The 57,671-nt window shown below is 58.0% G+C and carries 54 protein-coding genes and 1 pseudogene (2 of these 55 only partly in view); 40 read left to right on the top strand and 15 right to left on the bottom strand.

Going from position 1 to position 57,671, the window contains the following annotated elements:
* The 4 genes from fmt to ACYZT6_RS27395 all read left to right on the top strand — a co-directional run.
* Positions 1–150 carry the 3' end of a methionyl-tRNA formyltransferase gene (gene fmt, locus ACYZT6_RS27410; protein ID WP_462029374.1) on the top strand. The gene continues 810 nt to the left of window position 1, outside the view, so 150 of the gene's 960 nt are visible here — the last part of the coding sequence; the start codon falls outside the window, past its left edge; it ends in the stop codon at positions 148–150.
* Positions 147–1,457, top strand: coding sequence for a 16S rRNA (cytosine(967)-C(5))-methyltransferase RsmB (gene rsmB, locus ACYZT6_RS27405; RefSeq protein WP_462029373.1), 1,311 nt, complete (start codon positions 147–149; stop codon positions 1,455–1,457). Before fmt ends, rsmB begins: the two co-directional genes overlap by 4 nt.
* A 21-nt stretch (positions 1,458–1,478) precedes the next feature.
* Positions 1,479–2,852, top strand: a complete 1,374-nt coding sequence (gene trkA, locus ACYZT6_RS27400; RefSeq protein ID WP_462029372.1) for a Trk system potassium transporter TrkA — start codon at positions 1,479–1,481, stop codon at positions 2,850–2,852.
* Between the two features lie 117 nt (positions 2,853–2,969).
* On the top strand, positions 2,970–3,284 hold the full coding sequence (locus ACYZT6_RS27395) for a tetratricopeptide repeat protein (RefSeq protein WP_462029371.1): 315 nt from the start codon (positions 2,970–2,972) through the stop codon (positions 3,282–3,284).
* On the opposite strand, the gene ACYZT6_RS27390 is transcribed toward ACYZT6_RS27395, so the two are convergent.
* The 3 genes from ACYZT6_RS27390 to tag form a co-directional block, all read right to left on the bottom strand.
* Complete coding sequence (locus ACYZT6_RS27390) at positions 3,285–3,524, bottom strand: PilZ domain-containing protein (protein ID WP_094469847.1); 240 nt, start codon at positions 3,522–3,524, stop codon at positions 3,285–3,287.
* Between the two features lie 163 nt (positions 3,525–3,687).
* On the bottom strand, positions 3,688–4,575 hold the full coding sequence (locus tag ACYZT6_RS27385; protein WP_462029370.1) for a lysophospholipid acyltransferase: 888 nt from the start codon (positions 4,573–4,575) through the stop codon (positions 3,688–3,690).
* Positions 4,576–4,615: 40 nt separating this feature from the next.
* Positions 4,616–5,173 carry a DNA-3-methyladenine glycosylase I gene (tag, locus tag ACYZT6_RS27380; RefSeq protein WP_462029369.1) on the bottom strand — a complete coding sequence of 186 codons (558 nt, stop codon included), beginning with the start codon at positions 5,171–5,173 and terminating at the stop codon, positions 4,616–4,618.
* An 81-nt stretch (positions 5,174–5,254) separates the two neighbouring features.
* Here tag and glyQ point away from each other — a divergent pair, with 81 nt between their 5' ends.
* The 4 genes from glyQ (at position 5,255) to ACYZT6_RS27360 (ending at position 9,665) form a co-directional block, all read left to right on the top strand.
* Positions 5,255–6,208 (top strand): glycine--tRNA ligase subunit alpha, encoded by a 954-nt coding sequence (gene glyQ, locus ACYZT6_RS27375; RefSeq protein ID WP_008155694.1) that lies wholly within the window; start codon positions 5,255–5,257, stop codon positions 6,206–6,208.
* Complete coding sequence (gene glyS, locus ACYZT6_RS27370; protein ID WP_462029368.1) at positions 6,205–8,259, top strand: glycine--tRNA ligase subunit beta; 2,055 nt, start codon at positions 6,205–6,207, stop codon at positions 8,257–8,259. Before glyQ ends, glyS begins: the two co-directional genes overlap by 4 nt.
* 4 nt (positions 8,260–8,263) lie before the next feature.
* Complete coding sequence (gmhB, locus tag ACYZT6_RS27365) at positions 8,264–8,803, top strand: D-glycero-beta-D-manno-heptose 1,7-bisphosphate 7-phosphatase (protein WP_165557421.1); 540 nt, start codon at positions 8,264–8,266, stop codon at positions 8,801–8,803.
* Between the two features lie 82 nt (positions 8,804–8,885).
* The gene (locus ACYZT6_RS27360; RefSeq protein ID WP_462029367.1) at positions 8,886–9,665 is read left to right on the top strand and encodes a lysophospholipid acyltransferase family protein; all 780 of its coding nucleotides are present in this window, start codon (positions 8,886–8,888) and stop codon (positions 9,663–9,665) included.
* A 286-nt stretch (positions 9,666–9,951) separates the two neighbouring features.
* Here the strand turns inward: ACYZT6_RS27360 and gyrB are convergent, their stop codons facing one another.
* The 4 genes from gyrB to dnaA are packed head-to-tail and all read right to left on the bottom strand — an operon-like array spanning position 9,952 to position 16,168.
* Positions 9,952–12,375 carry a DNA topoisomerase (ATP-hydrolyzing) subunit B gene (gyrB, locus tag ACYZT6_RS27355; protein WP_462029366.1) on the bottom strand — a complete coding sequence of 808 codons (2,424 nt, stop codon included), beginning with the start codon at positions 12,373–12,375 and terminating at the stop codon, positions 9,952–9,954.
* Between the two features lie 5 nt (positions 12,376–12,380).
* Positions 12,381–13,484, bottom strand: coding sequence for a DNA replication/repair protein RecF (gene recF / locus ACYZT6_RS27350; protein WP_131059041.1), 1,104 nt, complete (start codon positions 13,482–13,484; stop codon positions 12,381–12,383).
* A gap of 20 nt (positions 13,485–13,504) precedes the next feature.
* Positions 13,505–14,608 carry a DNA polymerase III subunit beta gene (gene dnaN / locus ACYZT6_RS27345; protein WP_008155702.1) on the bottom strand — a complete coding sequence of 368 codons (1,104 nt, stop codon included), beginning with the start codon at positions 14,606–14,608 and terminating at the stop codon, positions 13,505–13,507.
* 39 nt (positions 14,609–14,647) lie between these two features.
* A complete protein-coding gene (gene dnaA / locus ACYZT6_RS27340; protein WP_462029365.1) occupies positions 14,648–16,168 on the bottom strand; it encodes a chromosomal replication initiator protein DnaA in 1,521 nt (506 codons plus the stop codon).
* A gap of 567 nt (positions 16,169–16,735) precedes the next feature.
* Here dnaA and rpmH point away from each other — a divergent pair.
* From rpmH to ACYZT6_RS27185, 31 genes and pseudogenes are all read left to right on the top strand, one after another.
* Entirely contained in the window at positions 16,736–16,870 is a 135-nt protein-coding gene (gene rpmH, locus ACYZT6_RS27335; RefSeq protein WP_003213577.1) for a 50S ribosomal protein L34, read from the top strand.
* A gap of 16 nt (positions 16,871–16,886) precedes the next feature.
* A complete protein-coding gene (rnpA, locus tag ACYZT6_RS27330) occupies positions 16,887–17,288 on the top strand; it encodes a ribonuclease P protein component (RefSeq protein WP_462030024.1) in 402 nt (133 codons plus the stop codon).
* Positions 17,281–17,526 carry a membrane protein insertion efficiency factor YidD gene (gene yidD / locus ACYZT6_RS27325; RefSeq protein ID WP_010465488.1) on the top strand — a complete coding sequence of 82 codons (246 nt, stop codon included), beginning with the start codon at positions 17,281–17,283 and terminating at the stop codon, positions 17,524–17,526. Before rnpA ends, yidD begins: the two co-directional genes overlap by 8 nt.
* 2 nt (positions 17,527–17,528) lie before the next feature.
* Positions 17,529–19,214, top strand: a complete 1,686-nt coding sequence (gene yidC, locus ACYZT6_RS27320; RefSeq protein WP_462029364.1) for a membrane protein insertase YidC — start codon at positions 17,529–17,531, stop codon at positions 19,212–19,214.
* Between the two features lie 79 nt (positions 19,215–19,293).
* Positions 19,294–20,664, top strand: coding sequence for a tRNA uridine-5-carboxymethylaminomethyl(34) synthesis GTPase MnmE (gene mnmE / locus ACYZT6_RS27315; RefSeq protein WP_462029363.1), 1,371 nt, complete (start codon positions 19,294–19,296; stop codon positions 20,662–20,664).
* Between the two features lie 551 nt (positions 20,665–21,215).
* Complete coding sequence (gene mnmG / locus ACYZT6_RS27310; RefSeq protein WP_462029362.1) at positions 21,216–23,114, top strand: tRNA uridine-5-carboxymethylaminomethyl(34) synthesis enzyme MnmG; 1,899 nt, start codon at positions 21,216–21,218, stop codon at positions 23,112–23,114.
* Positions 23,111–23,755: a 16S rRNA (guanine(527)-N(7))-methyltransferase RsmG gene (rsmG, locus tag ACYZT6_RS27305; protein ID WP_102594524.1), complete on the top strand. Its 645-nt coding sequence runs from the start codon at positions 23,111–23,113 to the stop codon at positions 23,753–23,755. Before mnmG ends, rsmG begins: the two co-directional genes overlap by 4 nt.
* Positions 23,756–23,773: 18 nt before the next feature.
* Positions 23,774–24,571, top strand: coding sequence for a ParA family protein (locus tag ACYZT6_RS27300; protein ID WP_027926208.1), 798 nt, complete (start codon positions 23,774–23,776; stop codon positions 24,569–24,571).
* Between the two features lie 9 nt (positions 24,572–24,580).
* Positions 24,581–25,453, top strand: a complete 873-nt coding sequence (locus ACYZT6_RS27295) for a ParB/RepB/Spo0J family partition protein (RefSeq protein ID WP_008027541.1) — start codon at positions 24,581–24,583, stop codon at positions 25,451–25,453.
* Positions 25,454–25,601: 148 nt separating this feature from the next.
* The gene (locus ACYZT6_RS27290; RefSeq protein WP_007948092.1) at positions 25,602–26,009 is read left to right on the top strand and encodes a F0F1 ATP synthase subunit I; all 408 of its coding nucleotides are present in this window, start codon (positions 25,602–25,604) and stop codon (positions 26,007–26,009) included.
* Between the two features lie 16 nt (positions 26,010–26,025).
* Entirely contained in the window at positions 26,026–26,895 is an 870-nt protein-coding gene (gene atpB, locus ACYZT6_RS27285; protein ID WP_162437614.1) for a F0F1 ATP synthase subunit A, read from the top strand.
* A 133-nt stretch (positions 26,896–27,028) separates the two neighbouring features.
* Positions 27,029–27,286, top strand: a complete 258-nt coding sequence (gene atpE / locus ACYZT6_RS27280) for a F0F1 ATP synthase subunit C (RefSeq protein ID WP_002555987.1) — start codon at positions 27,029–27,031, stop codon at positions 27,284–27,286.
* A gap of 56 nt (positions 27,287–27,342) precedes the next feature.
* Positions 27,343–27,813 (top strand): F0F1 ATP synthase subunit B, encoded by a 471-nt coding sequence (locus tag ACYZT6_RS27275; protein WP_131059033.1) that lies wholly within the window; start codon positions 27,343–27,345, stop codon positions 27,811–27,813.
* Between the two features lie 12 nt (positions 27,814–27,825).
* Positions 27,826–28,362 (top strand): F0F1 ATP synthase subunit delta, encoded by a 537-nt coding sequence (locus tag ACYZT6_RS27270; RefSeq protein ID WP_307334487.1) that lies wholly within the window; start codon positions 27,826–27,828, stop codon positions 28,360–28,362.
* A 21-nt stretch (positions 28,363–28,383) separates the two neighbouring features.
* Entirely contained in the window at positions 28,384–29,928 is a 1,545-nt protein-coding gene (gene atpA / locus ACYZT6_RS27265) for a F0F1 ATP synthase subunit alpha (protein WP_282379785.1), read from the top strand.
* Positions 29,929–29,978: 50 nt separating this feature from the next.
* On the top strand, positions 29,979–30,839 hold the full coding sequence (gene atpG / locus ACYZT6_RS27260) for a F0F1 ATP synthase subunit gamma (RefSeq protein ID WP_462029361.1): 861 nt from the start codon (positions 29,979–29,981) through the stop codon (positions 30,837–30,839).
* 27 nt (positions 30,840–30,866) lie between these two features.
* Positions 30,867–32,246: a F0F1 ATP synthase subunit beta gene (gene atpD / locus ACYZT6_RS27255; RefSeq protein ID WP_008155715.1), complete on the top strand. Its 1,380-nt coding sequence runs from the start codon at positions 30,867–30,869 to the stop codon at positions 32,244–32,246.
* A 45-nt stretch (positions 32,247–32,291) separates the two neighbouring features.
* Positions 32,292–32,717: a F0F1 ATP synthase subunit epsilon gene (locus ACYZT6_RS27250; RefSeq protein WP_462029360.1), complete on the top strand. Its 426-nt coding sequence runs from the start codon at positions 32,292–32,294 to the stop codon at positions 32,715–32,717.
* Between the two features lie 116 nt (positions 32,718–32,833).
* On the top strand, positions 32,834–34,201 hold the full coding sequence (glmU, locus tag ACYZT6_RS27245) for a bifunctional UDP-N-acetylglucosamine diphosphorylase/glucosamine-1-phosphate N-acetyltransferase GlmU (RefSeq protein ID WP_462029359.1): 1,368 nt from the start codon (positions 32,834–32,836) through the stop codon (positions 34,199–34,201).
* A gap of 225 nt (positions 34,202–34,426) precedes the next feature.
* A complete protein-coding gene (locus ACYZT6_RS27240) occupies positions 34,427–35,206 on the top strand; it encodes a DeoR/GlpR family DNA-binding transcription regulator (RefSeq protein WP_462030023.1) in 780 nt (259 codons plus the stop codon).
* Between the two features lies 1 nt (position 35,207).
* On the top strand, positions 35,208–37,040 hold the full coding sequence (gene glmS, locus ACYZT6_RS27235; protein WP_462029358.1) for a glutamine--fructose-6-phosphate transaminase (isomerizing): 1,833 nt from the start codon (positions 35,208–35,210) through the stop codon (positions 37,038–37,040).
* A gap of 765 nt (positions 37,041–37,805) precedes the next feature.
* A complete protein-coding gene (locus ACYZT6_RS27230) occupies positions 37,806–38,552 on the top strand; it encodes a response regulator (RefSeq protein ID WP_462029357.1) in 747 nt (248 codons plus the stop codon).
* Complete coding sequence (locus ACYZT6_RS27225) at positions 38,549–39,613, top strand: ATP-binding protein (protein WP_462029356.1); 1,065 nt, start codon at positions 38,549–38,551, stop codon at positions 39,611–39,613. Before ACYZT6_RS27230 ends, ACYZT6_RS27225 begins: the two co-directional genes overlap by 4 nt.
* A gap of 490 nt (positions 39,614–40,103) precedes the next feature.
* Entirely contained in the window at positions 40,104–40,808 is a 705-nt protein-coding gene (locus ACYZT6_RS27220) for a glycosyltransferase family 25 protein (RefSeq protein WP_462029355.1), read from the top strand.
* Positions 40,809–40,891: 83 nt separating this feature from the next.
* Positions 40,892–41,230: a YceK/YidQ family lipoprotein gene (locus ACYZT6_RS27215; protein ID WP_462029354.1), complete on the top strand. Its 339-nt coding sequence runs from the start codon at positions 40,892–40,894 to the stop codon at positions 41,228–41,230.
* 83 nt (positions 41,231–41,313) lie between these two features.
* Positions 41,314–42,216 carry a LysR family transcriptional regulator gene (locus ACYZT6_RS27210; RefSeq protein ID WP_462029353.1) on the top strand — a complete coding sequence of 301 codons (903 nt, stop codon included), beginning with the start codon at positions 41,314–41,316 and terminating at the stop codon, positions 42,214–42,216.
* Between the two features lie 130 nt (positions 42,217–42,346).
* Positions 42,347–42,973 carry a glutathione S-transferase family protein gene (locus ACYZT6_RS27205; protein WP_462029352.1) on the top strand — a complete coding sequence of 209 codons (627 nt, stop codon included), beginning with the start codon at positions 42,347–42,349 and terminating at the stop codon, positions 42,971–42,973.
* Positions 42,974–43,036: 63 nt separating this feature from the next.
* A complete protein-coding gene (locus ACYZT6_RS27200) occupies positions 43,037–45,067 on the top strand; it encodes a 2Fe-2S iron-sulfur cluster-binding protein (protein ID WP_462029351.1) in 2,031 nt (676 codons plus the stop codon).
* A gap of 477 nt (positions 45,068–45,544) precedes the next feature.
* Complete coding sequence (locus ACYZT6_RS27195; protein ID WP_462029350.1) at positions 45,545–45,922, top strand: DUF6124 family protein; 378 nt, start codon at positions 45,545–45,547, stop codon at positions 45,920–45,922.
* Positions 45,923–46,029: 107 nt separating this feature from the next.
* Positions 46,030–46,263 (top strand): annotated as a pseudogene (locus ACYZT6_RS27190) (2Fe-2S iron-sulfur cluster-binding protein); the annotation flags it as partial.
* A gap of 479 nt (positions 46,264–46,742) precedes the next feature.
* Positions 46,743–47,120 carry a DUF6124 family protein gene (locus tag ACYZT6_RS27185; protein ID WP_462029349.1) on the top strand — a complete coding sequence of 126 codons (378 nt, stop codon included), beginning with the start codon at positions 46,743–46,745 and terminating at the stop codon, positions 47,118–47,120.
* 104 nt (positions 47,121–47,224) lie between these two features.
* Here ACYZT6_RS27185 and ACYZT6_RS27180 read toward each other — a convergent pair whose 3' ends face one another.
* From ACYZT6_RS27180 to ACYZT6_RS27145, 8 genes are read right to left on the bottom strand one after another with little or no spacing between them, the layout of a single operon-like run.
* Positions 47,225–48,355, bottom strand: coding sequence for a glycosyltransferase family 4 protein (locus ACYZT6_RS27180; protein WP_462029348.1), 1,131 nt, complete (start codon positions 48,353–48,355; stop codon positions 47,225–47,227).
* Position 48,356: 1 nt separating this feature from the next.
* On the bottom strand, positions 48,357–49,487 hold the full coding sequence (locus tag ACYZT6_RS27175) for a glycosyltransferase family 4 protein (RefSeq protein WP_462029347.1): 1,131 nt from the start codon (positions 49,485–49,487) through the stop codon (positions 48,357–48,359).
* Positions 49,471–50,838 (bottom strand): glycosyltransferase family 4 protein, encoded by a 1,368-nt coding sequence (locus tag ACYZT6_RS27170; RefSeq protein ID WP_462029346.1) that lies wholly within the window; start codon positions 50,836–50,838, stop codon positions 49,471–49,473. Before ACYZT6_RS27170 ends, ACYZT6_RS27175 begins: the two co-directional genes overlap by 17 nt.
* Positions 50,835–52,085 (bottom strand): ABC transporter ATP-binding protein, encoded by a 1,251-nt coding sequence (locus ACYZT6_RS27165; RefSeq protein WP_462029345.1) that lies wholly within the window; start codon positions 52,083–52,085, stop codon positions 50,835–50,837. Before ACYZT6_RS27165 ends, ACYZT6_RS27170 begins: the two co-directional genes overlap by 4 nt.
* Positions 52,085–52,882, bottom strand: coding sequence for an ABC transporter permease (locus ACYZT6_RS27160; RefSeq protein WP_462029344.1), 798 nt, complete (start codon positions 52,880–52,882; stop codon positions 52,085–52,087). Before ACYZT6_RS27160 ends, ACYZT6_RS27165 begins: the two co-directional genes overlap by 1 nt.
* Positions 52,883–54,325, bottom strand: a complete 1,443-nt coding sequence (locus tag ACYZT6_RS27155; protein WP_462029343.1) for a mannose-1-phosphate guanylyltransferase/mannose-6-phosphate isomerase — start codon at positions 54,323–54,325, stop codon at positions 52,883–52,885.
* Between the two features lie 3 nt (positions 54,326–54,328).
* On the bottom strand, positions 54,329–55,300 hold the full coding sequence (gene gmd, locus ACYZT6_RS27150; RefSeq protein ID WP_462029342.1) for a GDP-mannose 4,6-dehydratase: 972 nt from the start codon (positions 55,298–55,300) through the stop codon (positions 54,329–54,331).
* The gene (locus ACYZT6_RS27145; RefSeq protein ID WP_462029341.1) at positions 55,297–56,211 is read right to left on the bottom strand and encodes a GDP-mannose 4,6-dehydratase; all 915 of its coding nucleotides are present in this window, start codon (positions 56,209–56,211) and stop codon (positions 55,297–55,299) included. Before ACYZT6_RS27145 ends, gmd begins: the two co-directional genes overlap by 4 nt.
* Before the next feature lie 426 nt (positions 56,212–56,637).
* Between ACYZT6_RS27145 and ACYZT6_RS27140 the strand changes: the two genes are divergently transcribed.
* Positions 56,638–57,671 carry the 5' portion of a glycosyltransferase gene (locus tag ACYZT6_RS27140; RefSeq protein ID WP_462029340.1) on the top strand. It continues 544 nt past the right edge of the window, so 1,034 of the gene's 1,578 nt are visible here — the first part of the coding sequence; it begins with the start codon at positions 56,638–56,640; its stop codon lies beyond the right edge, outside the window.

The raw sequence follows: 57,671 nt of genomic DNA, 5'->3' as shown, positions 1-57,671 counted from the left end.
TTGATTGTCGCCTGCGGTGCGCAAGCCCTGTGCCTGACCCGTCTGCAATTGCCCGGCGGCAAGGCGTTGAACTTCAGCGACTTGTTCAACAGCCGTCGTGAAAAATTCGCCGTCGGCACCGTGCTCGGTCAAGCGGCGGACGCTCAATGAATCCACGTCTGGCCGCCGCCAAGGCACTTGCTGCTGTTCTTAACGGAAAAGCCTCACTCAACAGTTCTCTGCCGACACAAATGGACAAGGTTGAAGACCGTGATCGCGGCTTTACCCAGGACCTGGCGTTTGGCACCGCGCGCTGGCAGCCACGTTTGTCGGCGTTGGCGGCCAAGTTGCTGCAGAAGCCTTTCAAGGCAGCCGACGCCGATGTCGAGGCGCTGCTGCTGGTGGGCCTTTATCAATTGCTCTACACCCGCGTCCCGGCCCACGCCGCCATCGGTGAAACCGTCGGTTGCGCCGACAAGCTGAAAAAACCCTGGGCCAAGGCATTGCTGAATGCCGTTTTGCGCCGCGCCCAGCGTGAAAGCGAAGCGCTGCTGGCCGAGCTGGAACACGACCCGGTGGTGCGCACCGCGCATCCGCGCTGGCTGCAAAAATCCCTGAAGGCGTTCTGGCCTGAGCAGTGGGAAGCCATTTGCGCGGCGAACAACGCGCACCCGCCGATGATTCTGCGAGTCAACCGTCGTCATCACACCCGCGATGCTTATCTCGGGTTGCTGACTGAGGCCGGCATCGCCGCCACGCCATGCGTTTACAGTCAGGACGGCATCATCCTCGAAGCGCCGGCCGACGTGCGCAGCCTGCCGGGCTTCGCCGAAGGCTGGATCAGCGTGCAGGACGAAGCGGCGCAACTGGCCGCCGACCTGCTCGACCTGGCGCCGGGCCAACGGGTGCTCGACGCCTGCTGCGCACCGGGTGGCAAGACCTGCCACATCCTCGAAGCCGAGCCAAAACTGGCGGGCGTCGTGGCGGTGGATCTGGAAGCCAAGCGTCTGGTGCGAGTGCGTGAGAACCTCGCACGCCTGGGCCTGAGCGCCGAACTGATCGCCGCCGACGGCCGCGACACCGCCACCTGGTGGGACGGCAAACCGTTTCAGCGCATCCTGCTCGACGCGCCGTGCTCGGCCACTGGCGTGATCCGTCGTCACCCGGACATCAAACTGACTCGCCAACCGGATGACATCGCTGCACTGGCGGTGCTTCAGGGCGAATTGCTCGATGCGATGTGGATAACTCTGGAGGTTGGCGGCATCTTGCTTTACGCCACCTGCTCCACGCTGCCGACCGAGAACACCGAAGTCATCGAAGCCTTCCTCGCTCGCACACCGGGCGCCCGTGAACTGGACCTCGCCACGGCGGCCGGTATCAAGCAGCCTCACGGTCGCCAGTTGCTGGCCCAGGAAGGCGGCCACGACGGGTTCTACTACGCCAAGCTGATCAAGATCGCCGCCGCGCGCGGTTAATGGGTTTTAAGGAGTGACTGGATGAAAATCATCATCCTCGGCGCAGGGCAGGTCGGCGGTTCGCTGGCGGAACATCTGGCCAGCGAGGCCAACGACATTACCGTGGTCGACACCGACAGCGAACGCCTGCGCGACCTCGGCGATCGGCTGGACATCCGCACCGTGCAGGGCCGCGGCTCACTGCCGACGGTGCTGCGCCAGGCCGGCGCGGACGATGCCGACATGCTGGTGGCCGTAACCAACAGCGACGAAACCAACATGGTGGCCTGTCAGGTTGCCCACACCCTGTTCCACACCCCGACCAAGATCGCCCGGGTCCGCGAAGCCGCGTACCTGACGCGCTCCGAGCTGTTCGATAACGAAGCGATTCCGGTGGACGTGCTGATCAGCCCGGAACAAGTGGTCACCAACTACATCAAGCGCCTGATCCAGCATCCGGGCGCGTTGCAGGTGATCGACTTCGCCGAAGGCAAAGCGCAACTGGTGGCCGTGAAGGCGTACTACGGCGGGCCATTGGTGGGTCAGCAACTGCGCCAGTTGCGTGAACACATGCCCAACGTTGAAACCCGCGTCGCCGCGATTTTCCGCCGTGACCGGCCGATCCTGCCCCAGGGCGATACGGTGATCGAGGCCGACGACGAAGTGTTTTTCATCGCCGCCAAGGCGAATATTCGCGCAGTGATGAGCGAAATGCGCCGTCTGGACGAAACCTACAAGCGCATCGTCATCGCCGGTGGCGGGCAGATCGGTGAGCGTCTGGCCGAGGCGATCGAAAGCCGTTATCAAGTGAAGATCATCGAGATGAACCCGGCCCGCTGCCGCCATCTCTCGGACACCCTCGACAGCACCGTGGTGTTGCAGGGCAGTGCCTCCGACCGCGACTTGCTGATGGAAGAGAACATTGCCGACGCGGATATCTTCCTGGCGCTGACCAACGATGACGAAGCCAACATCATGTCTTCGCTGCTGGCCAAGCGCCTGGGCGCGAAGAAGGTGATGACGATCATCAACAACCCGGCTTACGTGGATTTGATCCAGGGCGGCGATATCGACATCGCCATCAGCCCACAACTGGCGACCATCGGCACGCTGCTGGCCCACGTGCGACGTGGCGATATCGTCAGCGTGCACTCATTGCGGCGCGGCGCGGCGGAGGCCATCGAGGCGATTGCCCATGGCGATGAGAAGTCGAGCAAGGTGATTGGCAAATCCATCGAGAACATCGGTTTGCCGCCGGGCACGACGATTGGCGCGATCATTCGGGATGAGGAAGTGATCATCGCGCATGACGACACGGTGATCGCGGCGGGCGACCATGTGATTTTGTTCCTTGTGGATAAGAAGCATATTCGGGATGTGGAGAAGTTGTTTCATGTCGGCCTTAGCTTCTTCTAAACCGTTCGACCGCTATCGCCAGCAAGCCGGCTCCTACAAAGGATCGCGATTACCCTGTAGGAGCCGGCTTGCTGGCGATGCGATTTCGATTACGCCACCCATTCGGAAATTTTCCCCATGATCGAATCCCTGGAAAAAATGCTCGCCAAGGGTGTGGATAACTCATTGCTGCGCTTCGGCCTCGGCAAGGGTTATCTGGACCTTGGGGAAAACGCCAAGGCTGCCGAGCATTTCCAGCGCTGCGTCGAATTCGATCCAAAGTATTCGGCGGCCTGGAAGCTGTTAGGCAAGGCCCATCTGGCGCTGACAGACTTTGCGGCTGCCCGCCAGGCGTGGGAGCAGGGCCTGAAAGCCGCCCGCGCCCATGGCGACAAGCAGGCAGAGAAGGAAATGACGGTGTTTTTGAAAAAGCTCGAGCGTCAGGCGCACTGATCAGAGGTAGCGCAGGCCAATGCCATCGGCATCGACAAGCACCACTTCCATGCGCACTCGCGGCGCACCTGTGGGTAAGTCTTGCACCTGCCCATAAACCACCGCGCCCTTAGGCAACGACGACAGGCCCGGATGCTTGACGTAAACGCCCGTGGTCGAGAGGTTGCGGGTCTGGCCTAGGCATTCGCCGAAGCTTTCGTGAGTGATCTTGATGCGAAACGATTTGCGGTGTTCGGACATCTTTTGCGCCCTTGTATAAACCGTTGTGGATAACTTGTGTAGGAGCGAGGCTTGCCCGCGAAGACGTCGTTACTTCCGACATTGATGTTGGATGTGACGACGTCTTCGCGGGCAAGCCTCGCTCCTACAAGAAAACGTTAATCCACAGATCGTGCCATTAACGTTAATACCAACGTTCTTCGCCCGGCGGCCGCTTCTTGAAGCGCTTCATGCTCCACATGTACTGGCTCGGATAAGCACGCACATAACGCTCGACCACCTGGCTCATGGCCGCGCAGGACGTTTCGGTGTCGGTGCTGTACATGGCTTCTGGCGCGGCTTCCAGGATCACTTTGTACCCCGAACCGTCCGGCAGCCGCAGCGCATGCAGGAACACGCCGACCGCTTTACCGCCGGCGAGCATATTCGGTACGAACTTGCTGGTCAGCGCCTGAGTGGCGAAGAACGGCACGAAGATCCCGGCGGATTCGGCCGGTTCCGGGTCAGCGGGAATGCCCACTGCACCACCTTTGCGCACTTCCTTGATGACGCTGAGGATGCCTTCCTTTGTGGAAGCGGCCACACGGTTGCCCAGTTGCACCCGTTGCTTGCGCAGCAAATCGTCCACCGCTTTCAACTTGGGCGGGCGATAGAAAATGATCGGTTTGCACTGGTTGCAATAGAAGTGGTTCAACACTTCCCAGTTACCCAGGTGGCTGGTGATGCCGACGACACCTTTGCCGGAGGCGAGGGCGTCCTTCAACACGTCGAGCCCTTCGACTTCACGCACCAGGTCGATGGAACGCTGGGCGGGCCAGATCCAGGCGCAGGCGCTTTCGGTCAGGGACTTGCCGATGTCGCTCAGACTCTGGCCGACCAGACGCTCGCGTTCAGCCGGGTCCATTTGCGGAAAGCACTTGGCGAGGTTGATCCGCACCACATCGCGGGAACGGTTGGGGGTTTTCCACATCACCCAGCCAATGGCCGAGCCCACTGCCTGCACTGCCCGCCACGGGAGCAGGGCAAACAGCCGCAGAGCGCCTACCAGCAAGGCGCCTTTAAACTTATCCACAGGTCACTCCTGATCTTGTGCTGTGCGCGAGGCGGCCATTCTAACCGCCGTTCGCCAGTGTCGCGTAGCGATCGCAATCCCGGGTGTGGTCCATGACCATGCCCGAGGCCTGCATCAGCGCGTAGCAAATGGTCGGACCGACGAACGTGAAGCCAGCCTTTTTCAGACCTTTGCTCATCTCCACCGCGACCGGCGTGACCGCCGGCACCTCGGTGCGATCCTTGAAATGATTGATCACAGGCGTGCCGCCGACGAAGGACCAGAGAAACGCTACCGGGTCCTCCAGCGCCAGCCACGCCTGGGCGTTGCGACGGGCCGCATTAAGTTTGAGGCGATTGCGAATGATCCCCGGATCGAGCATCAATTCATCGATTTCCGCGTCGCTCATCTGCGCCACCCGTTGTACGTCGAAGCCGAACAACACCTCGCGATATCGCTCACGTTTACGCAGCACGGTGATCCAGGAAAGGCCGGCCTGGAACCCTTCGAGCAAAAGCAACTCGAACAATCCCTGCGCATCGCGTAGCGGCGTACCCCACTCTTGATCGTGATAAGCCATGTACAGCGGATCTTCGGAACACCAAAAGCAGCGTGGCATAAGGCTCCAGGGGGCGTGCGCAGGACCGAATCGGGTATACTCCCGCTCTTTAAATCGCAGCCCAAGAAACAGGTGAATTTCGTGAGCCAGCCTACGCCAGCCGTGCGTACCTTCCAAGACTTGATCCTCGCCCTCCAGCAATACTGGGCCGAGCAAGGTTGTGTGGTACTTCAGCCCTACGATATGGAAGTAGGCGCCGGCACTTTCCACACCGCTACATTCCTGCGCGCCATTGGCCCGGAAACCTGGAACGCCGCTTATGTGCAGCCCAGTCGTCGCCCGACTGACGGCCGCTACGGCGAAAACCCGAACCGTCTGCAGCATTACTACCAATTTCAGGTAGTCCTGAAGCCGAACCCGGACAACTTCCAGGAACTGTACCTGGGCTCCCTCAAGCACGTCGGCCTGGACCCGCTGGTCCACGACATTCGCTTCGTCGAAGACAACTGGGAATCGCCGACGCTGGGCGCCTGGGGTCTGGGCTGGGAGGTCTGGCTCAACGGCATGGAAGTGACGCAGTTCACTTACTTCCAGCAAGCGGGCGGCATCGAGTGCTACCCGGTGACCGGCGAAATCACCTACGGTCTCGAGCGTCTGGCCATGTACCTGCAAGGCGTGGACTCGGTCTACGACCTGGTCTGGGCTGATGGCCCGATGGGCAAGGTCACCTACGGCGACGTGTTCCACCAGAACGAAGTGGAGCAGTCGACCTACAACTTCGAACACGCCAACGTCGAGAAGCTGTTCGAACTGTTCGACTTCTACGAAAGCGAAGCCAAGCGCCTGATCGAACTCGACCAGCCGCTGCCTTTGCCGAGCTACGAAATGGTGTTGAAGGCCTCCCATACCTTCAACCTGCTGGATGCGCGCCGGGCGATTTCGGTGACTGCGCGTCAGCAATACATCCTGCGTGTGCGCACCCTGGCGCGTTCCGTTGCGCAAGCCTACCTGCTGGCGCGCGCCAAGCTGGGCTTCCCGATGGCGACCCCGGACCTGCGTGATGAAGTACTGGCCAAGCTGGAGGCTGCACAATGAGTGCTCAAGATTTTCTGGTCGAACTGGGCACCGAAGAACTGCCACCCAAAGCCCTGAACACCCTGGCCGATGCGTTCCTGGCCGGTATCGACAAGGGCCTGCAAGCCGCTGGCCTGAACTACGAGACCAAAACCGTCTACGCCGCGCCACGTCGCCTGGCGGTGCTGATCACCTCGCTGGCGACCCATCAGCCGGATCGCAGCATCAACCTCGACGGCCCGCCACGTCAGGCCGCGTTCGACGCTGAAGGCAACCCGACTCAAGCGGCATTGGGCTTCGCCAAGAAGTGCGGCGTCGATCTGAGCGAAATCGATCAGAGCGGTCCGAAACTGCGCTACAGCCAAAGCATCGCCGGCAAACCGACCGCGAGCCTGCTGCCGACCATCGTTGAAGATTCGCTGAACGACCTGCCAATCCCCAAGCGCATGCGCTGGGGTGCTCGCAAGGAAGAATTCGTTCGCCCAACCCAGTGGCTGGTAATGCTGCTCGGTGACCAGGTTATCGATTGCACGATCCTCGCCCAAAAGTCTGGCCGTGACTCCCGTGGTCATCGCTTCCATCATCCGGAAAGCGTGCGCATCACCTCGCCGGCCAACTACCTGAGCGACCTGCGTGCCGCTTACGTTCTGGCCGACGCCAACGAGCGTCGCGAGCTGATCAGCAAGCGCACCGAAGAGCTGGCGACGATGCAGGAAGGTACTGCGATCGTTCCTCCTGCCTTGCTCGACGAAGTGACCGCGCTGGTTGAATGGCCGGTGCCACTGGTGTGCTCGTTCGAGGAACGTTTCCTCGATGTGCCGCAAGAAGCCCTGATCACCACCATGCAGGACAACCAGAAGTACTTCTGCCTGCTGGATGCCGACGGCAAGTTGCTGCCACGTTTCATTACTGTGGCCAACATCGAAAGCAAAGACCCGCAGCAAATCATCGCCGGTAACGAGAAAGTGGTTCGCCCACGCCTGACCGACGCCGAGTTCTTCTTCAAGCAAGACAAGAAGCAGAAACTCGAAGACTTCAACCTGCGTCTGCAAAACGTGGTGTTCCAGGAAAAACTCGGCAGCGTCTACGACAAGGCCGAGCGCGTTTCAAAACTCGCTGCGTTCATTGCTCAACGCATTGGCGGTAACGCCGCATGGGCTTCCCGTGCCGGCCTGCTGTCCAAGTGTGACCTGGCGACCGAGATGGTCGGTGAGTTCCCGGAAATGCAAGGTGTCGCCGGTTACTACTACGCCCTCAACGACGGCGAGCCGGAAGAAGTCGCACTGGCACTGAACGAGCAGTACATGCCGCGCGGTGCCGGTGCTGAACTGCCGACCACCCTGACCGGTGCAGCTGTGGCGATTGCCGACAAGCTCGACACGCTGGTGGGCATTTTCGGTATCGGCATGTTGCCTACCGGTAGCAAGGACCCGTATGCCTTGCGCCGTGCTGCACTCGGCGTGTTGCGCATCCTGATCGACAAGAAGCTCGACCTCGACCTGAACGACGCCGTGGCGTTCGCCGTGAATGCGTTCGGTGCCAAGGTCAAGGCTGCCGGCCTGAACGATTTGGTGCTGGAGTTTATCTTCGACCGTCTGCGTGCCCGTTACGAAGACGAAGGCGTGGATGTCGGGACTTACCTGTCGGTCCGTGCCCTGAAGCCGGGTTCGGCGCTGGACTTCGACCAGCGCGTACAAGCGGTGGAAGCGTTCCGCAAATTGCCGGAAGCCGCTGCCCTGGCCGCGGTGAACAAGCGTGTTTCGAACTTGCTGAGCAAAGTCGAAGGCTCTGTTCCATCGGTCGTGGAAGCCAAATACTTCGATAACGCCAACGAGTTCTCCCTGTACTCGGCGATCCAGCAGGCTGACCAGGCTGTGCAACCGATGGCAGCTGCGCGTCAGTACAGCGAATCCCTGGCACGTCTGGCTGCCTTGCGCGAGCCGGTGGATGCGTTCTTCGAAGCGGTAATGGTCAACGCTGAAGACGCCAAGGTCCGCGCCAACCGTTATGCGTTGCTGGCTCGACTGCGTGGACTGTTCCTCGGCGTTGCCGACATTTCGATGCTGGGCTGAGGGGCTGCTGTTGAAACTGCTGATTCTCGATCGGGACGGGGTGATCAATTACGACTCCGACGCTTACATCAAGTCGGTGGAGGAGTGGATTCCGCTCCCCGGTTCGATCGAAGCCATCGCGCAGTTGAGCAAGGCCGGCTGGACGGTGGCGGTCGCCACCAACCAGTCGGGCATCGCTCGCGGCTATTACGACATCGCCACCCTGGACGCCATGCACGAGCGTTTACGCGCATTGGTGGCGGAGCAGGGCGGCGAGGTCGGGCTGATCGTCTACTGCCCGCACGGGCCGGACGACGGCTGCGACTGCCGCAAGCCAAAACCCGGGATGTTGAAAACCATCGCCGCACATTACAACGTATCGCTGAACCATCTATGGTTCGTCGGCGATACCCTTGGTGACCTGGAAGCCGCCAAAGCCGTCGATTCTCAGCCAGTTTTGGTTAAGACCGGGAAAGGTGAAAAGACTCTGGGCAAGACCCTACCGGTGGGGACCTTGATTTTTGACGATCTTGCGGCGATTGCCGCAGAACTTATCCACAATTAGAGTGCTTCTGATATTCCTGGCCAAGGATTGATCGGGGGTGCGCTTTATACAGACGGGCAGAGCCCGCACGGTAAACGTCACCATGTCGATACTGCAGGCCATCAGAACGTTCCTCTTTTATCTGTTGCTGGGCACCAGCTCTTTGCTTTGGTGCAGCCTGAGCTTTTTTATCGCGCCATTCCTGCCCTTCAAGGCGCGCTATCGCTTCATCAACGTGTACTGGTGTCGCTGCGCCTTGTGGCTTAGCAAAGTGTTCCTGGGCATCAGCTACGAAGTGAAGGGCGCCGAGAATGTGCCTGACCAGCCTTGCGTGATTCAGTCGAACCACCAGAGCACGTGGGAGACTTTCTTTCTCTCTGCCTACTTCGAGCCGTTGAGCCAGGTGCTCAAGCGCTCATTACTGTTTGTGCCGTTCTTCGGCTGGGCCATGGCCATGTTGCGACCGATTGCCATCGACCGCGACAATCCGAAAGCCGCGCTCAAGCACGTGGCGAAGAAGGGCGATGAACTGCTGAAGGATGGCGTCTGGGTGCTGATCTTCCCCGAAGGGACACGAGTTCCTTATGGCACCATCGGCAAGTTCTCACGCGGTGGCACCGCGTTGGCGGTCAACGCCGCACTTCCAGTGCTACCGATTGCGCACAATGCCGGCAAGTTCTGGCCGAAATCAGGTTGGGCGAAGAAGCAGGGCGTCATCACCGTGATCATCGGAGAGCCGATGTACGCCGTAGGCACCGGGCCGCGTGCCATTGCCGATCTGAATGACCGGGTGCAGAGCTGGAACGAGCAGATGCAACGGGAAATGGGCTCGATTCCACCCGCTCCGCAAGCGCCGACTGCGAGTGATCAGATAGCTGTCTGAGATTCTGTGGATAACCTGTGTACCGTTTTACTGAAAACCAACGTTTTTTGATTTTATCTTTATGATTTATATACATATTTCTTAAACTCATAAAACTCGGGAAATGGTGCATAAGTTTTTTTTGGGCGCAAAAAAACCGGCTGATATAGCCGGTTTTTTTATGCCTGAAATTGCTGTGTTTCATGCGTTGAACAACTGAGGGCTTAACTGCTTCAGAGCTATTACACGGACAATAAAAAAGGCCAACGCTGAGCGTTGGCCTTTTTCGTTTGGCAGGTCCGCTGGATCAGAAGTCCAGGTTGGATACCGCCAGGGCATTACTTTCGATGAAGTCACGGCGAGGTTCGACCGCATCACCCATCAGGGTGTTGAAGATCTGGTCTGCGCCAATGGCGTCTTCGATGGTCACTTTGAGCATCCGGCGCTGGCTTGGGTCCATGGTGGTTTCCCATAGCTGATCCGGGTTCATTTCACCCAGACCTTTGTATCGCTGGATGGTGTGACGCTTGGTGCTTTCTGCCATCAGCCATTCAAGGGCTTCCTTGAACTCGGTGACCGGCTTCTTGCGCTCGCCACGCTGGATGTACGCGCCGTCGTCCAGCAAGGTGCTCAGTTGAGCGCCCAGGGATACAACGGTTTTGTAATCGTTACTGCCGAAGAAGTCGCGGTTGAAGGTGACGTAGTTCGACAGGCCGTGGGAGATCAGTTCGACCTCTGGCAGCCAGACGTTACGTTCACGGTCTTCACGCAGGCTGGCTTTGTAGACCAGGCCGGATTTCTCGACAGTGCGCAGGCGGACTTCGTACTGGGCCATCCAATTCTGCATCGCTGCGTGATCGGACAATTGCTCCAGGCTGACGGCTGGCAGGTAGATGAAGTGCTCGGTCAGTTCCTGTGGGTACAGACGCGACAGACGCTTGAGCGTCTTCATTACCAGACGGAAGTCATTCACCAGACGCTCGAGGGCTGGTCCGGAAATACCCGGGGCTTCCTCGTTCAGGTGCAGGCTTGCATCTTCCAGGGCCGACTGCGTCATGTACTCTTCCATGGCGTCGTCGTCTTTGATGTATTGCTCTTGCTTGCCTTTCTTGACCTTGTACAGCGGTGGCTGGGCGATGTAGATGTAGCCACGCTCGATCAGCTCCGGCAACTGACGGAAGAAGAAGGTCAGCAGCAGGGTACGGATGTGCGAACCGTCGACGTCAGCATCGGTCATGATGATGATGTTGTGATAACGGAGCTTCGCGATGTTGTACTCATCGCGGCCAATGCCACAGCCCAGCGCAGTGATCAAGGTGCCCACTTCCTGGGAAGAAATCATCTTGTCGAAGCGCGCCTTCTCGACGTTCAGGATCTTGCCCTTGAGCGGCAGGATGGCTTGAGTGCGGCGGTTACGTCCCTGCTTGGCGGAGCCGCCAGCAGAGTCACCTTCCACGAGGTACAGTTCGGAGAGGGCAGGGTCTTTTTCCTGGCAGTCAGCCAGTTTGCCCGGCAGGCCGGCGATATCCAGCGCGCCTTTGCGACGGGTCATCTCACGGGCTTTACGTGCCGCTTCACGAGCGCGGGCCGCGTCAATCATCTTGCCGACGACCAGCTTGGCTTCGTTCGGGTTTTCCAGCAGGAAGTCGGAGAAGTACTTGCCCATTTCCTGTTCGACCGCAGTCTTCACTTCGGAAGAGACCAGCTTGTCTTTGGTCTGGGAGCTGAACTTCGGATCCGGGACTTTTACCGAAATGATCGCGGTCAGGCCTTCACGGGCATCGTCACCGGTGGTCGCGACTTTGTGCTTCTTCGCCAGACCTTCAGCTTCGATGTAAGTGTTCAGGTTACGCGTCAGTGCGGAACGGAAACCCACCAGGTGAGTACCGCCGTCGCGCTGCGGAATGTTGTTGGTGAAGCACAACAGGTTCTCGTTGAAGCTGTCGTTCCACTGCAGGGCGATCTCCACGCCGATGCCGTCTTCGCGCTGAATGTTGAAGTGGAACACCTGGTTGACCGGAGTCTTGTTGGTGTTCAGGTACTCAACGAACGCACGCAGGCCACCTTCGTACTTGAACAGCTCTTCCTTGCCGCTGCGTTCATCCTTGAGGACGATACCGACACCAGAGTTGAGGAAGGACAGTTCACGAATCCGCTTGGCCAGGATGTCCCAGCTGAAGTGGATGTTCTTGAAAGTCAGGTCGGACGGTTTGAAGTGGATCTGAGTGCCGGTGGTTTCGCTCTCGCCGACGATTTTCATCGGCTCTTTCGGAACACCGTGAATGTAGGTCTGTTCCCAGATCTTGCCGCTGCGGCGAACGGTGAGGACCAGCTCTTCGGACAGGGCGTTAACAACCGAAACACCCACACCGTGCAGACCGCCGGATACTTTGTAGGAGTTGTCGTCGAACTTACCGCCGGCGTGCAGCACGGTCATGATGACCTCGGCTGCCGAAACGCCTTCTTCTTTGTGCACGTCTACCGGGATGCCACGACCATTGTCGCGAACGGTGATGGACTCATCCGGGTGGATAATGATGCTGATATCGTCGCAGTGGCCAGCGAGCGCTTCATCGATGGAGTTGTCGACTACCTCGAAGACCATGTGGTGCAGACCGCTGCCATCGTCGGTGTCACCAATGTACATACCGGGACGTTTGCGTACGGCATCCAGGCCTTTCAGCACTTTAATGCTCGTTGAGTCGTAGGTATTCGTATTTTCTTCGCTCAATGCCTTCACTCCCGATGGTCGTGGGTCTGGGTGATACGGCCCTGTTCCACGTGGAACAGAGCGACTGGCGTTTCCGTCTGCCAGCCTTCCCTCAATAATTCGTGATCTACACAGGTGATAAACACCTGGCAGCGTAAGTCTTCCAGCAAGCGGCAAAGCGCGCGACGGTGGTGCTCGTCCAGTTCGGACGGCAGGTCATCCACCAGATAAATACACTGGCCGCGTCGGGCCTGGCTCACCAGGTGCCCTTGGGCAATCCGCAATGCACAGACCACCAACTTCTGCTGTCCACGGGACAAGATGTCCGCGGCGTTATGTGCGCCCAATCTAAGACGCAAATCAGCACGTTGTGGTCCGGCCTGGGTATGACCCATTTGCTGATCCCGCTGAAGGGACCCGGCGAGCACTGCACTTAGCTCGCGGTCCTTGTCCCAACCGCGGTAATAGCTAAGCGTTAAGCCCTCGAGCTCAACCAGTTCGCTCAAGGTCTGTTCAAAGACTGGTTTCAAGGCTTTGATGTAAGCGCGGCGGTATTCATCTATTTCAGCGCTGGCTTGGCACAGTTCCCTGTCCCAAACCGCTTGCGAAACGGCGTCAAGTGTACCATGCCGCAGCCAAGAGTTTCTCTGGCGCAGGGCCTTCTGCAAGCGCTGCCACGTGGACATGAATCGCGGTTCCACGTGGAACACGCCCCAGTCGAGAAACTGCCGACGAATCTTCGGCGCGCCTTCCAGCAAGCGGAAGCTGTCCGGGTTGATAAGCTGCAACGGCAAGATCTCTGCCAGCTGCGCCGCGCTGCGGGCATTCTGGCCATCGATGCGGATCTGGAACTCACCTTGCCGGTCGCGAGATATCCCCAAAGCGCTGTGGCCGCCCTCGGCCAATTCAACCTGCCCAAACACCGTGCATGCCAATTGCTCGTACTGAATGACGGGCAACAGGCGGGTGCTACGAAACGAACGGGCAAGCCCCAGCAGGTGAATGGCTTCCAGAACACTGGTTTTGCCGCTGCCGTTGGCGCCGTAAAGAATATTGATTCGGGGGGAGGGGGAGATGGTCACCGGGTGCAGATTGCGCACCGCGGTGACCGAAACGCGACTTAAGGACATCTAGCTTCTGCTGAGCATGATTACAGACGCATCGGCATAACAACGTAGGCCGAGTCATCGTTGTCGGACTCTTGCACCAGTGCGCTGCTGTTGGAGTCGGACAGGATCAGGCGAACCTGCTCGGTGGTCATCACGCCCAGCACGTCGAGCAAATAGCTTACGTTGAAGCCGATTTCCAGATTGCCGCCGTTGTACTCAACGCCCACTTCTTCTTCAGCTTCTTCCTGCTCCGGGTTGTTCGCCTGGATTTTCAACTGACCGTTGGCCAATTGCAGACGGATACCGCGGTATTTCTCGTTGGACAGAATCGCGGTACGGCTGAACGCTTCACGCAGGGCCTGACGATCGCCGAGTACCAGTTTGTCGCCGCCTTTTGGCAGGACACGCTCGTAATCAGGGAATTTGCCGTCAACCAGCTTCGAAGTGAAGGTGAACTCGCCGGTAGTGGCACGGATGTGGTGTTGACCCAGCACGATGCTGACAATGCCGTCCGGCTCGGTCAGCAGGCGCGCGAGCTCAAGGATACCCTTGCGCGGCACGATGACCTGGTGGCGATCCGGCTGACCGATATCAGCCTTCATCGAGCACATGGCCAGACGGTGACCGTCAGTGGCCACTGCGCGGATGATGCCTTCAGAAACTTCCAGCAGCATGCCGTTCAGGTAGTAACGCACGTCCTGCTGGGCCATGGCGAAGCTGGTGCGTTCGATCAGACGACGCAGTTTGCTCTGCTCCAGGCTGCAAGTCAGCGAGCCTGGGCCTTCTTCAACTGTCGGGAAATCGTTGGCCGGCAGGGTCGACAGGGTGAAGCGGCTACGGCCGGCCTTCACCACGAGCTTCTGCTCGTCGACCTTGATGTCGATCAGCGCGTCGTTCGGCAAGCTCTTGCAGATGTCCATCAGCTTGCGCGCAGGCACGGTGATGGAACCCGGATCCGCAGGCTCTTCAAGTTGCACACGACCGACCAGCTCGACTTCCAGGTCGGTACCGGTCAGCGACAACTGCTGGCCTTCGACAACCAGCAGCACGTTGGAGAGCACCGGCAAGGTCTGTCGGCGCTCGACGACGCCTGCGACCAGTTGCAGGGGTTTCAACAGGGCTTCGCGTTGAATGGTGAAATGCATGGTCTAGTCCCTTGCCTTAATAAGCTGCGCTGGTGTTCATCAAGTGGTCAGTGTACGCAGCAGGTTCTTGTAGTCCTCGCGGATGTCCGCGTCGGATTCCTTAAGTTCGTTGATCTTGCGGCACGCGTGCAAAACGGTGGTGTGGTCGCGGCCGCCAAACACATCGCCGATTTCCGGCAGGCTGTGGTTAGTCAACTCTTTGGACAACGCCATTGCAACCTGACGCGGACGTGCGACCGAGCGTGAACGACGCTTGGACAGCAGATCGGAGATCTTGATCTTGTAGTACTCGGCGACCGTGCGCTGAATGTTATCCACAGAGACCAGTTTGTCTTGCAGCGCCAACAAGTCTTTCAGGGATTCGCGAATCAACTCGATGGTGATGTCGCGGCCCATGAAGTGAGAGTGGGCGATGACGCGTTTGAGTGCGCCTTCCAGCTCACGGACGTTGGAGCGAATTCGCTGGGCAATAAAGAACGCCGCATCGTGTGGCAGATCGACTTTGGCCTGGTCGGCCTTTTTCATCAAGATGGCGACGCGGGTTTCCAGCTCCGGCGGCTCGACGGCGACCGTCAGGCCCCAGCCGAAGCGGGATTTGAGGCGTTCTTCAAGGCCCTCGATTTCCTTCGGGTAGCGGTCACTGGTAAGAATGACCTGCTGGCCACCTTCAAGCAGGGCGTTGAAGGTGTGGAAAAACTCCTCCTGGGAACGCTCTTTGCGCGCGAAGAACTGAATGTCATCGATCAGCAATGCATCCACCGAACGGTAGAAGCGCTTGAACTCGTTGATTGCGTTCAGTTGCAGCGCCTTGACCATATCGGCCACGAAGCGCTCGGAATGCAGGTACACGACCTTGGCATTCGGGTTCTTCTTTAATAGGTGGTTACCCACCGCGTGCATCAAGTGGGTTTTACCCAAGCCGACGCCGCCATAAAGGAAGAGCGGGTTGTAGCCGTGCTTCGGGTTGTCCGCTACCTGCCAGGCCGCAGCCCGGGCCAGTTGGTTGGACTTGCCCTCGACGAAGTTTTCGAAGGTGAAGGTGCGGTTCAGGTAGCTGGTGTGCTTGAGCGCGCCTTCGACCTGCACCGTACGCTGCTCGGAGCGAACCGGGGCCTGTTGCGAACTGGCCCCGGCCATGGGGTCGAAGCTGTCGCGAGACGGCTCTTCACTGACTTCAGCAACCTTTTGCGTTGCACGCTTGGTCTGCGGGGCGGCAGGGGCAGGTGATGGCGCGCTGACCGGTGCTTGAGCGGCCTGGGCCTGGGAAGCAGCGGCGGCCAACGGTGCATTCGGTGCAGCACGGGGTGCCGAACTGCGTTTGCTGCCTATTAATAAGGAGAGCGCAGGCGCCATGCCATTGCCATGCTCATCCAGCAGTTCCAGGACGCGGCCCAGGTACTTTTCATTGACCCAGTCGAGAACAAAACGATTCGGTGCGTAGACACGCAACTCGTCGCCTTCGGCTTCGACCTGTAGTGGACGGATCCAAGTGTTGAATTGTTGGGCAGGCAGCTCATCGCGCAAAAGCTCCACGCACTGCTGCCAAAGTTCCACTGACACGGATATCCCCTAAGTTGAAAGCCGGTGAGGCAAAAACAAGCGGCCATTGTAGCGGCCGGACGTCCACTTATCCACATGCAGGTTGCGCGCAGGGCATGAATTATCAACGTTTTAACCGAAAAAAAGACGACCAATGGTATGTGCATAAGCTCTGTGGATAACCACCCATGAGGGCACTGGACAAGTGGGGGCGAAACTCGGTGGATAACCTGCCTGTGGATAACTAGCCATTCCACACACAGCTTATCCGACAGCGCAGCACAGGCTGCCCCCTGTTTTCCACCGTAGTTGTCATTCTCTGTACAGCACGAGATAGAAGGGCTAAACGTAGTTATCCACAGATGATCGCATCCCTAGCTTTTATAAGCTTTACAGAAAAGCTTTAAATAACTTCCTTCTTTATTTCTATATCTAGCGAAGGACCTGCGGACGAGAAAACGCCTTGAGATCTATTTATAAGGAAACGTTGGTTGGAAATTGACCTAGAGGCTTGCTTTCTCTAGAATCCCCGGTCTCTTAAAACGGGGGCCATTCCGGCCCGTTGTGGACGAACCAGGTAACACGACAATGAAACGTACTTTCCAACCAAGCACTATCAAACGCGCTCGTACCCACGGTTTCCGTGCTCGCATGGCTACCAAGAACGGTCGTGCCGTCCTGTCGCGTCGTCGCGCCAAAGGTCGTGCGCGTCTGGCAGTTTGATAATCCGGCACTGGAGGTGAGTCAGGACTTCAGTCGGGAAAAGCGTCTGCTTACTCCCCGGCATTTCAAGGCAGTCTTTGACTCCCCTACCGGCAAGGTTCCGGGGAAAAATCTCCTGCTCCTTGCGCGCAACAACGATCTCGATCACCCCCGTCTCGGGCTGGTTATCGGGAAAAAGAGTGTAAAGCTCTCCGTCGAGCGCAATCGCCTCAAACGTCTGATGCGCGAATCGTTTCGCCTGAACCAGGATTCACTGGTCGGTTGGGACATCGTTATCGTCGCGCGCAAAGGTTTGGGTGACGTAGAAAGCCCCGAATTGATTCAGCATTTCGGCAAACTCTGGAAACGTCTGGCACGTAGCAAGCCGGTACCAGCAGTCAAAACCGAAACTGTAGGGGTAGACAGTCCCGATGCGTAAACTGGCACTCGTTCCGATCCAGTTTTACCGCTATGCCATTAGTCCTCTGATGGCCAGTCACTGTCGTTTCTACCCCAGTTGTTCCTGCTACGCGTATGAAGCCATAGAAAATCATGGCCTTCTGCGCGGTGGCTGGCTGACCTTTCGTCGTTTAGGTCGCTGTCATCCGTGGAATCCCGGTGGTTATGACCCGGTTCCACCTATCCCTACCTCCCGTTCTTCTTCGATGGCCGAGTAATCATGGATATCAAACGCACGATCCTGATCGTCGCCCTGGCAATCGTGTCCTACGTTATGGTTCTTAAATGGAACCAGGACTATGGCCAGACTGCCCTGCCGACTCAGAATGTTGCTTCCAGTACTACCGCACCGGGCCTACCGGACACGGCGACTGGCAATAATGCTTCTGTCAGTGACGACATTCCACGCGCCGCAAGTGATACCAGTGCAACTGCGCCTACTGAAACACCAGTAGCTGTCAGCAAGGATCTCATCCAGATCAAAACGGATGTGCTCAACCTGGCTATCGATCCACAGGGTGGTGATGTTGCCCAGTTGACGTTGCCGCTGTATCCACGTCGCCAGGACCATCCGGAAATTCCATTCCAGTTGTTCGATAACGGCAACGAGCGGACTTATCTGGCCCAGAGCGGTTTGATCGGCACCAACGGCCCGGACGCAAGTCCAGCCGGTCGTCCGGTTTACACCTCGGAGAAGAAGATTTATCAACTGGCTGACGGTCAGGACCAATTGGTCGTGGATCTGAAGTTCAGCAAGGACGGCGTCAACTACATCAAACGTTTCACGGTGAAACGTGGCCTGTATGACGTAACCGTTTCCTATCTGATCGACAACCAGAGCGCACAGCCCTGGTCTGGTGCGATGTTCGCGCAACTGAAGCGTGACGCCAGCGGCGATCCTTCCTCAACCACCGCCACCGGCACCGCCACTTACCTGGGCGCAGCCCTGTGGACAAGTAACGAGCCGTACAAGAAAGTGTCCATGAAGGACATGGACAAGGCGCAGTTGAAGGAAACCGTCAGTGGTGGTTGGGTTGCCTGGTTGCAACACTACTTCGTCACCGCATGGATTCCGGCCAAGGGCGAAAATAACGTCGTCCAGACCCGTAAAGACAGCAAAGGCAACTACATCATCGGTTATACCGGCCCGGCAATGAGCGTTGCGCCAGGTGCAAAAGCCGAAACCAGCGCTGTTCTCTACGCAGGTCCGAAAAGCCAAGCCGTGCTGAAAGAGTTGTCCCCAGGTCTGGAACTGACCGTTGACTACGGCATTCTGTGGTTCATTGCCCAGCCAATCTTCTGGCTGCTGGGACACATCCACGCCATCGTCGGTAACTGGGGCTGGTCGATCATCTTCCTGACCATGCTGATCAAAGGGATTTTCTTCCCGCTGTCGGCTGCCAGCTACAAATCCATGGCGCGCATGCGTGCAGTGGCACCGAAACTGGCTGCGCTGAAAGAGCAACATGGCGATGACCGCCAGAAAATGTCGCAAGCCATGATGGAGCTGTACAAGAAAGAGAAAATCAATCCGCTGGGTGGTTGCTTGCCAATCCTCGTGCAGATGCCGGTTTTCCTTTCGCTGTACTGGGTTCTGCTGGAAAGCGTTGAAATGCGCCAAGCGCCGTTCATGCTGTGGATTACTGACCTGTCGATCAAGGATCCGTTCTTCATTCTGCCGATCATCATGGGTGCAACCATGTTCATCCAGCAGCAGTTGAACCCGACTCCTCCGGATCCGATGCAGGCCAAGGTCATGAAGCTGATGCCAATCATCTTCACCTTCTTCTTCCTGTGGTTCCCGGCTGGTCTGGTGCTGTACTGGGTAGTGAACAACTGCCTGTCCATCGCCCAACAGTGGTACATCACGCGTAAAGTGGAAGCGGCTACTAAAGCAGCTGCCTGATTTACACTGTGGATAACCACTCAAAACGCCCCCTAGTGGGGCGTTTTGCTATCTGTCACTTTTGTCTGGATACCGGTTTATGAGCGTTCCTCGTGAAACCATCGCAGCTGTCGCCACCGCTCAAGGTCGCGGCGGTGTGGGCATCGTCCGTATCTCCGGGCCGTTGGCGAGCATTGCCGCCAAGGCGATCAGCGGTCGCGAACTGAAACCTCGATTTGCCCACTACGGCCCGTTTCTCAATGAAAACGAAGAGGTGCTAGACGAAGGCATCGCGCTCTATTTCCCGGGACCGAACTCGTTCACCGGTGAAGACGTGCTTGAACTGCAGGGGCACGGCGGGCCGATCGTTCTGGACATGTTGCTCAAGCGTTGCCTGGAACTGGGCTGTCGTCTGGCACGGCCAGGTGAATTCAGTGAGCGCGCCTTCCTCAATGACAAACTCGACCTGGCCCAAGCAGAGGCTATCGCCGACTTGATCGAGGCGAGTTCTGCACAGGCTGCGCGAAACGCGCTGCGTTCATTGCAGGGTGCATTCTCCCAACGTGTGCATAACCTCACCGAGCAGCTGATTGGCCTGCGCATCTACGTCGAAGCCGCCATCGACTTTCCGGAAGAAGAAATCGACTTCCTGGCTGACGGCCACGTACTGGCGATGCTCGACAAAGTGCGCGACGAATTATCCACAGTGCTTCGTGAAGCCGGGCAAGGTGCCTTGCTGCGCGATGGGATGACCGTGGTCATTGCCGGCAGGCCGAATGCCGGCAAGTCCAGCCTGCTGAATGCCTTGGCCGGTCGGGAAGCCGCGATCGTGACCGAGATTGCCGGTACCACCCGGGACATTCTTCGCGAACATATCCACATCGACGGCATGCCGTTGCACGTGGTCGACACCGCTGGTCTGCGAAATACCGATGACCAGGTGGAAAAAATCGGTGTCGAGCGAGCGTTGAAAGCCATTGGCGAGGCAGATCGCGTATTGCTGGTGGTCGATGCGACCGCTCCTGAGGCACTTGATCCGTTCGCGCTGTGGCCGGAATTCCTCGAAACCCGCCCGGATCCGGCCAAAGTCACGCTGATTCGTAATAAGGCTGACCTGACCGGCGAAGCCATTGCCCTGGAGGTCAGTGACGATGGCCACGTCACCATCAGCCTGAGCGCCAAGTCTGCAGGCGATGGCCTGGAATTGCTGCGCGACCACCTCAAGGCCTGCATGGGCTACGAGCAGACCTCGGAAAGCAGCTTCAGTGCACGCAGGCGTCACCTTGAGGCGTTGCGTCATGCCAGTGCTTCCCTTGAGCACGGCCGTGCACAGCTGACCCTCGCGGGCGCCGGTGAACTGCTGGCCGAAGATTTACGCCAGGCTCAGCACTCTTTGGGTGAAATCACCGGTGCATTCAGCTCCGATGACCTGTTGGGACGCATTTTTTCCAGCTTCTGCATCGGCAAATAGTCCTTCCGTTGTCCACAGACAGGCCATTTGCGCCTGTCTGTTCCCTCCTTTCTCTTAAATCTTCCTCCAGTGCCGAGCAGATTCTTTCTGCTTGAGCGGAATTTCCGTGCGTGGAATTTGCGCAATCAGCGATTTTCTGTGGATTAAGCCCTGTGAGTAACTGCCACTAAGGCCAGTTGATAACAGGGCCTCAAAACTGAAGATAACCGCCCCTGTGGATAACAAGCTCTTTCATCCACAGGCTTAAACCGGTTATCCAAGGGCCTCATTGGCACATGAACACAGGGTTTTGAATCTCTGTACATATTGAATATAAAGGCCTCTAGCGATCTGTCCACAGAAATGTGCCTCAGTAGAAATAAACATAAAAACAAAGATTTAATAAATTTCTCTCTTTTTAATTTCTATAACCCCGAGTTCTCCACAGCTGGTTAAATTTTGTGCAAAGGGTTCTTTAGGAAGGGCGAAGTCCCTATACTTGCCGACCAGGTATAGAAACCTGAGCTCAAACTATTCCTGATTACCTAACTGAAGCAGGCACGAGGTGCGTGGTGGATTTCCCTTCCCGTTTTGAAGTGATCGTCATCGGCGGCGGTCATGCCGGTACCGAGGCAGCACTGGCCTCAGCACGTATGGGTGCAAAAACCCTGTTGCTGACGCATAACGTGGAAACCCTCGGTGCCATGAGCTGCAACCCCGCCATTGGTGGGATCGGTAAAAGCCATCTGGTCAAAGAAATCGACGCCCTCGGCGGTGCGATGGCCATGGCTACCGACAAAGGCGGTATTCAATTTCGTGTGTTGAACAGCCGCAAAGGCCCGGCCGTGCGAGCGACTCGCGCTCAGGCAGACCGGGTTCTGTACAAGGCCGCTGTCCGCGAAGCATTGGAAAACCAGCCGAACCTGTGGATATTTCAACAAGCCGCTGATGACCTGATCGTCGAGCAGGAACAAGTGCGCGGTGTTGTCACCCAAATGGGCCTGCGTTTCTTCGCGGATTCCGTGGTGCTGACCACCGGCACCTTCCTCGGTGGACTTATCCACATCGGCATGCAGAATTACTCCGGCGGCCGCGCCGGTGATCCGCCATCGATCGCCCTGGCTCAACGTCTGCGTGAATTGCCGCTGCGGGTTGGTCGTTTGAAAACCGGTACACCGCCGCGTATCGACGGTCGTACTGTGGATTTCTCGGTCATGACCGAGCAGGCCGGCGATACACCGATCCCGGTGATGTCGTTCATGGGTTCCAAAGAGCAACATCCGAAACAGGTGAGCTGCTGGATTACCCACACCAACGCCCGTACCCACGAAATCATTGCCGCCAACCTTGATCGTTCGCCGATGTATTCCGATGCAGGCTTGATCGAAGGCATCGGCCCGCGTTATTGCCCGTCGATCGAAGACAAGATCCACCGCTTTGCCGACAAGGAAAGCCACCAGGTCTTCATCGAACCGGAAGGCTTGACCACGCACGAGCTGTACCCGAACGGGATATCCACCTCCTTGCCGTTCGACGTGCAGTTACAGATCGTGCAATCGATCCGCGGCATGGAAAATGCGCACATCGTTCGTCCGGGCTACGCCATCGAGTACGACTACTTCGACCCGCGTGACCTCAAGTACAGCCTCGAAACCAAAGTCATCGGCGGTCTGTTTTTCGCCGGGCAAATCAACGGCACCACCGGTTACGAAGAAGCCGGCGCCCAGGGTTTGCTGGCCGGCGCCAACGCTGCACTGCGTGCGCAGGGCAAAGACGCCTGGTGCCCGCGTCGCGATGAGGCGTACATCGGAGTGTTGGTCGACGACCTGATTACCCTCGGAACTCAAGAGCCGTACCGGATGTTCACATCCCGCGCCGAGTACCGATTGATCCTGCGTGAAGACAATGCCGACCTGCGCCTGACCGAAAAAGGTCGCGAGCTGGGTCTGGTCGATGACGCGCGTTGGGCAGCGTTCTGCACCAAACGTGAAAGTATCACCCTGGAAGAACAACGCCTGAAAAGTACCTGGGTTCGCCCGGGCACCGAGCAGGGCGATGCGATTTCCGAGAAATTCGGCACGCCACTGACCCACGAATACAATTTGCTCAATCTGCTGAGCCGTCCGGAAATCGACTACGCTGGTCTGATTGCCGTGACCGGTGGGGGCGCGGAAGATCCACAAGTCGCCGAGCAGGTCGAAATCAAAACCAAATACGCTGGTTACATCGATCGTCAGCAGGACGAAATCGCTCGTCTGCGTGCCAGCGAAGACACAAAACTGCCTGTGGATATCGATTACACGAACATTTCCGGTCTCTCCAAAGAGATCCAGAGCAAGCTCGGTGCGACCCGTCCAGAGACCTTGGGCCAGGCGTCACGTATCCCGGGCGTCACGCCGGCAGCGATTTCGCTGTTGATGATTCATTTGAAAAAACGCGGCGCGGGCCGTCAGTTGGAGCAAAGCGCTTGAGTTCGTTGGTCACCTCGCAACATGCAGAAGAGTTATCCACAGGTGCTCGCCAGCTCGGTGTCACGCTGACAGAAGCCCAGCACGCGCAGCTGCTGGGTTACCTGGCCCTGTTGATCAAATGGAACAAGGCTTACAACCTGACTGCCGTGCGCGATCCGGATGAAATGGTCTCCCGTCACCTGCTCGATAGTTTGAGCGTGATGTCGTTCGTCGAGAACGGTCGCTGGCTGGACGTTGGCAGCGGCGGCGGCATGCCCGGTATTCCGTTGGCCATCCTGTTTCCAGAGTCGCAAGTGACCTGTCTGGACAGCAACGGCAAGAAAACCCGCTTCCTGACCCAGGTCAAACTCGAACTCAAACTGGATAACCTGCAAGTTATCCACAGCCGTGTCGAAGCATTCCAGCCTGCCCAGCCATTCAACGGGATCATTTCCCGGGCGTTCAGCAGCATGGAAAACTTCAGTAACTGGACTCGCCACCTCGGCGATGCCGATACACGCTGGCTGGCAATGAAGGGCGTTCATCCGGCCGATGAGCTGGTAGCATTGCCGGCAGACTTCCACCTCGATAGCGAACACGCCCTGGCCGTACCTGGTTGCCAAGGCCAACGCCATCTGCTGATACTGCGCCGCACGGCATGATTGGGAACACAAGCAAGAATGGCTAAGGTATTCGCGATAGCGAACCAGAAAGGTGGTGTGGGTAAAACCACCACCTGCATCAACCTCGCAGCTTCCCTGGTCGCTACCAAGCGCCGGGTGCTGTTGATCGATCTCGATCCACAGGGCAACGCCACCATGGGTAGCGGTGTGGATAAACACGGCCTGGAAAACTCGGTCTACGACCTGCTGATCGGCGAGTGCGACCTGGCCCAGGCCATGCACTATTCCGAGCACGGTGGTTACCAGCTGTTGCCGGCCAACCGCGACCTGACCGCGGCCGAAGTGGTTCTGCTGGAAATGCAGATGAAGGAAAGCCGCCTGCGCAGTGCGCTGGCGCCGATCCGTGAAAACTACGATTACATTTTGATCGACTGCCCACCGTCACTGTCGATGCTGACGCTCAATGCCTTGGTCGCGGCTGACGGGGTAATTATCCCCATGCAATGCGAGTACTTTGCGCTCGAAGGTTTGAGCGACCTTGTGGATAACATCAAGCGCATCGCTGAATTGCTCAACCCTAACCTGAAAGTCGAAGGCCTCTTGCGGACCATGTATGACCCGCGCCTGAGCCTGATGAACGATGTGTCGGCGCAGCTCAAGGAACACTTCGGCGAGCAGCTGTACGACACCGTCATCCCGCGCAACATCCGCCTGGCCGAAGCACCCAGCTACGGCATGCCGGCGCTGGCGTACGACAAGACATCACGGGGCGCCATTGCCTATCTGGCATTGGCGGGCGAGATGGTTCGCCGTCAACGCAAAAACTCACGCACCGCCGCCGCTCAGGCAACTTAAGGAATCCCCATGGCCGTCAAGAAACGAGGTCTCGGACGTGGACTGGATGCACTGCTGAGTGGTCCGACTGTCAGCTCGCTGGAAGAACAAGCGGTGCAGGCCGATCAGCGTGAGCTGCAGCACCTGCCCCTGGACCTGATCCAGCGCGGCAAGTACCAGCCCCGTCGGGACATGGACCCACAGGCGCTGGAAGAGCTGGCGCAGTCGATCAAGGCCCAGGGCGTGATGCAGCCGATCGTGGTTCGTCCGATCGGCAGCGGTCGCTTCGAAATCATCGCCGGTGAACGCCGCTGGCGCGCCAGCCAGCAGGCTGGCCAGGAAACCATCCCGGCGATGGTTCGCGATGTGCCGGATGAAACCGCGATCGCCATGGCGCTGATCGAGAACATTCAGCGTGAAGACCTCAATCCGATCGAAGAAGCTGTGGCCTTGCAGCGTTTGCAGCAGGAATTCCAGCTGACTCAGCAACAAGTGGCCGAAGCCGTGGGCAAATCCCGCGTGACCGTGGCCAACCTGCTACGCTTGATCGCGTTGCCGGAAGTTATCAAAACCATGCTGTCGCACGGTGACCTGGAAATGGGTCATGCCCGTGCTTTGCTCGGTTTACCGGAAAATCAACAGGTTGAAGGGGCGCGACATGTTGTCGCACGGGGGCTGACGGTGCGCCAGACTGAGGCACTGGTTCGCCAGTGGTTGAGCGGCAAACAGGAGCCTGCTGAACCGGTTAAACCGGACCCGGATATCGCCCGACTCGAGCAGCGTCTGGCTGAACGCCTAGGCTCTGCGGTGCAGATCCGCCACGGAAAGAAGGGGAAAGGGCAGTTGGTCATTGGTTACAACTCCCTGGATGAGCTTCAAGGTGTGCTCGCGCACATTCGCTGAAACATTTCCTCATGTAGCGTGCAGTCGGAAATCACTACCTGACAGTTGAATAGGGGCTGAACCGCCCCTATACTCTGCGCGCATTTTGTCGGCACAAATTATGCCAAGTTATTGAATTCTGGCAGCCGATCATTGGGGAGCAAAAACGATGGAGAGCCGCACGCCAAACCGCTTGCCGTTCCATCGCCTGGCAGTTTTTCCGGTCTTACTGGCTCAATTTGTCGTTTTGGTACTGGCCGCTTTGGCGCTCTGGTACTGGCATGGAGTCGTAGCCGGATACTCGGGACTCTGCGGAGGCCTGATAGCCTTGCTGCCCAATGTTTATTTCGCTCACAGGGCATTTCGGTTTTCCGGCGCCCGAGCAGCTCAAGCCATCGTCCGGTCTTTTTATGCCGGTGAGGCGGGCAAACTGATTTTGACGGCAGTGCTCTTTGCATTGACGTTCGCAGGTGTGAAGCCATTGGCGCCGCTAGCTGTATTCGGCGTCTTCGTGTTGACCCAACTGGTCAGCTGGTTCGCGCCCCTGCTGATGAGAACAAGACTTTCGAGACCTTAGGGCGTTTGAGGCAACCATGGCAGAGACAACCGCTTCGGGCTATATCCAGCACCACTTGCAGAACCTGACCTTCGGTCAGCACCCAACTGGCGGGTGGGGTTTTGCCCACACCGCAGCAGAAGCCAAAGAAATGGGCTTCTGGGCTTTCCACGTCGATACCCTCGGCTGGTCGGTCGCGTTGGGTCTGATTTTCGTTCTTCTTTTCCGCATGGCGGCGAAGAAGGCGACTTCCGGTCAGCCTGGTGCTTTGCAGAACTTCGTTGAAGTATTGGTCGAATTCGTCGATGGCAGCGTGAAAGACAGCTTCCATGGTCGTAGCCCGGTGATTGCACCGTTGGCACTGACCATCTTCGTCTGGGTCTTCCTGATGAACGCCGTCGACCTGATCCCGGTCGACTGGATTCCTCAGCTGGCCATCCTGATCACTGGCGATGCGCACATTCCGTTCCGTGCCGTATCGACCACTGACCCGAACGCTACCCTGGGCATGGCCCTGTCGGTGTTCGCGTTGATCATTTTCTACAGCATCAAGGTCAAGGGCATCGGCGGCTTCATCGGCGAACTGACCCTGCACCCGTTCGGCAGCAAGAATATTTTTCTTCAAGCCCTGCTGATTCCGGTGAACTTCCTGCTGGAGTTCGTGACGCTGATCGCCAAGCCTATCTCCCTGGCACTGCGTCTGTTCGGCAACATGTACGCCGGCGAGCTGGTCTTCATTCTGATTGCTGTGATGTTCGGCAGCGGTCTGCTCTGGCTTAGCGGCCTGGGCGTAGTTCTGCAGTGGGCGTGGGCTGTGTTCCACATCCTGATCATCACCCTGCAGGCGTTTATCTTCATGATGCTGACCATCGTTTACTTGTCGATGGCGCACGAAGAGAACCATTAAGACCAGTCTCGACTAGTCTGATGTCCCACTCGGTCAAACGAGTGGGTGCCCGAACAGGGCTATGAAACGATTTGTTTTACCGCTTTAAAATCTAAAAAACCTAAACCATACGACGTAAAAGTCGGGAGGAAAGATGGAAACTGTAGTTGGTCTAACCGCTATCGCTGTTGCACTGTTGATCGGCCTGGGCGCACTGGGTACCGCAATTGGTTTCGGCCTGTTGGGCGGCAAGTTCCTGGAAGGCGCAGCGCGTCAGCCAGAAATGGTTCCAATGCTGCAAGTTAAAATGTTCATCGTTGCCGGTCTGCTCGACGCCGTAACCATGATCGGTGTTGGTATCGCTCTGTTCTTCACTTTCGCGAACCCATTCGTTGGTCAACTCGCTGGCTAATTACTCGAACCTTCGAGTAATTGGTGTGATGTGCAACGAACGAGCGAGGTGTTGGCGTGAACATTAATGCAACCCTGATTGGCCAGTCCGTTGCGTTCTTCATTTTTGTACTGTTTTGCATGAAGTTCGTGTGGCCTCCGGTCATCGCGGCTTTGCACGAACGTCAGAAGAAGATCGCGGATGGACTGGACGCTGCCGCCCGAGCAGCTCGCGACCTGGAGCTGGCCCAAGATAAAGCGGGTCAGCAACTGCGCGAAGCAAAAGCTCAGGCAGCCGAAATCATTGAGCAAGCCAAGAAACGCGGTAACCAGATCGTTGAAGAGGCTGTTGAAAAAGCCCGTATCGACGCTGACCGTGTGAAGGTTCAGGCTCAGGCCGAGATCGAGCAGGAACTGAACAGTGTCAAAGACGCGCTGCGTACCCAACTGGGTAGCCTGGCAGTCTCCGGCGCCGAGAAGATCCTGGGTTCCACAATCGATCAAAACGCGCACGCGGAGCTGGTAAACAAACTGGCTGCTGAAATTTAAGCGAGGGCGATCATGGCAGAATTGACCACGTTGGCCCGACCTTACGCTAAGGCAGCCTTCGAGCACGCCCAGGCCCACCAGCAACTGGCCTCTTGGTCAGCCATGCTCGGCCTGGCTGCAGCAGTGTCGCAAGACGACACTATGCAGCGCGTGCTCAAGGCCCCGCGACTGACGAGCGCAAACAAGGCCGCCACGTTTATTGACGTGTGCGGCGACAAGTTTGATGCCAAGGCACAGAACTTCATTCACGTCGTTGCCGAAAACGACCGTCTCCCGCTTTTGCCGGAGATCGCCGCTCTGTTTGACCTGTACAAGGCCGAACAAGAGAAGTCGGTAGACGTTGAAGTGACCAGTGCTTTTGCATTGAACCAAGAACAGCAAGACAAACTCGCCAAGGTTCTCAGTGCACGACTCAACCGGGAAGTGCGCCTGCAAGTCGAGGAAGACAAATCCCTTATTGGGGGCATTGTCATCCGCGCCGGCGACCTGGTTATCGATGGCTCGGTTCGCGGCAAACTCGCGAGCCTTGCCGAAGCATTGAAATCTTGAGTTTGAAGGGGCAGCAGAGCAATGCAGCAACTCAATCCTTCCGAAATAAGTGAAATTATCAAGGGCCGCATCGACAAGCTCGATGTGACCTCCCAAGCCCGTAACGAAGGCACTGTCGTCAGCGTATCTGACGGCATCGTGCGGATTCACGGTCTGGCCGACGTCATGTACGGCGAGATGATCGAGTTTCCGGGCGGCGTCTTCGGTATGGCTCTCAACCTGGAGCAAGACTCCGTAGGTGCCGTTGTATTGGGCTCCTACCAGTCTCTGGCTGAAGGCATGAGCGCCAAGTGCACCGGCCGCATCCTCGAAGTTCCGGTTGGTAAGGAACTGCTGGGTCGCGTAGTCGACGCACTGGGTAACCCAGTTGACGGCAAAGGTCCGCTGAACAACACCGAGACCGATGCGGTCGAGAAAGTTGCTCCAGGCGTGATCTGGCGTAAGTCGGTAGACCAGCCTGTACAGACTGGCTACAAGGCTGTCGATGCCATGATCCCTGTCGGCCGTGGCCAGCGTGAGCTGATCATCGGTGACCGTCAGATCGGTAAAACCGCTCTGGCGATCGACGCGATCATCAACCAGAAAGACAGCGGCATTTTCTGCGTCTACGTAGCAATCGGTCAGAAACAATCGACCATCGCCAACGTGGTTCGCAAGCTGGAAGAAAACGGCGCACTGGCTAACACCATCGTCGTGGCTGCGAGCGCTTCGGAATCTGCAGCACTGCAGTTCCTGGCACCGTACTCCGGTTGCACCATGGGTGAATTCTTCCGCGACCGCGGTGAAGACGCGCTGATCGTTTATGACGATCTGTCCAAGCAAGCAGTGGCTTACCGCCAGATTTCCCTGCTGCTGCGCCGTCCACCAGGCCGTGAAGCTTACCCAGGCGACGTGTTCTATCTCCACTCCCGTCTGCTGGAGCGCGCATCCCGCGTTTCGGAAGAATACGTAGAGAAGTTCACCAACGGCGCAGTGACCGGCAAAACCGGTTCCCTGACCGCACTGCCGATCATCGAAACCCAGGCTGGCGACGTTTCCGCGTTCGTTCCGACCAACGTGATTTCCATCACCGACGGTCAGATCTTCCTGGAATCGGCCATGTTCAACTCCGGGATCCGTCCTGCTGTGAACGCCGGTGTTTCGGTATCCCGTGTGGGTGGTGCCGCTCAGACCAAGATCATCAAGAAGCTCTCCGGTGGTATCCGTACCGCTCTGGCTCAGTACCGTGAACTGGCGGCATTCGCCCAGTTCGCTTCTGACCTGGACGAAGCGACCCGTAAGCAACTTGAGCATGGTCAGCGCGTTACCGAGCTGATGAAGCAGAAGCAATACGCACCAATGTCGATCGCTGACATGGCGCTGTCGCTGTATGCCGCTGAGCGTGGGTTCCTGACTGACGTCGAAATCGCCAAGATCGGCAGCTTTGAACAAGCGCTGATTGCTTTCTTCAACCGCGATCACGCCGATTTGATGGCGAAGATCAACGTGAAGGGTGACTTCAATGACGAAATCGACGCTGGCCTGAAAGCCGGTATCGAGAAGTTCAAGGCCACCCAAACCTGGTAAGCCGCAGCGGGAGCCGCAAGGCTCCCGCTTGCTAACCTGATAGGTGTTACATGGCAGGCGCAAAAGAGATTCGCAGTAAGATTGCGAGCATCAAAAGCACGCAAAAGATTACCAGCGCCATGGAAAAAGTGGCGGTCAGCAAAATGCGCAAGGCACAAATGCGCATGTCGGCTAGCCGTCCTTATGCGGAGCGCATCCGCCAGGTTATTGGCCATCTGGCCAACGCCAACCCGGAATATCGCCACCCGTTCATGATCGACCGTGAAGTAAAGCGCGTCGGTTACGTTGTGGTGAGCAGTGACCGTGGTCTGTGTGGTGGCTTGAACACCAACCTGTTCAAGGCCCTGGTCAAGGACATGGCGGTAAACCGCGAAAACGGCGTCGAGATCGATCTGTGTGTTGTTGGTAGCAAGGGTGCGGCTTTCTTCCGCAACTTCGGCGGTAACGTCGTTGCAGCTATCAGCCACCTGGGTGAAGAGCCGTCGATCAATGACCTGATCGGCAGCGTCAAGGTGATGCTGGATGCCTACCTGGACGGCCGTATTGATCGCCTGTCCGTGGTGTCCAACAAGTTCATCAACACCATGACGCAATCGCCAACCGTGGAGCAGTTGATTCCACTGGTGGCAACCCCGGAACAGGAACTCAAGCACCACTGGGATTATCTGTACGAACCGGACGCCAAAGAGCTGCTTGACGGCTTGATGGTCCGTTACGTGGAGTCGCAGGTCTACCAGGCGGTGGTCGAGAACAACGCGGCTGAACAGGCTGCGCGGATGATCGCGATGAAGAACGCTACCGACAACGCCGGTGATTTGATCAGCGATTTGCAGCTGGTCTACAACAAGGCGCGTCAGGCTGCGATCACCCAAGAGATCTCGGAAATCGTCGGCGGCGCTGCCGCGGTTTAACGGTTCAAATATTCAGAGGATCCAGCTATGAGTAGCGGACGTATCGTTCAAATCATCGGCGCCGTTATCGACGTGGAATTTCCACGCGACAGCGTACCGAGCATCTACAACGCGCTGAAAGTAGTGAGCGCGGCTGAAACCACTCTCGAAGTTCAGCAACAGCTGGGCGACGGCGTGGTTCGTACCATTGCGATGGGTTCCACCGAAGGCTTGAAGCGCGGTCTGGAAGTCACCGACTCTGGCGCTGCCATCTCCGTACCGGTCGGTAAAGCGACGCTGGGCCGGATCATGGACGTACTGGGTAACCCGATCGACGAAGCTGGTCCGATTGACACCGAAGAGCGCTGGGGCATTCACCGTCCTGCGCCAACCTTCGCTGAACAAGCGGGCGGCAACGACCTGCTGGAAACCGGCATCAAGGTTATCGACCTGGTTTGCCCGTTCGCCAAGGGTGGTAAAGTCGGTCTGTTCGGTGGTGCCGGTGTAGGCAAAACCGTAAACATGATGGAACTGATCCGTAACATCGCCATCGAGCACAGCGGTTATTCCGTGTTCGCCGGTGTGGGTGAGCGTACTCGTGAGGGTAACGACTTCTACCACGAGATGAAGGATTCCAACGTTCTGGACAAAGTGGCACTGGTTTACGGTCAGATGAACGAGCCGCCGGGTAACCGTCTGCGCGTCGCTCTGACTGGCCTGACCATGGCCGAGAAGTTCCGTGACGAAGGTAACGACGTTCTGCTGTTCGTCGACAACATCTATCGTTACACCCTGGCCGGTACTGAAGTATCCGCACTGCTGGGCCGTATGCCTTCCGCAGTAGGTTACCAGCCGACCCTGGCCGAAGAGATGGGTACTCTGCAAGAGCGCATCACTTCGACCAAAAACGGTTCGATCACCTCGATCCAAGCGGTATACGTACCTGCGGATGACTTGACTGACCCGTCGCCAGCGACCACCTTCGCCCACTTGGACGCCACCGTCGTTCTGTCCCGTGACATCGCTTCCCTGGGTATCTACCCAGCGGTCGATCCACTCGACTCGACTTCGCGCCAGCTGGACCCGAACGTAATCGGCCAGGACCACTACGACACCGCTCGCGGCGTACAGTATGTTCTGCAACGTTACAAAGAACTGAAGGACATCATTGCGATCCTGGGTATGGACGAGCTGTCGGAAGCCGACAAGCAGTTGGTAAACCGTGCTCGTAAGATCCAGCGTTTCTTGTCGCAGCCGTTCTTCGTGGCTGAAGTCTTCACCGGTGCATCGGGTAAATACGTTTCCCTGAAGGACACCATTGCTGGCTTCAAAGGCATCCTCAACGGTGACTACGACCACCTGCCAGAACAAGCGTTCTACATGGTCGGCGGCATCGAAGAAGCGATCGAGAAAGCCAAGAAACTGTAATCCCGGCGCCCGGCAACGGGCGCTAATTTAGGTTGAGGCAATCAGATGGCTATGACAGTCCATTGCGATATCGTCAGCGCGGAAGGGGAAATCTTCTCCGGCCTGGTCGAGATGGTGATTGCGCACGGTGCACTGGGTGATCTTGGTATCGCCCTGGGCCACGCGCCGCTGATCACTAATCTCAAGCCTGGCCCGATCCGCCTGGTCAAGCAGGGCGGGGAAGAGGAGGTGTATTACATCTCCGGTGGTTTCCTCGAGGTTCAGCCGAACATGGTCAAGGTTCTTGCCGACACCGTGCAACGTGCTGCCGACCTGGATGAAGCTTCTGCTCAGCAAGCCGTTCAGGCTGCCGAGAAAGCCTTGCATGAACGTGGCGCCGAGTTCGATTACGGTTCTGCTGCTGCACGTCTGGCCGAGGCGACAGCTCAGCTGCGCACCGTCCAGCAGATCCGCAAGAAGTTTGGCCACTAATAGGCCATTGCTTGTTGCGCGATTGATTAAAAAGGGTAGCCTCGGCTACCCTTTTTTCTTTTCCGATTTTCATAACCTGGTCGCAGCCGCTGACCACCCAGGATTGGTAGCCAGTCATGTCTCTTGAAATCGTTATCCTCGCTGCCGGCCAAGGCACTCGCATGCGTTCGGCGTTGCCGAAAGTCCTGCACCCGATTGCCGGCAACTCGATGCTTGGCCATGTTATCCACAGCGCCCGGCAACTTGATCCACAGCGCATCCACGTGGTGATTGGCCATGGCGCCGAAGCGGTGCGCGAGCGCCTGGCGGCGGAAGATCTGAATTTCGTCCTTCAGGACCAACAGCTGGGTACCGGTCATGCGGTGGCTCAGGCCGTACCGTTCATCGAGTCCGACACCGTGCTTATCCTGTACGGTGACGTACCGTTGATTGAAGTCGAAACCCTGCAACGTCTGCTCAAGAAGGTCGCGGCACAACAGCTGGGCTTGCTCACCGTCGAGCTGGATGACCCGACCGGTTACGGCCGCATCGTCCGCGATGCCACCGGCAAGGTCACGGCGATCGTCGAGCAGAAAGACGCCAACGAAACCGAGCGCGCAATCACTGAAGGTAACACCGGCATCCTGGCGCTGCCTTTCGCGCAACTGGGCGGCTGGATGAGCCGTCTCTCCAACAACAATGCCCAGGGCGAGTACTACCTGACTGACGTGATCGCGATGGCGGTCAGCGATGGTCTGGTGGTGGCCACCGAGCAACCCCATGACGCCATGGAAGTGCAGGGCGCCAACGATCGCAAGCAGCTCGCCGAACTCGAACGTCATTATCAGTTGCGCGCCGGTCGCCGTTTGATGGCTCAAGGCGTGACCCTGCGTGACCCGGCACGTTTCGACGTGCGCGGTGAAGTCACCGTCGGCCGCGACGTGCTGATCGATATCAACGTGATCCTCGAAGGCAAGGTCGTCATTGAAGATGACGTGGTGATCGGCCCGAACTGTGTGATCAAGGACAGCACCCTGCGCAAAGGCGTGGTGATCAAGGCCAACAGCCATATCGAAGGCGCGATCCTGGGCGAAGGTAGCGATGCCGGTCCATTCGCACGCCTGCGCCCGGGTACGGTGCTTGAGGCGCGTGCGCATGTGGGTAACTTCGTCGAGCTGAAAAACGCTCACCTGGGCGAAGGCGCGAAGGCCGGTCATTTGACCTATCTGGGTGATGCCGAGATCGGCGCGCGCACCAACATTGGCGCGGGCACCATCACCTGTAATTACGACGGCGCCAACAAATGGAAAACGGTGTTGGGTGAAGATGTGTTCATCGGTTCCAACAACTCGTTGGTAGCGCCTGTGGATATCTCTTCCGGTGCGACGACGGCGGCCGGCTCGACCATTACGCAGAATGTGGATAACGAGCAGTTGGCGGTGGGTCGAGCGCGTCAGAAGAACATTGATGGCTGGAAACGGCCGGTGAAAATCAAAAAGAGCTGAGTTATCCACAGCGCTTTGCGGCGGTTTTGAGATCGCCTTCGCGGGCAAGCCTCGCTCCTACCTGAGTAGAGTCGTTCACAGATTCTGTGAATAGCTGAAAACTTGTAGGAGCGAGGCTTGCCCGCGAAGCTTTTATCCACAGATAAATTTTCTTGTGCAGACTTGACGAAGTTTCGCCAATAGGTTTTGATTGCTTCCGTTATCTTTCGAATCGAAACTTACCCGATCATGTCGAAACGCAATACACCTCAACGTCGTCACAATATCCTCGCCTTGCTCAGTGAGCAGGGGGAAGTCAGCGTGGATGAGTTGGCCAAGCGCTTCGAAACTTCGGAAGTTACGGTTCGCAAGGATTTAGCCGCACTTGAGAGTAATGGCCTGTTGCTGCGCCGTTATGGCGGAGCGATCACTATGCCTCAGGAGTTGGTCGCCGACATCGGCCAACCGGTCTCCAAATACAAGCAGGCCATTGCCCGCGCTGCCGTTACGCGGATTCGCGAGCATGCGCGCATCATCATTGACAGCGGCAGCACCACCGCTGCCATGATCCCGGAACTCGGTCAGCAACCGGGACTGGTGGTGATGACCAACTCGCTGCACGTTGCCAATGCGTTGAGCGAACTCGAACACGAACCGGTGCTGTTGATGACCGGTGGCACCTGGGACCCGCATTCCGAGTCCTTTCAGGGGCAGGTCGCCGAGCAGGTACTTCGCTCTTACGATTTCGACCAGTTGTTTATCGGTGCCGATGGCATCGATCTGGTTCGCGGTACCACCACCTTCAATGAATTACTGGGTCTGAGCCGAGTCATGGCTGACGTCACCCGTGAAGTGATCGTGATGGTGGAGGCCGACAAGATCGGCCGCAAGATTCCCAACCTGGAGTTGCCCTGGAGCAGCGTCCATACCCTTATTACCGATGAACGCCTGCCGGTTGCGGCACGCGATCAGATTCAGGCCCGCGGCATCAATTTGATTTGCGCGGCTGTCAGTCAGGAGAAATAGCATGTGTGGAATTGTCGGCGCAGTTGCAGAACGTAATATCACCGCCATCCTGCTCGAAGGCCTCAAGCGCCTGGAATACCGTGGCTATGACAGCGCCGGTGTGGCGGTCTTCACCAATGACGAAAAGCTTGAGCGCATGCGTCGTCCGGGCAAGGTCGGCGAGCTGGAAATTGCCCTTGAAGCCGAACCGCTGGTCGGTCGCCTCGGCATCGCCCACACCCGCTGGGCCACTCACGGTGCGCCGTGCGAGCGCAACGCGCACCCGCATTTCTCCGGTGACCTGGCCGTGGTGCACAACGGCATCATCGAAAACCACGAAGCCCTGCGCGAACAGCTGAAAGCACTGGGCTACGTGTTCACTTCGGACACCGACACCGAAGTCATCGCTCACCTGCTGAACCACAAACTCAAGGATCTGCGCGATCTGACCGTGGCCCTCAAAGCCACTGTTAAAGAGCTGCACGGTGCTTATGGTCTGGCGGTTATCAGTGCTCATCAGCCGGATCGTCTGGTTGCAGCTCGCAGCGGCAGCCCGTTGGTGATTGGTCTGGGCCTGGGTGAGAACTTCCTCGCTTCCGATCAGTTGGCCCTGCGTCAGGTCACTGACCGCTTCATGTACCTGGAAGAAGGCGATATCGCCGAAATTCGCCGCGACAGCGTGCACATCTGGGACGTGAACGGCCAAGCCGTCGAGCGTGAAACCGTGCAGTATCGCGACGGTGCCGAAGCGGCTGACAAAGGCGAGTTCCGCCACTTCATGCTCAAAGAAATCCACGAGCAACCGGCCGTGGTTCAACGCACCCTCGAAGGTCGTCTGAGCCCGAACGGTGTCTTGGTACAGGCTTTCGGTCCACAGGCAGCCGAGTTGTTCGCCAAAGTGCGCAACGTACAGATCGTCGCCTGCGGCACCAGCTACCACGCCGGTATGGTTGCCCGTTACTGGCTGGAAGAACTGGCCGGTATCCCGTGCCAGGTCGAAGTGGCCAGCGAGTTCCGCTACCGCAAAGTCGTGGTGCAGCCGGACACTCTGTTCGTCACCATCTCCCAGTCCGGCGAAACCGCCGACACCCTGGCCGCCCTGCGCAACGCCAAGGAACTGGGTTTCCTCGCCAGCCTGGCGATCTGCAACGTCGGCATCAGCTCGCTGGTGCGTGAATCCGACCTGACCCTGCTGACCCAGGCCGGTCGCGAGATCGGCGTGGCCTCGACCAAAGCGTTCACCACCCAATTGGTCGGCCTGCTGTTGCTGACCCTGTCCCTCGGCCAGGTTCGCGGCACGTTGGCCAAAGGCGTCGAAGCCACCCTGGTTGAAGAACTGCGTCGTCTGCCAACCCGCCTGGGCGAAGCTCTGGCCATGGACAGCACCGTGGAGAAAATCGCCGAGCTGTTTGCCGAGAAGAACCACACCCTGTTCCTCGGTCGTGGCGCGCAATTCCCGGTGGCGATGGAAGGGGCCCTGAAACTCAAGGAAATCTCCTACATCCACGCTGAAGCCTACCCGGCTGGCGAACTGAAACACGGCCCGCTGGCGCTTGTGGATAACGACATGCCCGTGGTCACCGTGGCGCCGAACAACGAACTGCTGGAGAAGTTGAAATCCAACCTCCAGGAAGTCCGCGCCCGTGGCGGCGAGCTGATCGTCTTCGCCGATGAAAAAGCCGGCATGACCAACGGCGAAGGCACCCACGTTGTCCAAATGCCGCACATCCACGACATCCTGTCGCCGATCCTTTACACCATCCCGCTGCAGTTGCTGTCGTATTACGTGGCGGTGTTGAAAGGTACGGACGTTGACCAGCCGCGAAATCTGGCGAAGTCGGTGACGGTGGAATAAGTTATCCACAGCTGACTGGCCGAAACCCCCGTATTTACGGGGGTTTCTTTTTTGGGCTGAGCTCTCTTCCAGATTCGCCGTGTGTGAATTTCGGAAGATGTTGTGCCTATGCGCGCGCAGTATCCAATGCTGCCACGAGAAGTGCTCAAGCAATCGCAAGCTCTATCGGAGTGCGATACCCCAGATATCCAAAGACAGTGCTTCCTTGCGTTATGACCACGGATTTTTTATTAACAATATAAAAACCGATGACAGTTTCAAATCCGTAACGGTTATTACGCCCCCCATACCCCGTTCTTAGCAAAAAATCCTCATCTCCACCTTATCTCCACAAAACCTCCCGCAAAACAACATGATCCCCTGCACACAATGCAACCCGCTGCAGAAACGCCGGAGATGGGGTTTCTCCGTTGTCAATCTATAACGGCAAGAAATGGAGCAAGTATGTCTTTCAATGACCCAAGCAGCCTCTATGCAGCCAGCAGAAAGTTGTATGTCACCGGTAATCATGTTGCGAATACTGGTTCAAATTCTCGCGCGCAGAAAACGCGGACGTATACTCTGCGCCCAAACTGGAAAGCGGCAGCAACGGTCATTTCTACCGCGAACGAGATGTTAGGCACTCTTTCGCAAGCGCTTTAACCAACTGCATGCCTTACACGCAGTCGCCGGAAAATCTGTAGTTGATCGACGTGCGCGAATTCTGATGGCAGCCACCGTGGGATTATGTGCGCGACAGACGATTTTAAATTCATCGAGCAAAACATGAATGACTTCTCTGCTCTATCCCACCTGACGAGAAATGCCAGAGAAACGCACGCACTCATTTTGATTGCGGAGGACGACCCTGATATAGCGGACATTCTGATTGCCTATTTGAAACGCAGCGGCTTTCGCACGGCCCATGCGCTCGACGGGAAACGAGCCCTGCAGATGCATCAGACCCTCAAGCCCGACCTGATGCTGCTGGATGTGCTGATGCCGAACCTGGACGGCTGGAAGGTGCTGGCGGAGGTTCGCCATCGAGGCAACACACCGGTGATCATGCTTACGGCGCAGGATCAGGACGTGGACAAACTGATGGGGCTGCGTATCGGTGCCGACGACTACATCGTCAAACCGTTCAACCCGGCAGAAGTGGTCGCCCGGACCCAGGCGGTATTACGACGCTCCATCGATTACAAGCATGGCAGCGGCACGAGCGTGCTGCGGGTGGATGCATTTGAAATCGACATCGAAAGCCATGAAGTTACCGTGTGCATCGACGGTAACAAGGTGCCGCTTGTCTTGACGGCAACGGAATTCAAGTTGCTGGTTCAGTTGGCAAAGTCTCCGAAAAAAGTGCTCAGTCGGGCAGAGCTTTTAGCCACCAGTTCTCCAGAGAGTGACAGTCTTGAACGTACCGTCGACAGTCACATCAGCAAGTTGCGCAGAAAGATTGAAGATTTGGGTTTACAGGGTGTGCCAGCCAGTATCCGAGGCGTCGGCTACCGGTTCGGGAGTATCGCGTGAAAATGCTCAATGGCTTGAGCGGCCAGATCATTTTTTCCATGTCAGCCGTGGTGTTGTGCGTTATCACCTTGGCGGTGATCGGCTCGTATGTATTTTATGCATTGTTATGGACATTCTGGCCGCTCTCCAACGAGGAGCTGGATCAATGGATGCCTTCAAATATTGAATGGGTATGGATGGGCTTGACCACCTTTGTCAGCTTGGCCGTGGGATGTATCGTTGCCGTGAAGTTATCTCGACGAATTCTCATGCCGTTGAACTCTGTCGCCGCGAGCCTTCGAAAGTTGGCAAATGGCGATCTTGAAGTACTGGCCGTTGCCGGTGACCAATCAATAGGCGAAGCGGCCTTGTTAGTCGATGACTTTAATAGCATGGCCAAACGATTGAAGCGCATGGCGGAAGAACAGGCTTTTTGGAATGCGGCTATTGCGCACGAACTGCGCACGCCCCTCACTATCTTACGCGGCCGTCTGCAGGGGTTGGCTGAAGGGGTATTCGAATCGGACACTTTGCAGTTCTGCAGCCTGCTGAATCAGGTGGAGGGGTTGACCCGGTTGGTTGAAGACCTTCGGGTGGTCGGCTTGGCGGACAGCGGTTATCTCGAGCTGAACCTGTGCGAAGCCAACCTGGCGACCGAAATAGAAGACGCTATCCGGTTGTTCGAGCCCAGCCTGCAGGCAGCTGGTTTTGTCCTGCAACTGTATCTGCAAAGACGCCCAGTCCGCTGCGACCCGGCGAGGATCCGCCAAGCACTACTAGCACTGCTGGACAATATTCGACGGCACGCGACACCAGGGAACGTCGTCGTTCATCTGTCCACCCGAGATCAGATCAGTTACCTGAGAGTCAGAGATGACGGCCCCGGCATTGATGAGCGCTGTGCCATGCAAATATTTGAAGCGTTCAAACGCGGTGACAACTCGCGCTCCCGGGCTCAGTGTGGCAGTGGATTGGGTCTGGCGGTAGTGCGCGCCATCGCCCTCGCACACGGAGGAACCGTTACCTGCCGAAACGTGGAAAACGGGGGAACCTTGTTCGAACTTAGCTGGCATGCCAGATAAAAAATCATATATGAAAAAGTACATGTATATTTTGAGACTCAAGCGAAGAATCAATTATCGACACTTTGCCTTGCTGGACCCCGATGGTGTTTGTATCGCATTAATTAGCTGTGGCAATCAACCAAAAAATGGGTACTGGGTAGAGGTCAAAGAAGTCAATCTAACTTGGTTGGGCCGAGCTCTCCCCAGCAAGTCCTAGATAGTTTATTAATTGCGGGAAGTCGAGCAATGGTTACCGCGCGTCAACATTAAGATCTCATCTCCATCGTATCTCCACACACCCTCCTACAAAAATCCATCTTCTTTCCGCACAATCAACTTGTCTATCACCGACCATTACATCAGGTATCCACGTCGGTTATTGAGCCTCCGCAAATAATTGGCGGACACAGGTGATGCGACAGCCGCTCCCCTTTCACAACCAAATCCCGGCTTTTAGCTGAACAGCACGATCAGGACTTGCTATGTCTTTTAAAACTGGAGCTTTCTCATGAACGCAGTTATTGACAACGTATTACCGAAAAAAAAGGATTTGAGTCAACTGCAAATTGATGGCGTTTTCTGCATCAGTCTTCGCAAGCGGGCTGATCGCCGTGTGCTGTTGAGTCTCCAGTTCGAAGGAAGTGGACTGGACATTGAGTTTGTGGTTGTGGACCGTGATGACGAAAATCCAGAACGAGGCTGTTTTGAATCCCACATCAAATGCGCGACGTTAGCCCTGCAGCGAAACTACCAGCGCGTACTGATTCTCGAGGATGACGCAACGCTGGTTTCGTTTAACCAGAGTCAAGTAAAGCAGATGAACGCGTTTATGAACCTGCGCGAGCCCGAGTTGCTCTACTTGGGCGCGAACCTTGGGAAAGTTTGGCTGACCTGGAAAAGAGGAATTGCACGAGTCCGGGCAAAGGGAACACATGCCTACATTCTGTCCAATAGGGGATGCCGACATCTGTTAGGACACGCCCCCTATACTGGCATCGCGATCGATAACGTTTATTCCAAAAATTTTAAAGCCTATATGGCGTTCCCGATGCTGAGCCAGCAGCAGCCTGGGGAAGTTGTTTCAAGTGACGTGCAAGTTCAATCCGCAGATGGGAAGTCTCCATCTGCAGCCTACTGGCGGGAGAACTGGCGGAAGCAGTACACACAAGCATTCAAAAATATCGGGAAGACGATATTGTTCCACAAACTTTGAACGGACATGGACGTGGTTGTCGTTACCGTATAGGCAGGCAAAGTAGTCGAACGATCGGTTGTTGCTAATAGATGGAGCTGTGCATGATAAATACACGTAGCATCTTACTCGTAGCTCTAGGTTTGTTACTTTCGGGGTGCGGTACGATTAATACGGTTTTTCGTTCGGATGAGGTGGCTGGGCACAATCTCAAAGAGAGGGGAACCAATTGTGACTCAATTCCGCGTGTTTACAGTGGGGTTTTTTACGACTTGTGTATTCTGCATGCCCCCCCTGATGTGGGTAAGAAGTTTTCCGTCACGCTTGGTCTTATTCCGGTGGAGATTATAGATTTCATACCGTCTGCAGTTCTTGATACGCTTGTCCTGCCTTATACGATTTATCGTCAAAATACGGATGGCAATATAGAAATTCCTAATTAGAGGTGATCTGGAATAATCGCCATCCGAAATAATCCGCGATTCCGGATGCCAGGGAATCAACTCCCTCCCACTAGGACTTTGCCATGGACAGATTCCAGGAAATGCAGGTCTTCGCCGCCGTCGCTCAGGACCAAGGCTTCTCTGCGGCAGCACGGCGTTTGGGGATGTCGGCGGCCAGTGTCACCCGGGCCGTGGCGGCGCTGGAGAAACGCATTGGCACGCAGTTGCTCACCCGCACCACCCGCAGTGTGCATTTGAGCGAGGCGGGGCAGCGTTTTCTGGAGGACTGTCGGAGGATTCTCGCCGAGGTGCAGGAAGCCGAAGATTCAGCGGCCGGCAGTCACGCCCAGCCCCGTGGGCAATTGACGATCACCGCGCCAGTATTATTCGGTGAGTTGTTCGTCACGCCGCTCACGGTCGGTTACCTCAATCAGTTTCCTGAAGTCACCATCAATGCGCTGCTCGTCGACCGGGTGGTGAGCATGGTCGAGGAAGGCATCGATGTGGCTGTACGCATCGGTGAGTTGCCTGACAGCAATCAGCATGCGATCCGAGTGGGCGAGGTGCGGCGGGTGATTTGCGCCTCTCCGGAGTTTCTGGCGAAGCGCGGCAAGCCTTTGCACCCAAATGATTTAAACGGGGCGCCGATTATCGCCACCTCGTCCATTGGCCAACTGAGAACCTGGCCGTTTCTTGAGGCGGGGGAGCCACTGAGCGTTCGCCCGGAGCCGCGGCTCGTGGTCACGGCCAATCAAGCAGCCATTACCGCTGCGTGCCTGGGCCTCGGATTGACCCGAGTCCTGTCGTATCAGGTGGCGAGCAAGGTCGCGGCTGGTGAGCTGGAAATCGTTCTGGCTGACTTCGAACTGCCGCCATTGCCTATTCATGTGGTGTACCAGGGAGGGCGCAAGGCCCCGGTGCGGGTTCGCAGTTTTGTCGACTTCGCGGTGCAGGCGCTGCGTGAGCACCCGGCCCTGCACGGCTAACGGGTTATTGCGCTGGCTGAAATAATGGATTGCGTTTGCTGGTTATTCTGTTGTTTTGGTTGATGACGGAAGATCACTCCCATCGGCGCTGATCTTTCCTGAACGGCGCCACCACTTAGCGGAGTCGACCATGCAAGCCATCAAACTCTACAACTTCCCTCGCTCTGGCCACGCTCACCGTGTGGAGCTGATGCTGTCGCTGATGCAACTGCCAACCGAGCTGATCTTTGTCGATCTGGCCAAAGGCGCGCACAAGCAGGCGGATTACCTGGCACTCAATCCGTTAGGTCAGGTGCCGGCGATCGATGATCAAGGCGTGGTGCTGGCCGATTCCAACGCGATTCTGGTTTATCTGGCGCAGAAATACGGCAACGGTCGCTGGCTGCCAGCCGATCCGGTCGGTGCGGCCAGGGTTCAGCGCTGGTTGTCGATTGCCGCCGGGCCGATTGCCTTTGGCCCGGCAAGAGCCAGGCTGATTACGGTGTTTGGTGCGTCTTACAACGCCGAAGAAGTGATCGCCTACTCCCACACTTGGCTCAAAGCGATCGATAAGGAACTGGCCGCCACGCAATACCTTGTCGGCAACGAGCCAACCATCGCCGATGTCTCGGCCTACAGCTACATCGCCCATGCTCCGGAAGGCAACGTGTCGCTGGATGACTACGCCAACATCCGTGCCTGGCTGGCGCGCATCGAAGCCTTGCCAGGGTTTGTCGGCATGCCGCGCACCGTCGCCGGTTTGCAAAAAACTGCCTGAAGCTCACGGCCCGACTCAGTCGGGCCGTTTTGGTTGCGCGATGAGCGCAGGGGAGAAGCCGTTATGGACCGTTCACCTTGGCACGCAGGCGAGAAACAGTTGCAGGCTCACGTGGGTGTGGCCGAGCGAATGGACACATTGGGTCGTAGGGTGATTCGCGGCGAGATGCCGGATCAGCACCGCCAGTTCTATCAGCAATTGCCGTTCATGCTGTACGGCGCGGTGGATGCTGACGGCAACCCTTGGGCCAGTATTCTGGAAGGGACGCCGGGTTTTGCTCATTCTCCAGCGCCTGCGCTGTTGCAGTTCGCCAGCCTGCCCGGCAGCGACGACCCAGCGCAGTTGCAAGAAGGCGCGGCAATCGGACTGCTCGGTATCGAACTGCACACCCGGCGTCGCAACCGTATGAATGGCCGAGTCGGCGCTGTGACCGCGAGCGGCTTCGGCGTGACGGTGGAGCAGTCCTTCGGCAATTGCCCGCAATACATCCAATTGCGCCAGTTTCGCTCGGTGCCTTTGGCGGATCCGACGACCCGTGTCGCGCAGCACCTCAATGCGCTGGATGACGCAGCCCAAGCGATGATCTCGGGCGCCGATACCTTCTTTGTCGCCAGTTATGTGGACGTCGACGGCCAACGCTCGGTGGATGTTTCTCATCGCGGTGGCCAGGCCGGTTTCGTCCAGGTGGAAGGCAATCGCCTGACCATCCCGGACTTCGCTGGCAACCTGTTCTTCAACACCTTGGGCAACCTGCTGATCAATCCTCGTGCCGGGTTGCTGTTCATCGATTTCAATTCGGGCGACTTGCTGCACCTCAGCGGCCGCACGCAAGTCATTCTCGAAGGCCCGCAGGTCGAAGCCTTTCAAGGGGCGGAGCGGTTGTGGATATTCGAGGTGGAGCGCGTGGTGCGTCGGCCGGCGGCGCTGGCCTTGCGCTGGCGTTTTGACGGCGTGTCGCCCACCAGTTTGCTGACCGGCACCTGGGCCCAGGCCAACGCTCGCCTGCAAGCCAAGGCCCTGGGCGATCACTGGCGGCCGCTGCGGGTGGCGCGCATCGAACAGGAAAGCCACAACATCCGTTCGATCTATCTGGAGCCTGCCGATGACGCCGGGTTGCCGGTGTTTCAGGCCGGGCAGCATTTGCCCCTGCGATTCAAGATTGCGGGCGATGTGCATATCCGCACGTATAGCCTGTCGAGCGCGCCGTCCGATGACTTTTTCCGCATCAGTGTGAAGCGTGAAGGCCTTGTGTCTTCGCACTTGCACGAGCAGATCCGTGTCGGCGATGTGCTGGAAGCCCGCGCGCCTCAGGGGCATTTCACCGTGGCAGCCAATGACCGGCGGCCGCTGGTGCTGTTGGCCGCTGGTGTCGGCATCACGCCGCTGCTGTCGATGGTGCGTGAGGTGGTTTATCAAGGCCTGCGCACGCGGGGCATCCGCCCGACCTGGTTTTTCCAGAGTTCGCGAACCTTGGCCGATCAACCGTTTCGTCCTGAGCTGGACCGCTTGCTTGATGGCCTCGGTGATGCGGTGCGCGTGCTGCGGTTGCTTAGTCAGCCGGAGCCGGATGCCCTCGAGGGTGAAGATTTCGACCTGACCGGGCGGATTGACGGCGACCTGCTCAAGACGATCCTCGAGGTGGAAGACTACGACCAAGTGGATTTTGTCCTCTGCGGCCCAGGCAGTTTTACCCAAGCGCTGTACGACACCCTGCGGGACATGGACATTCGCGACGCAAGGATTCATGCCGAAACCTTTGGCCCGTCGACGCTGCGGCGCACGCCGGACCCGGACGCCGTGGTCATTGAGCAACCACCGGCCGCTACGGTTTCGGTGCCCGTGGTGTTCCAGCGCTCGGCCAAAGAGGCGCGCTGGCAGCCGGAGGGCGGCAGTTTGCTGGAGTTGGCGGAAAGCCGTGGATTGCGCCCGGAATTCAGCTGCCGCGGTGGTTCATGCGGGACCTGCAAGACTCGCCTGATCAGCGGGGAGGTGAATTATCCACAGCCCCCGGCGGAAGTGCCTGATGCTGGAGAAGTGCTGATCTGTTGCGCGGTACCGGCGCAGGGTTCGCAGCCGTTGGTGCTGGATTTATAACCAATCGGGAATACACAGAAGATCCCCTGTGGGAGCGAGCCTGCTCGCGATAGCGGTGTGTCAGGCAACTTCAATGTTGAATGTTAAACAGCCATCGCGAGCAGGCTCGCTCCCACATTGGGGCCGATGTTGGCCTGAAAAATACTGTGAACGTCCTACAGCCGTTGCTGTTCTGGAGGACGATTCCGACACGTTCTAGCGGTTGTTGTGTCGGAAGTCGGGGGGATAGGCTTTGGGTGTCGCTGCAGATCAGCGTCCAGGCGTCGCGGCCTGAATCAGCTTACTTGGTGCATAATCACCCGCCTCAACCGACCAGCCTTCAGTGTTTGTCGTTTGGTCTTATGGTGGCTGTGCGCGGGATACCTTCGGGTATGCCGGGTTTCCAAGTAGCTCGGTCCGCGAACCTGCGTACAGCTGCCACCTACCATCGCGTCGCGGCGATCAGTGGCGGCTCCATTACTTACTTGGAGCTTCACCATGTTCAAAGAAACCCCGAATCCCCCACAAACCGATGACGTTTCCCCCTACGAATCCTTCGATTCCAAAAAACTCAACGACGCCGCCGAACGTGCGCTGGATCACTACCTAAACCCCGCCGCCCTCAAATCCCCTGCCACCCGCAAACCCAGCACGATGTTTTTGATTGCACCGGATATCAAAGACGAAGACCTGCTGGCCCATACCTGCGAGTCGCTGGCCCAGGCCAGCGTAATGGCGAGTGATTTCGCGGACTATCTGGAAGGCCCGCACCGGCACAAGGCAATGGCGATTCAACAGATCGTCATGCTGGCGGAACTGGCAGCAAACCGGATGCTGGATAACGTCGCCGTACCCAAACCTTCGCCACACAGCTGATCCCCTGTAGGAGCGAGCCTGCTCGCGATGCGGTGTGTCATTCAGCATTGATATCGACTGACACGCCGCCATCGCGAGCAAGCTCGCTCCCACATCGGTTACGGGTAGAAGAGGCGCGCTGGCAGCCGGAGGGCGGTAGTTTGCTGGAGCTGGCGGAAAGCCGTGGATTGCGCCCGGAATTCAGCTGCCGCGGCGATTCATGCGGAACCTGCAAGACCCGCTTGATCAGCGGGGAGGTGAGTTATCCACAGCCTCCGGCAGAGGTGCCTGATGCTGGAGAGGTGCTGATTTGTTGCGCGGTGCCGGCGCAGGGTTCGCAGCCGTTGGTGCTGGATTTATAACCAATCGGGAATACACAGAAGATCCCCTGTGGGAGCGAGCCTGCTCGCGATAGCGGTGTGTCAGGCAACTTCAATGTTGAATGTTAAACAGTCATCGCGAGCAGGCTCGCTCCCACATTGGGGCCGATGTTGGCCTGAAAAATACTGTGAACGTCCTACAGCCGTTGCTGTTCTGGAGGACGATTCCGACACGTTCTAGCGGTTGTCGTGTCGGAAGTCGGGGGGATAGGCTTTGGAGGTCGCTGCACATCAGCGACCGGGTCTGGAAAACCCGAAGATAATAGGCATGTCCCTCGTGGCATACTGTGGCGCTTTTTCTGGCTTCAGTTTGAGTTATGGCGGCTGTGCGTGGGAGACCTTCGGGTCTGCCGGGTTTTGACCTTTTATCTCGGTTTTTCCAGTCCGCGTACAGCTGCCACCTTTTCGTCTGGAAAACGAAATATGGCGGCTCCACTTCCATAGCTCAAAAGGTCTTAGCCATGATTAAAGAAACACCAAATCCCCCGGAAACCGACGACGTTTCCCCCTACGAATCCATCGACTCCAAAAAACTCAACGAAGCCGCCGAGCGCGCGTTGGATCACTACCTGAACCCCTCCGCCCTCAAATCCCCTGTGGCCCGCAAGCCAAGCACAATGTTCATGATCGCGCCGGATATCAAAGACGAAGACCTTCTGGCCCACACTTGCGAGTCGTTGGCCCAGGCCAGCGTGATGGCAAGTGATTTTGCAGGGTATCTGGAAGGGCCGCACCGGCACACGGCGATGGCGATACAGCAGATCGTCATGCTGGCCGAGCTGGCGGTGAACCGAATGCTCGATAACGTCGTCATACCAAAACCCGCGCCACACCGCTGATCCCCTGTAGAAGCGAGCCTGCTCGCGATGCGGTGTGTCATTCAACATTGATATCGACTGACACGCCGCCATCGCGAGCAGGCTCACTCCTACAAAAAAAGCTGTTACGCGTAGGACAGGGATTTCTCTTCCAGCAGTTCTTCATACAGCGCCGACCACTTGCGGCCCATTTCATCGGCGGTGAATAACTGCCGATAACGCGCCTCAGCCTTCACGCCCATTTCTGCCGCACGCACCGGGTTTTCCCACAACGCACGCATCGCTTCACGGAATGCCTGTGGATTACTGGGCGGCACCACCAGCCCGGTTTCGTTGTGAATGTTGATGTAGCTGGTGCCGGTGCCGATTTCGCTGGAGATCATCGGTTTACCGTACATCGCGCCTTCGAGCAGCGAGATGCCGAACGCTTCCGAGCGTAGATGCGACGGAAACACCACGGCGTAACTCAACTCCAGCAAGGCAACCTTGTCCTCGTCACCCAAACGCCCGAGGAAGTGCAGGTTCTGCAAACCCAATGCCTTGGCCTGTGCATGCAGTTCGGCTTCCAGTGGTCCGGCGCCGACGATCACCACCGGATAATTCAGCCCTTGCATCGCTTCGAGCAGAATATGCAGGCCCTTGTAGTAACGCATGACGCCGACGAACAGGAAGAACCGGTCACCCAACTGTTTACGCCAGCGTTCGGTACGTTCAGCTTCGGGCTGTGGATAACCTGACTTGTCCAGCCCGTAGGTGATGACTCGGGTTTTCTCGCGGTACTCCTGAAGCACATCACTGGTATGAAGGTAGTTAGGAGAAGCCGCGACGATTCGGTCGGCGCTGTCCAGAAAACGACGCATCAATGGACGGTAGAGCTTGAGCAAATGGCGTTGACGAATGATGTCCGAGTGGTAACTCACCACGCAGGGTTTTTTAGTGGCACTGAGAAAATGCACCAGGTCCATGAAGGGCCAGGGGAAGTGGTAGTTGATCACGTCGGCCTCAGCCGCCAGCTCACGAAACTGCTTGAAGACGCTGTAGGAAAAACCGGTGGAGGCCAGTTGAAAATCCATCCGGGCCTGATGAACCTGGTGCTGACGGATCTGCAACGCGCCAGGTGCCGGGTTGTTGCTCAACGTCAGTACCGTGCTGTCGACCGAGTGCCGCGCACCGCTCTCGCACAGCTGAAAAATGACCTGTTCGATGCCACCCATCGAGTCCGGCAGGTAGGTCTTATAAAAGTGCAGTACGCGCATATCAGTCTCCCATAGCCTGGCGGTAAGCGCGGGCCGTGGCCTTCGCGCAACGCTCCCAGGAAAAAAGCTTCGCTTGTTGCAAACCGGCTTCGCGACATGCCTGCCAATGCAGCGGGTCGTCGATAAGTCGGCTCATGGCATCGCGCAAGTTGTCTGGATCGTCAGGCGTTACGTAGTTGCCTGCGGCGCCCGCGACCTCAGGCATGGCCGAATGATTGGTCAGAATTACCGGTGTCCCGCTGGCCATGGCTTCCAGAACGGGCAGGCCGAACCCTTCGTACAACGAAGGAAAGATCAATGCGCGGGCGCCGGCCAGCAGCTGTGCCAGAGCCTCATCGGGTAGATACCCGAGCAGGCACACATCGCCGGTGGCCAGGGCTGCGCGCAACTCGTCACTGAACTGCTCGCCCTGCCAACCGGCCATGCCGGCGATCAGTAGTGGAAAACGCTGGCGCACGGCTTCCGGCAATCGGGCGTGGGCACGCAGGGCCAGCGTCAGGTTCTTGCGCGGCTCCAGGGTGCCGACGCACAGGAAGTATTCCCGCGCCTCGACGCCGTGGGCCTTGAGCACCTCATCGATGACTTCAGGTTCCCGTGGGTGGAAACGTGCGGCCACGCCCAGCGGCGCGACGACAAAACGCTCGGCCGGCAGCGCGAAATGCGCCTGGGCCTCGTCGGCGATGTACTGCGAGTCGGTGAGAATCAGACTTGCCCGCTGCACGCCATCGGCCAACCGTCGCTCGATTTCTCGCAAGCGCGAGGGTGGTTGCGTCTCGGGGTAGTGCAGGTGCGTCAGGTCATGCAGGGTGATGACCGTCGGGCCGTCGAACGACAGCGGCCACAGGCTCGGTTCGTGATAGAGGTCGATGGTCGGCGAGCGACCCTGGTCGAAGCGTTTCTGCTCCAGCCAGCGGCGGGCCTGATAGGCCCCCGGAATCTGTCGCAGCAGCGGCGTCAGTCGCGAATAACCGGGCATGGCGGCTTCCGGCAAGTCCGAGCTCCAGCCCCAACCGTGGAACAGCGCCAGTTCGACATCGGGCTCACCCGCAAGGGCGTTCGCCAGTTCGGCAACGTAATGGCCGATACCGGTGCGCGGGGCTTGAAGGATCCGGGCGTTAAGGGCAATTCGCATGTTGCCTCTCTTGCACGGCCGGCGCTTCTACCAGATTGCGCAGGGTTCTTTCGGCCAGTTGCGCACTGGCTTCCTGCCAGCCGATCCACTGCCAGTCCGCCACATTGCGAGCGGCCGGGAATTGCCCGGAGCGTTCGAAACCGGTGACCAGGTCGGCCAGGCTTTGCGGCTCGGCCAGGTCAAAGTACGCCATGAACTCGCCGCCGATTTCACGGAAGACCGGGATGTCGCTGCCCATCGCCGGTAAACCGCGCTGCATCGCTTCGACCAAGGGCAGGCCGAAGCCTTCGACCCAGGATGGAAACACCAGCGCGCTGGCGTGGGAATAGGCGTGTTCGAGGCTGGTGTCACTCAGATCGTTGAACATGAACAACCGTTGGTTCAGCTGCGGGTGATTGCGCACGCGGGCGAGCAGGGCGTCGCATTTCCAGCCGATGCGCCCGGCGATGCACAGCCGGGCTTGAGAACCTGAGGCCCAGGCGCGTTCGAAAGCGTCGAGCAGGTAATCGTGGTTTTTACGCGGCTCGATGGTGCTGACCATCAAAAACACCGGTTCCGGGGTTTTGAATACACGGGTCAGGCGCGGCTCGATGGCGGCGGTGGCTTCGCTCAGGTCCAGTTCGGAACCCAGATGAAAATAGTCGAACCACAGCGTATTGGCTTTGGCCGGACCCAGCCGACGCTGCAATTCCTCACGCACCTGATCGCGCACCGTGGCGGATATCGCCACGTAGCCATCGGCAGTTTGGGTGACCCAGTTGAACCACTCATTGAAAATCTGCACCAGCCGCGTGTCGTAGAACTGCGGATGCGTCAGCGGGATGAGGTCGTAAATCACCGAAACAATGCCCACGCCTTCACGCTTGAGCTGTTCGACCACCGGGAACAGATCAGCATGCCAGGACGAGTCCAGCAGCACCAATTGATCCCCCGGTTGGTGCTGCAATGGCGTGCAACGTTTGGGCAGCTGATACTGGTTGATGCCGTCGATCAGACGCAACGGAATGCTGAAACAGCTGATCGCCGTGACGCGGTAGGCCACGTGCAGCAGGCGCTTGACCACTCGCGAGTTGCTGCGGTTGTGCAAGCGTTGGTGCAGTTGCCAGAAGCGATGAGCCAGCCGTCCCAATCGTCCACCGAACGTCATCAAGCCATCGAAAAACGGTATGTTCAACGCGCCGAGTTTCAGCACCCGATAGAGTTTGCCGTTGAGCATCACCACCGGGATGCACTCGACACCATCGATACTGTCCGGCAGTTGATTGATGACGTTACGCACCACCCGCTGAATGCCCGAATTGACCTTGGGGTGCTGGAACACATGGGTGCATTCCACCAGAAGACGCGTCACGGCGTGCGCTCCGAAACAATCGACCCGGAGCGGGTGATGGTGGTTTTCGCCGCCAGCCACGAGCAGCCGACGAAGTCTTCCTGCCGGTTGTTGATCACATGGAACACCAGCCCGTAATCGCGCCATTCGTAGTTGCGATCCAGGTGCGAGTCCAGCCGCGACAGGCTCAGGGACACGGAATAGTTGCCCTTGCCCAGGCCCATGACGAAGGCAAAACGGTACGTGTAGCGTTCTCCGGCGTGCAGATCGGTCAGGGCCTTGTCCTGGCGATGGGTGTTGATGCCATACATCATCTGACCCAGACGGTCCTTGAGGATGAAGCCGAGCACCAATCGCTCGATGTCCTGACGGACTTCGACCTGGACTTCCAGCACCACGGGCTGACCGACCTCGGCGGCGTCGATGGAACGTTCATTTTCGTCCAGCAACCGCACACTGAGGATGCCCGCTTCACCGGTACCGGAAACCGTTTGCACTTCCCCGTCCGCGAGCATTTCCTGACGCACGATCTGGCCTTCACGTTCGGCCATCATGGCGTTGTAATAGTCGAGGACCGCTTCCGGTTTGCCGTGCATGGCCATGCGGCCGTCCTTGAGCAGGATCGCCGAATCGCATATCGCCTGGATGGCCGAGCGGTCGTGGGACACGATCAGCAGGGTGGTGCCGGCCTTGCGGAAGCTGCGGATGCGCTCGAAGCTTTTGTGCTGGAAGTAGGCATCGCCCACGGACAGGGCTTCGTCGACGATCAGGATGTCCGGACGCCGTGCGGTGGCCACGCTGAACGCCAGGCGCATCTGCATGCCGCTGGAGTAGGTACGCACCGGGTGGTTGATGGCTTCGCCGATTTCCGCGAAATGTTCGATCTCGGGCATCAGCGCTTCAATCTCATCGACCTGCATGCCCAGCAATTGCCCGGCCATGATTGCATTCTGTCGGCCGGTAAAGTCCGGGTGAAACCCCATGCCCAGTTCCAGCAGCGCCGCTACCCGGCCTTCGAGCTCGATCGTGCCGCACGTAGCCTGGGTGGTGCCGGTGATCATCTTCAGCAAGGTGCTTTTGCCCGCGCCGTTGACCCCGACGATGCCCACCGCTTCACCGGGGGCAATCTCGAATTCGACGTCTTGCAGCACCCAGTGTTGGTGATGACGGATCGGCGAAAACGGGATCAACCACTCGGCCAGTCGGCTCCAGCGGGTCGGGTATTGCTTGTAGGCCTTGCCCAGGCCGGTGACGCGAATATGCCCCATCAGAGTTCATCCACCATTTCGCCGACGCGCTGGCGAAACAGCCGCAGCCCGATCAGACAGAACACCACGCCGGTGACAAAAATCGGCAGCAGCGAACTCCAGACCGGCCATTGGCCGTAAAGAAACATGTTTTGATAGCTGACGATCAGGTTGGTCAGGGGGTTGAGTTGCAGCAGGCGCTGAACCCAGTCCGGCAGGATGCTCATCGGGTACACAATGGGCGTCAGCCAGAACCAGAATTGCAGGCAGATGCCGAAGAGTTGCCCGACATCACGGAAGAATACATTCAACACGCCGAGGATCATTCCCAGCCCGGCACAGAACATCATTTGCAACGCCATCAGCGGTATCAACGCCAGCAACGCCATGCCCGGCCAACGACCAGTGAACAGCAGAAAAACCAGGAAAAGGCCGATGATGATCGCGAAGTTGATGCCGGCGTTGATCAATACAATCACCGGCAGGCAGACCCGCGGAAAGCTAATTTTCTTCAGCAGGTTGGCGTTTTCCAGAAACATGTTCTGGCTGCGCAGGGTGATTTCCGCAAACAGTCCCCAGGCGAGCAAACCGGCACACAGGTACACGCTGTAGGCCATGCTGTCATCCACACCCGGCAGGCGTGCGCGCATGATGTGCGAAAAAACCACGGTGTAGACGATGATCATCGACAGCGGGTTGAGCACGGGCCACAGGGCACCGAACAGCGAATTGCGATAACGCGCCTGAAACTCTCGCTGGACGCTACCGAGGATGAACCCTCGATGGCTGCACAGTGAGCGGTATAGGGAAAGCAGCATTCAAACCGTCCTGCCGTATTGGTCTTCGAAGCGAACGATATCGTCCTCTCCCAGGTATTCGCCGCTTTGCACTTCAATGATCACCAGGTCGATGACGCCAGGGTTTTCCAGGCGATGCTTGTGACCGGCGGCAATGAAGGTCGATTCGTTCTTGGCCACCAGATGGGTGCCGGTGCCGTTGTTGGTGACCTTGGCCATGCCTTCGACGACCACCCAGTGTTCATTGCGGTGGTGGTGCATCTGCAGCGACAACTTGGCGCCGGGCTTGACCACGATGCGCTTGATCTTGAAGCGCGGGCCTTCCTCGAGCACGGTGTAAGTACCCCAAGGCCGACTGACCGTACGGTGCAGGCGATAGGCCTCGTGCTTTTTGTCCTTGAGCTGCTTGGCCACCCGGCGCACATCCTGCGCACGATCGGCGTGGGCCACCAGCACCGCGTCGGCGGTGTCGATGATGATCAAGTTATCTACACCCACCGCCGCCACCAGCCGGTCTTCGCTCTGGACAAAGTTGTTGTGGCTGTCGATGAACACCGCGTCACCGCTGGCACGGTTGTTTTGCGTGTCCGCCGGCACCAGCGCGGCCACCGCGCTCCAGGAGCCGATATCGCTCCAGTCGAAACCGGCGGGCACCACGACCACTTTGTCGGAGCGTTCCATCAAGGCGTAGTCGATGGAAATATCCGTGATCTCGGCGAATAACGCCGGGGACAATTCCTGTTGCAGGCACCCGGCCGTTTCCACGGGGGCGCTTTGCGCCATGCAGGATTGCGTCTGCTCCAGCAGCTCTGGGGCATGAATCTGCAATTCGGCCAGCACGGTCGCGACCGAGAAGCAGAACATCCCCGAGTTCCACAGGAATTTGCCGCTTTCCAGGTAATGGGTGGCGGTTTGCAGATCCGGTTTTTCGACGAAGCGCTCCACCTTCGTGGCGCCTTTTCCATCCAGCGCCGCGCCGGTTTCGATGTAGCCGAAACCGGTCTCCGGGGCGGTCGGCACCACGCCGAATGTCACCAGGAATCCATCTTTGGCCAGCGCGACGGCGTGTTCGACCGCCGTTTTCAAAGCGTCTTCGTCAAGGATCAAATGGTCGGCAGGCATCACAACCATAATCGCTTCATCGCCGTGCAAGGCTTTCAGCGACAGCGCGGCAGCCGCGATAGCCGGGGCCGTATTGCGGCCTGTCGGCTCCAGCAGAAAGTGCCCGCGATGGCGATTTAGCTGCGCATCCTGATAGTGATCCTTGCTCTGGAAGTAGTAGTCGCGGTTGGTCACCGTGACGATATCGCCCCAGCCATCAAGCAGGCCGGCCGCACGCCGATAGGTCTTGCCCAGCAGCGACTGACCGTCGGGCAGGGTCATGAACGGCTTGGGATGGCCCTCGCGGGACACCGGCCACAAGCGAGTACCGGCACCGCCGGAGAGAATCACAGGAATCAGCATGGCCTACTCCTTGGCGACGCGTTTCATGTCCGCATCCATCATCATGCGGATCAAGCTATCCAGATCGGTTTTTGGCTTCCAGCCCAATACACGCTGGGCTTTGGCCGGGTTGCCGAGCAGCACTTCGACCTCGGCCGGGCGGAAGAACGCCGGGTCGATCTTCACGAAGTCGCGGTAGTTGAGGCCCACGTGATCGAAGGCAATGCGGCACATCTCGCGCACGGTGGTGGTGACGCCGGTGGCGACCACAAAATCGTCCGGCTTGTCCTGTTGCAGCATCAGCCACATGGCTTCGACGTAGTCGCCGGCAAACCCCCAGTCGCGTTTGGCGTCGATGTTGCCCAGGCTCAGTTCCTGCTGTTTACCCTGTTTGATGCGGGCGGCAGCGTCGGTCACTTTGCGGGTCACGAACTCAATGCCACGCAGGGGCGATTCGTGGTTGAACAGGATGCCGCTGCTGGCGTGCAGGTTGAAGCTTTCGCGGTAGTTCACGGTGATCCAGTGGCCGTAAAGCTTGGCCACGCCGTAAGGGCTGCGCGGGTAGAACGGCGTGTTCTCGTCCTGCTGCTCGGCCTGGATCAGGCCAAACATTTCGCTGGTCGACGCTTGGTAAAAACGTGTGTGCGGACTGAACTGGCGGATCGCTTCGAGCAGGTGAGTCACGCCCAGCCCGTCGACGATACCGGTGGTGACCGGTTGATCCCAGGAGGCCGCGACAAAGCTTTGCGCCGCCAGGTTGTAGATTTCGTCCGGGGCGGACTTGATCACCGCGCGCTGCACCGAGCACGCATCGGCCATGTCGCCGTCCAGGTAAACGATGTCGCCCTCGACCCCCATCTCACGCAGGCGCCAGCGCGCATCGCTGCTGCGCCGTGCCACCAGGCCGTGGACTTTATAACCCTTGTCGAGCAGCAGTTTGGCCAGATACGCGCCGTCCTGACCGGTGATCCCCGTGATCAATGCACTTTTTGTCATTCTTCTTTTACTCGCTTCTCCCAGTCGGACAGGATCGCCCGCAGGGATTGTTGTGTTGTGATTTCAGGCGTCCATCCTGTGGTCTGGGCAAGCTTGGCAGAGCTGCCGCAAACTCGACGCTGATCCGCGCGGCGAAGACGCGCAGGGTCCTGGATCAATTGCAGGTCGACTTGGGCGAGGTCCCCCAGTTGTTCGATCAGACTGCGAATGCTCTGCTCGCGCCCCGAGCAAATGTTGTACACCTGCCCCGGCGTGCCCTTTTCCAGCAGCGCCAGATAGGCCGACACCACGTCGCCCACATCCAGGAAATCGCGGGTGACGTCAATGTCACCGACTTCCAGTTGCGGGGCTTGCAGGCCTTGTTTGATGCGGTTGATTTGCCGCGCGGCGCTGGCGATGACGAAGCTGTCTTTCTGGCCGGTGCCGATGTGGTTGAACGGGCGCGCCACGAGCACTGGCCAGCCTTCGCTCAAGCCCCATTGCAGGCTCAGGAATTCGGCCGACAGTTTGCTCACGGCATAGGGATTGCGCGGGCAGGGTGGCTGGAGTTCGGTAATCGGCAGGTGTGATTCGATCACCTGGCCGTAGACGTCGCCGGAGCTGACGTACAGGAAGGTACCTTTGAACCCCCGGGCCTTGAGTGCCTGAAGCAGGTTCAAGGTGCCGAGCAGGTTGATATTCAGCGTGCGTGCCGGATCGCGGAAGGCTTCGGGAACGAAGGTCTGGCCGGCCAGGTGAATGACCGCGTCGGGCATCTCGGGCCAGAGACCGTCGAGGGTGCCGGGCTCAGCGAGATCGTAACGGGAGGCGACAGGCAGAAGCTCCCATTCCGAGGCATCAGCCTTCAGGCGAGATTGGATGTGTTGTCCTACGAATCCACTGAGACCCGTAACGAACAGACGCTTTTTCAAACAGCGGCCCCTTGGTCATGCATTTCGTCCATCCCCCACAGGCTATATGGAGATGTCTGACAGACCGGGTGGATTACTTGGTCGAAAGACAGGCGAAACGTTTGTTGTAGTTGTTTGGTAGCCAATCTGTGCCAATTGCTCGGTAATTTCAACAGGTCCCACCGTGACCGGTCAGTTCTCGTTAGCGTAGCCCGACTTATTCTCGCCGGGCGGTTCACGAATCCTCGACGGATGTGTTTAGAATGCCCCTCGTCACGATTACCCAGGGTTCGGCCGGGTGGTATTCACACCCCGCGAAGCTGACCATTAAAACAAGAACGTAGACGGGCAAGAAGACGATGGACGACGACCGGCAAACGCTGGATCTCCGTTGCTTTGCCGTCATAGAGTGAGGCTGCCGGGATGGCGGTTTCATCGTGGGATGCCATGAATTTCATTCTTTACTCGGACGTCAACGACAGCTCCATCAGCCAGAGCCTCGGTCGTCCCGAATACAGTTATTACTTCGTGCTCAAGGCGTATCGCCCGGTCCTCGAAAGCCTCGGACGGGTGCATGTGGTGTCCTCCACCGCCGAGGTCGATCCTCTTTATCGACAACTGCTGGCCGCCGGCGAAGACAGCCTGTTCCTGTCCTTTACGCCGCCGCAGAAAACCCCGAACGACCTTGAGTGCCCGACGATCTGCGTGGTGGCCTGGGAATTCGACTCTATTCCTGATGAGCAGTGGGACAACGACCCGCGCCAGGACTGGACGCAGATGCTGGCGCGACAAGGCCGGGTCATCACGCTTTCCAGCCACACGGCCCGGGCGATTCGGCGGGCCATGGGTGACGATTTCCCGGTACTGGTGTTGCCCACACCCTTGTGGGAGAACTTCGCCGCCATCCGCAGCAGCCACATCAGCATCCCGGTCAATGCCGGTTCGACACTGGAGATCAAGGGCTGCATTTTCGACACCCGTACCCTCGGGCTCAGCGCCGACGCACTGATCCCTGTCGTGCCCACGGCCGAAGAAATCGCCGCCCGAGAGGCTGAAGCGGAAGCCGCGAAGCCACCGCCGCTGACCTTGAAACGCCGCTTCGTCATTGCTCGCCATTACCTGCATATGTGGCGCCGGGACATGGGCAAAACCCTGCCTGTCCCGGTGCATCGCACTCACTTTTTGAGCCAGTGGTATTGGGAAGGCGTTCGTGACTTGTTGTCGGACGCCGCTCATGAACGGCTTGCCGGATTTCTGCCGGCCATCGCCGGCCCGCAGACGATGGCAGTGCACGAGCCTGAACCACGTAAATGGCCGGACACCACCGCTCAGGTCGACACTCAGGTCGACGGCGTGGTTTACGTCACGGTGTTCAACCCCCGGGACGGTCGCAAGAACTGGCATCAACTGATCACCGCATTCTGCTGGGCCTTCCGCGAAACGGATGACGCCACGCTGGTGCTGAAGATTACCCAAAGCGA

This window comes from Pseudomonas sp. RT6P73, from assembly GCF_054897715.1.
The sequence above is the reverse complement of the archived record's forward strand: the minus strand, read 5'-3'. Positions and strand labels throughout refer to the sequence as shown.

Excerpts from the sequence above, each read along its gene's own strand:
- rsmB (WP_462029373.1), top strand. The coding sequence starts at position 147 with ATGAATCCACGTCTGGCCGCCGCCAAGGCACTTGCTGCTGTTCTTAAC.
- trkA (WP_462029372.1), top strand. The coding sequence starts at position 1,479 with ATGAAAATCATCATCCTCGGCGCAGGGCAGGTCGGCGGTTCGCTGGCG.
- ACYZT6_RS27395 (WP_462029371.1), top strand. The coding sequence starts at position 2,970 with ATGATCGAATCCCTGGAAAAAATGCTCGCCAAGGGTGTGGATAACTCA.
- ACYZT6_RS27390 (WP_094469847.1), bottom strand. The coding sequence starts at position 3,524 with ATGTCCGAACACCGCAAATCGTTTCGCATCAAGATCACTCACGAAAGC.
- tag (WP_462029369.1), bottom strand. The coding sequence starts at position 5,173 with ATGCCACGCTGCTTTTGGTGTTCCGAAGATCCGCTGTACATGGCTTAT.
- glyS (WP_462029368.1), top strand. The coding sequence starts at position 6,205 with ATGAGTGCTCAAGATTTTCTGGTCGAACTGGGCACCGAAGAACTGCCA.
- ACYZT6_RS27360 (WP_462029367.1), top strand. The coding sequence starts at position 8,886 with ATGTCGATACTGCAGGCCATCAGAACGTTCCTCTTTTATCTGTTGCTG.
- recF (WP_131059041.1), bottom strand. The coding sequence starts at position 13,484 with ATGTCCTTAAGTCGCGTTTCGGTCACCGCGGTGCGCAATCTGCACCCG.
- dnaN (WP_008155702.1), bottom strand. The coding sequence starts at position 14,608 with ATGCATTTCACCATTCAACGCGAAGCCCTGTTGAAACCCCTGCAACTG.
- rpmH (WP_003213577.1), top strand. The coding sequence starts at position 16,736 with ATGAAACGTACTTTCCAACCAAGCACTATCAAACGCGCTCGTACCCAC.
- yidD (WP_010465488.1), top strand. The coding sequence starts at position 17,281 with ATGCGTAAACTGGCACTCGTTCCGATCCAGTTTTACCGCTATGCCATT.
- yidC (WP_462029364.1), top strand. The coding sequence starts at position 17,529 with ATGGATATCAAACGCACGATCCTGATCGTCGCCCTGGCAATCGTGTCC.
- mnmE (WP_462029363.1), top strand. The coding sequence starts at position 19,294 with ATGAGCGTTCCTCGTGAAACCATCGCAGCTGTCGCCACCGCTCAAGGT.
- ACYZT6_RS27300 (WP_027926208.1), top strand. The coding sequence starts at position 23,774 with ATGGCTAAGGTATTCGCGATAGCGAACCAGAAAGGTGGTGTGGGTAAA.
- ACYZT6_RS27295 (WP_008027541.1), top strand. The coding sequence starts at position 24,581 with ATGGCCGTCAAGAAACGAGGTCTCGGACGTGGACTGGATGCACTGCTG.
- ACYZT6_RS27290 (WP_007948092.1), top strand. The coding sequence starts at position 25,602 with ATGGAGAGCCGCACGCCAAACCGCTTGCCGTTCCATCGCCTGGCAGTT.
- atpB (WP_162437614.1), top strand. The coding sequence starts at position 26,026 with ATGGCAGAGACAACCGCTTCGGGCTATATCCAGCACCACTTGCAGAAC.
- atpE (WP_002555987.1), top strand. The coding sequence starts at position 27,029 with ATGGAAACTGTAGTTGGTCTAACCGCTATCGCTGTTGCACTGTTGATC.
- ACYZT6_RS27270 (WP_307334487.1), top strand. The coding sequence starts at position 27,826 with ATGGCAGAATTGACCACGTTGGCCCGACCTTACGCTAAGGCAGCCTTC.
- atpA (WP_282379785.1), top strand. The coding sequence starts at position 28,384 with ATGCAGCAACTCAATCCTTCCGAAATAAGTGAAATTATCAAGGGCCGC.
- atpG (WP_462029361.1), top strand. The coding sequence starts at position 29,979 with ATGGCAGGCGCAAAAGAGATTCGCAGTAAGATTGCGAGCATCAAAAGC.
- atpD (WP_008155715.1), top strand. The coding sequence starts at position 30,867 with ATGAGTAGCGGACGTATCGTTCAAATCATCGGCGCCGTTATCGACGTG.
- ACYZT6_RS27250 (WP_462029360.1), top strand. The coding sequence starts at position 32,292 with ATGGCTATGACAGTCCATTGCGATATCGTCAGCGCGGAAGGGGAAATC.
- glmU (WP_462029359.1), top strand. The coding sequence starts at position 32,834 with ATGTCTCTTGAAATCGTTATCCTCGCTGCCGGCCAAGGCACTCGCATG.
- glmS (WP_462029358.1), top strand. The coding sequence starts at position 35,208 with ATGTGTGGAATTGTCGGCGCAGTTGCAGAACGTAATATCACCGCCATC.
- ACYZT6_RS27230 (WP_462029357.1), top strand. The coding sequence starts at position 37,806 with ATGAATGACTTCTCTGCTCTATCCCACCTGACGAGAAATGCCAGAGAA.
- ACYZT6_RS27220 (WP_462029355.1), top strand. The coding sequence starts at position 40,104 with ATGAACGCAGTTATTGACAACGTATTACCGAAAAAAAAGGATTTGAGT.
- ACYZT6_RS27215 (WP_462029354.1), top strand. The coding sequence starts at position 40,892 with ATGATAAATACACGTAGCATCTTACTCGTAGCTCTAGGTTTGTTACTT.
- ACYZT6_RS27210 (WP_462029353.1), top strand. The coding sequence starts at position 41,314 with ATGGACAGATTCCAGGAAATGCAGGTCTTCGCCGCCGTCGCTCAGGAC.
- ACYZT6_RS27205 (WP_462029352.1), top strand. The coding sequence starts at position 42,347 with ATGCAAGCCATCAAACTCTACAACTTCCCTCGCTCTGGCCACGCTCAC.
- ACYZT6_RS27200 (WP_462029351.1), top strand. The coding sequence starts at position 43,037 with ATGGACCGTTCACCTTGGCACGCAGGCGAGAAACAGTTGCAGGCTCAC.
- ACYZT6_RS27195 (WP_462029350.1), top strand. The coding sequence starts at position 45,545 with ATGTTCAAAGAAACCCCGAATCCCCCACAAACCGATGACGTTTCCCCC.
- ACYZT6_RS27185 (WP_462029349.1), top strand. The coding sequence starts at position 46,743 with ATGATTAAAGAAACACCAAATCCCCCGGAAACCGACGACGTTTCCCCC.
- ACYZT6_RS27180 (WP_462029348.1), bottom strand. The coding sequence starts at position 48,355 with ATGCGCGTACTGCACTTTTATAAGACCTACCTGCCGGACTCGATGGGT.
- ACYZT6_RS27175 (WP_462029347.1), bottom strand. The coding sequence starts at position 49,487 with ATGCGAATTGCCCTTAACGCCCGGATCCTTCAAGCCCCGCGCACCGGT.
- ACYZT6_RS27165 (WP_462029345.1), bottom strand. The coding sequence starts at position 52,085 with ATGGGGCATATTCGCGTCACCGGCCTGGGCAAGGCCTACAAGCAATAC.
- ACYZT6_RS27160 (WP_462029344.1), bottom strand. The coding sequence starts at position 52,882 with ATGCTGCTTTCCCTATACCGCTCACTGTGCAGCCATCGAGGGTTCATC.
- ACYZT6_RS27155 (WP_462029343.1), bottom strand. The coding sequence starts at position 54,325 with ATGCTGATTCCTGTGATTCTCTCCGGCGGTGCCGGTACTCGCTTGTGG.
- gmd (WP_462029342.1), bottom strand. The coding sequence starts at position 55,300 with ATGACAAAAAGTGCATTGATCACGGGGATCACCGGTCAGGACGGCGCG.